The sequence below is a fragment of the uncultured Odoribacter sp. genome (assembly GCF_937966165.1).
Lineage (GTDB): Bacteria > Bacteroidota > Bacteroidia > Bacteroidales > Marinifilaceae > Culturomica.
Genome location: NZ_CALCLB010000005.1, coordinates 115,344 through 172,057, shown reverse-complemented (window position 1 = coordinate 172,057; position 56,714 = coordinate 115,344). Strand labels below are relative to the sequence as shown.

Below are 56,714 nucleotides of genomic sequence, written 5' to 3'. Positions count from 1 at the left end.
ATTCAATGCCCGCACAGACAGATCCATGTCGACGAGTTTTGTCTTCAGCAGTTGACGCATATGCAGCACTTCTTCGTCAAACTCTTCATTTCCGTATTTATCTTCCGATTCCAAGGTGATTTTTTCATCGGAAAACAACATAAAATGATGGATCAGAATTTTAGCAGCTTCTTTTAAAGCATCGGTCGGATTAATAGAACCATCGGTTTCTATTTCAAGTAAAAGCCGTTCATAGTCCGTTTTACCTTCCACACGATAGTTCTCTATCTCATATTTTACATTTCTGATAGGGGTGTAAATTGCATCGATCGGAATAAATCCCATATCGGCATCTATCGGCATATTTTCAGTGCTGGGTACATATCCGCGTCCTTTCTGTATAGTGATTTCCATCTGAAAGTTAACGCTAGGCTCCATATTACAGATCACCAAGTCGTTATTCAACACTTCGAAACCTGTCAGGAACCGGTTGATATCCCCTGCAGTAAAAGTTTCCTGCCCAGAAACAAGAACAGTCAGCCTTTCATCCTCCACATCCTCTACTTTTCTCTTAAACCGAACTTGCTTCAAATTCAGGATAATCTCGGTTACATCCTCGATTACTCCCGGAATGGTAGCAAACTCATGTTCTACGCCATGAATTTTTATACCGGTAATCGCAAACCCTTCCAAAGAAGAGAGCAAAATCCTGCGCAGCGGATTACCAATGGTGATTCCGTAACCCGGCTCCAGCGGACGAAATTCGAATTTTCCGAATTTGTCTGTCGACTCGAGCATGATTACTTTGTCCGGTTTCTGGAAAGCTAATATTGCCATAAATATTTTATTTATTACTTAGAATACAATTCTACGATTAACTGTTCTTTGATGTTTTCCGGGATATCGCTTCTCTCCGGAACATTCAGCAGTTTACCACTCATGGAAGCGGCATCCCATTCCAGCCAGGAATATTTGATTACCCGGTTGCTTCTCAAGGCGTCTGCAATAACTTCCAATGCTTTTGATTTTTCGCGGACAGCTACAATATCTCCCGGCTTCACAGCTGCTGAAGGGATATTACACACTGTACCATTAACGGTGATGTGACGATGAGACACCAATTGACGTGCTGCTGCACGGGTCGGAGCAATCCCCAAACGATAAACGGTATTGTCCAGACGGCATTCCAGCATCTGTAACAACACTTCACCCGTAATACCTCCGCTACGTTCTGCTTTTTCAAATAAATTACGGAATTGTTTTTCAAGCAAACCGTAAGTGTATTTTGCTTTTTGTTTTTCTTTCAACTGAACTCCGTATTCCGAAATTTTCTTCCGGCGACGGGCCAAACCGTGTTGTCCGGACGGATAATTTCTCCGTTCCAGCGCTTTATCCGGGCCATAAATCGGTTCCCCGAATTTTCTTGCTATTTTAGACTTAGGTCCTGTATATCTAGCCATTTTATTTCAAATTAGATTTACACGTTACAATAAATTGAAAATAAAAATTCCTGAAGCTTTTCAGTTTTTATTTTCTTACACTCTTCTGCGTTTCGGGGGACGGCAACCGTTATGCGGCAGCGGAGTTACGTCGACAATTTCCGACACCTCGATTCCGCTGGCATGAATAGCCCGGATAGCGGATTCTCTGCCGTTGCCCGGCCCTTTAACATATACCTTGGCTTTTCTCATTCCGAGATCAAATGCCACTTTTGCACAATCACTGGCTGCCATCTGTGCAGCATAAGGAGTGTTTTTCTTCGATCCTTTAAATCCCATTTTACCAGCTGACGACCAGGAAATCACTTGACCGGTCTGGTTCGTCAACGAAATAATAATGTTATTGAAAGAGGAATGAACGTGTGCTTGTCCAACGGCTTCTACTTTAACTAACCGTTTCCTGTTTGATGTAGACTTCTTTGCCATAATTCAATTCAATTATTTAGTTGCTTTTTTCTTGTTAGCAACAGTTTTCTTCTTGCCCTTTCTTGTACGGGCATTGTTCTTTGTACTTTGTCCTCTTACGGGCAATCCTAAACGATGACGAATACCACGGTAACAACCGATATCCATCAAACGTTTGATGTTCATCTGAACAGATGATCTCAGCTCTCCTTCAACTTTGTACTCTGCATTTATCACTTTTCGTACAGCTGCGAGCTGGTCGTCGTTCCAGTCTTTTACCTTAGTGTCAAAATCGATGCCGGCCTTACTCAGAATGGTCCGGGCACTACTTCTACCTATACCAAAGATATAGGTCAAGGCTATTTCTCCTCTTTTGTTTGAGGGTAAATCTACACCTACGATTCTTGCCATAAATCTCTTTTAATTTTACAGATTAATGAATCAACCCTGACGTTGTTTAAACTTCGGGTTCTTTTTGTTAATGACGTACAAAACGCCTTTCCTTCTTACAATTTTGCAATCGTCATTCCGTTTTTTAATGGACGCTCTTACCTTCATGGTTTTTAAATTTGAATATTCACAAATAATGCACCGACAGCTTATTCTTCTGAAATCTCCGAAAAAATTCCAGCTTTTGAAAACTACCGATGAATTTAATTTTTATATCTGAACGTAATTCTGCCTTTCGTCAGATCATAAGGTGACATATCTACCCGAACCCGGTCACCAGGAAGAATCTTAATATAATGCATCCGCATTTTCCCGGATATATGGGCAGTGATAATATGTCCGTTCTCCAACTCTACCCGAAACATTGCGTTCGACAAAGCCTCGGTTATCACTCCATCTTGCTCTATTGACGGCTGTTTTGCCATACTTTAATTAAAATTGATTATCAAATTTGTTCAGAGTCATTTTCTCCCAAACGGGATTTTTTCTCTAAATTTTTTTCTACAAACTCAAACGAAGACAGAATATCTGCTCCATGTTTCCCTACAGCTACAGTGTGTTCAAAATGGGCTGAAGGCAGCCTGTCGCGTGTCCGTATCGTCCATCCGTCAATATCCTGGTATACATGCCGTTTGCCCAGATTAATCATAGGCTCAATCGCAATTACCATTCCTTCCACTAATTTAGCTCCCTGTCCCCTTCTTCCGTAATTGGGCACCTGCGGTTCTTCGTGCATATCCCGTCCGACCCCGTGTCCTACCAACTCCCGGACTACTGAATAACCGTTTGCTTCACAATAGCTCTGCACAGCATAACCGATATCCCCTATTCTCAGTCCGGCAATCGCCTTTTCGATACCTTTGTATAAAGCCTCTTTTGTCGTACGTAACAATTTCCGCACTTCCTCCCGCACTTCCCCTACTTCAAAAGTATAGGCACTATCTCCATAGAATCCATTTTTTAAAGTTCCGCAATCTATGGAAACGACATCTCCTTCTTTTAAAATACGATCGGCGGCAGGAATCCCGTGTACCACTTCCTCGTTAATGGAGATACACAACGTATTCGGAAATCCTCCGTATCCCAAAAACCCAGGCTGGGCTCCATGGTCCCGGATAAACTCTTCTGCAATACGATCCAATTCTAAAGTCGAAATCCCCGGACGAACATGTTTTGCCATTTCACCCAGAGTTTTTCCAACCAAAAGATTACTCTCCCTCAGTAATTCAATCTCCTCTGCTGTCTTTAAAAAAATCATGCCGCAAAAGTAATACTTTTTTTAAAAGTCTCAAAGCTCCAACCGTTTAAAAGTTGAAGATGAGCGTAAAAAAGCCGCAAAGCCCCGGATATACTCCTACGGCTTTACGACTCTCTATTTCTTAATAAGCAGCAGGTCCACCCGGAGTCTTTCCTTTAATTCTTCCGGTTTTCATCAATCCGTCGTAATGACGCATCAACAAATGAGACTCGATCTGTTGCAGTGTATCCAATACAACCCCCACCAGAATCAACAAAGAAGTACCTCCGTAGAAATGTGCGAATTGATTATTTACTCCCGCAATCACTGCAAAAGCAGGTAATATAGCTACAATTCCCAGGAAAATAGATCCGGGTAAAGTAATACGTGACATAATCGTATCCAGGAACTCCATTGTCTTCTTTCCTGGTTTCACTCCCGGTATAAATCCGCCGTTCTTTTTCATATCCTCAGCCATTTGTTGGGGATTAATGGTAATTGCAGTATAAAAATAAGTGAATAATACAATTAAAATAAAGAAGGTAAAATTATACCAGAAACCGGTGAAGTTAGAAAAGGCAGCAGCAAATCCGGAGAGGGATTCAGAGGCGGCGTAATTTACGAATGAAATCGGCAGCAACATCAATGCCTGGGCAAAGATAATCGGCATAACACCGGCTGCATTGATTTTCAAAGGTATATACTGACGGACTCCGCCATATTGTTTGTTACCTACAATCCGTTTCGCATACTGTACGGGTACTTTGCGTGTACCTTGCACCAACATGATTGTTCCGCAGAATACCAGGAACAATACAATCAATTCCACCAATAAAGCAACCATACCGCCGCCTTGCTGAGACAAGCGGGAAGCTCCTTCTGCAAAGAAAGCAAAGGGCAAACGGGCAATAATTCCGATCATAATGATGATAGAAACTCCGTTTCCAATACCTTTATCCGTAATTTTTTCTCCCAGCCAGAGTACAAACATGGAACCGGCAGCCAGAATTACGACAGAAGAAATAGTAAAGAAAGCTCCTTTGATGACAAAGGCCCATTCCGGGATTTGTGCATGTAAATTGGTCAGATACGCTGCTCCCTGTAATACGAGAATAATCAAAGTCAGATAACGGGTAATTTGATTGATTTTACGTCTACCGCTCTCCCCTTCGCGTTGCATGCGCTGGAAATAAGGAACGGCTATTCCCAGCAACTGAACTACAATGGATGCTGAGATATAAGGCATAATACCCAATGCAAATACCGAAGCATTCGAAAATGCTCCTCCGGAAAACATGTCCAACAAACCCATCACTCCTGTTGAAGTTTGTTCCTTCAAAGCAGCAAGTCCGGCCGGATCAATACCCGGCAGTACAATTTCTGTACCCAGGCGGTATACGGCTATCAAGCCTACCGTCATGAGAATCCGGGTCCGGAGTTCTTCAATTTTCCAAATGTTCTTTAATGTATCAAATAACTTCATAAGTTCTTTCTTATTAATAGTTCATAAAGTCAATAAAGCCGGAAGTCAAAAAGTCGAAAGTCTGCGACCTTAGCACTTTACAGACCTTACGGACTTTATGGACCCGTTTTGTTTTACAAAACGATTGCTGCGCCTCCGGCAGCTTCGATAGCTTCTACAGCTTTTTTAGAGAAAGCATTGGCTTTTACTTCCAGCTTCGCTTTCAGTACCCCATCCCCTAATATCTTCACAAGATCATTTTTAGAAAGCAGGCCGGCTTTAATCAGTATATCTTTATCAATAGCTGTCAGATTATCTCTTTCAGCCAATTCCTGAAGCATACTGACATTTATAGCCTTGAATTCAATCCGGTTGATATTTTTAAAGCCGAATTTAGGTACTCTTCTCTGAAGCGGCATCTGACCTCCTTCAAAACCGATCTTATGTTTAAAGCCGGATCTTGATTTGGCACCTTTGTGTCCTCTTGTAGAAGTACCTCCTTTTCCCGAACCCTGTCCGCGGCCAATTCTCTTTTCGTGGTGAGTGGAACCGCAAGCCGGTTTTAAGCTACTTAAATCCATTCTATATGTATTAAAATCGTTTGACAATTACTTTACTTCTTCCACTTTTACCAGGTGTTTTACTTTAGCAATCATTCCCAGTATCTGCGGAGTAACTTCATGTTCAGCACTACTGCTGATTTTATTTAAACCCAGAGCTGTTAAAGTGCCTACCTGACGTTTATCGCTACCGATCTTACTTTTTACCAATGTAACTTTAATCTTTGCCATAACTCATCTCATTAACCGTTAAACACTTTATCCACGCTCACATTTCTTTGCTGTGCCACCATACGGGCATCTCTCATCTGTTTCAAAGCAGCAATAGTTGCTTTTACCAGATTGTGAGGATTGGAAGAACCTTTACTCTTTGCCAACACATCACGGATACCTGCACTTTCCAATACAGCACGCATAGCACCTCCGGCTACGAGTCCGGTACCGGAAGAAGCGGGTTTCATAAACACTTCTGCACCTCCAAAGCGGGCCACCTGTTCGTGAGGAATTGTCCCTTTGAATACCGGTATTTTCACTAAATTCTTTTTAGCTGCTTCTATACCCTTGGCAATAGCCGTAGTTACTTCATTTGCTTTCCCCAGTCCCCAGCCGACAATGCCGTTCTCGTCACCGACTACGACAATTGCAGCAAAACTGAAAGTTCTACCTCCTTTAGTAACTTTGGTCACCCGATTGATAGCCACCAATCTGTCTTTTAATTCCAAGTCAGTATTATTAATTTTTTGTTCCATTCCTGCTAACTTTTAAAAATTAAGACCTCCGTTACGGGCAGCGTCAGCTAATGCTTTCACCCTTCCGTGATACAAATAACCATTCCGGTCAAAGACAACCGACTGAATACCGGCTGCTTTTGCTTTTTCAGCGACAGCAGCACCTACCAATGCAGCCTGCTCTGTCTTCGTGCCTTTCTTTTCAGCAATTTCCTTGCTCAATGAAGATACAGATAAAAGCGTTTTACCTGCTTCATCATCTATCAGCTGTACGGAAATCTGCGCATTTGAACGGAATACGCTCAAACGGGGTCTCTCAGCTGTTCCGGAGATAATCTTCCGAATTCTCCTCTTTATTCTTAATCTTCTTTCTTCCTTAGTTAAAGCCATAACTTTTACTTACTTTAGGTGATTAAACTTTAGCTGACTTACCTGCTTTACGGCGTACCTGTTCACCTACGAAGCGGATACCCTTACCTTTATAAGGTTCCGGACGACGGAATGAACGGATCTTGGCAGCTACCTGACCGATCAGTTGCTTATCACAACTTTCCAGTGTAATAATCGGATTAGCCCGTTTTTCTGTAACAGCAGAAACTTTCACTTCATCCGGTAATTGCATGAAGATAGAGTGAGAATACCCTAATCCCAATTCCAGAATTTGTCCTTCTGCATTTGCCCTGTAACCTACTCCGACTAATTCCTGTTTAATCGTATAACCTTCAGAAACACCTACTACCATATTATGGATCAAAGCACGATACAAACCATGCATTGACTTATGTTCCTTATCTTCTGTATGACGTGCTACGTGCACATTGTGTTCATCTACTGTGACAGTAAGGTCTTTACTTACTTTCTGGGAAAGTTGTCCTTTCGGCCCTTTTACTGTGACGGTGTTATCCGGACTTACGGCTACCGTAACCCCTTGTGGTATATGAATGGGTAATTTTCCTATTCGTGACATCTCTTCTTCACTTTTAAATTAATACACATAACACAATACTTCACCGCCTACATTTTTCTGGCGAGCTTCTTTGTCTGTCATCAATCCCATAGAAGTAGACAAGATGGCAATTCCCAAGCCGTTCAATACACGCGGCATTTCTTCGACATTGGTGTAGCGTCTTAAACCCGGCTTAGATACCCGTACCAGCGACTGGATAGCAGATAATTTGGTTTCCGGATTATATTTGAGAGCAATCTTAATATTGCTTTTTACTCCGTCTTGTTCAAACTTATAATTTAAAATATATCCCTTTTCTTTCAGGATTTTCGTGATTTCCCTCTTCATATTCGAACCGGGGATATCCACCACTTTATGACCGGCTCTTATCGCATTTCTCAAACGCGTAAGATAATCTGCTATTGGATCTGTCATTTCTTTTTTACATTTAAATATTACCAACTAGCTTTCTTCACTCCCGGTATCAATCCTGCAGATGCCATTTCACGGAACTGGATCCTGCTGATACCAAATTGTCTCATGTAACCTCTCGGTCTACCGGTCAGTTTACACCTGTTGTGCAAACGGATAGGATTGGAATTCTTCGGAAGAAGACTCAATCCTGCATAGTCGCCTTCAGCTTTTAATTTTGCCCGTTTTGCTGCGTACTTTTCTACCAATTTTGCACGCTTCATTTCACGGGCCTTCATTGATTCTTTTGCCATTTTCTCTGGTTTTAATTCTTTTTAAATGGTAATCCAAATTCTCTCAGAAGAGCAAAACCTTCTTCGTCGGTATTAGCCGAAGTCACAAATGTTATATTCATACCCATAATCTTATGCACATTATCGAGCACAATTTCCGGAAATATGATCTGCTCTTCGAGTCCTAATGTATAGTTGCCCCTGCCGTCCAGCTTACTGTTAATTCCTTTAAAGTCGCGGATACGTGGTAAAGCTGAAGTAATCAGCCTCTCCAGGAATTCGTACATACGTTCTTTACGCAATGTAACCCGTACGCCGATCGGCATGCCTTTACGCAATTTAAAGTTAGATACGTCTTTTACGGATTTTGTTGTAACAGGCTTCTGACCTGTAATGGCCGCAATTTCGTTCACTGAAAATTCAAGAATTTTTTTATCCTGAATAGAGGAACCTACTCCCTGATTGATTACTATCTTCTCCAACCGGGGTGCCTGCATAACTGACTTGTATCCGAACTCTTTCATTAAGGTCGGTACAATTTCTTCGTTATACTTTGTTTTTAAATTTGGTACGTATTTCATCGTTATTTTATTAATTGGCTGTATCACACAGCATAAATATTTGCGGCGGCAAAGCTACAAATTTAATTCAAAAGTTGCAAACCGTACATAAACAAGTTACAAGTTCTCCAGTAACTTGCAACTCGTTATTTCCGGTTATGATACAACTGTAACGTTTTTTTTACTTCAAGATTTCCCCTGATTTCTTTGCATATCTGACTAACTGCCCTTTGTCGTTCAGCTTACGGCCGATACGGGTAGGCTTACTGGTAGACGGATCTACCACATTCAGATTAGAAATATGAATCGGAGCTTCTTTTTTAATAATTCCTCCCTGCGGATTTTTCGCATTGGGTTTGGTATGTTTGCTTACCATGTTAATGCCTTCCACGATAGCTCTTTCCTGTTCGGGAAACATTTCCAGGACCTTGCCCTGTTTGCCCTTATCGACTCCGGCATTCACGTAAACTAAATCACCTTTCTTTATATGAAACTTTCTGTTCATCGCATTTTTTTATTTACGGTTTAGCTTCGAACCGGTTGTTCTATAAAACATTCTTCCGGGTACCGAATCCTAAATCTAAAATTATTAAAGTACTTCGGGAGCCAACGAAACAATTTTCGTGTAACCTTCACGAACTTCACGGGCAACCGGTCCGAAAATACGGGTTCCTCTCATTTCACCCGCATTATTCAACAACACACAAGCGTTGTCGTCAAACCGGATATAAGAACCATCGGGACGCCGATATTCTTTAGAGGTGCGAACAACTACAGCCTTACTAACCGTTCCTTTTTTCAATTCACCGCCAGGTAAGGCGCTTTTTACAGATACAACGATCTTGTCGCCCACACGTGCATATCTTTTCCGGGTTCCTCCCAGAACGCGGATACACAGTACTTCTTTGGCACCGCTGTTATCTGCTACTGTTAATCTGGTTTCCTGTTGTATCATGATTACTTCGCTCTTTCAATGATTTCCACTAATCTCCATCTCTTCATTTTACTCAAGGGACGGGTTTCCATAATTCTCACTTTATCTCCGACGTTACATTCATTTTTCTCGTCGTGAGCGGTGAACTTCTTGGTCTTATTCACAAATTTTCCGTAAATCGGATGTTTTTCTTTAAAATGAACGGCAACTGTGATGGACTTTTCCATCTTATTGCTTACGACAAGACCGATACGTTCTTTTCTAAGATTTCTTTCTTCCATTACTTTACTTCTTTACCGTTAATTCTCTCTTACGCAACTCTGTCAACATACGAGCGATATCTTTTCTCTTGGCACGGATTTGCATCGTATTCTCCAGAGGAGTGATCGTATGGTTCATCTTCATCTTATTCAGAGCAGCTTTTTCTGCCATTACTCTTTCTTTAAGATCGTCTGTGGTCATTTCTATTATTTCTGAATTCTTCATCTTGCTGTCAAATTAATTTAGTTCTACAATTAACAGTCTGACGACTATTCTGAATAGTCACGTCTAACCACAAACTTTGTCGTAATAGGTAATTTCTGGGCTGCAAGACGTAAAGCTTCTTTTGCCACTGCATACGGAACACCGTCTGCTTCGAAAAGGATACGGCCCGGAGTTACTGGAGCCACGAATCCTTCCGGATTACCTTTACCTTTACCCATACGTACTTCTGCAGGCTTTTTGGTAATGGGTTTATCCGGGAATATCCGGATCCATATTTGTCCCTGACGTTGCATATAACGGGTAACAGCTACACGGGCTGCTTCAATCTGGCGTCCTTCGATCCACATGGACTCTAACGCCTTTATTCCGAAAGATCCGAATGCCAGTTCATGTCCCCTCTGGGCATTCCCTTTCATTCTTCCCTTTTGACTTCTTCTGTATTTAGTCCTTTTTGGCTGTAACATAACTCACTACTTTTTTCTTTTTTTGAAATTCTTCTTACCAGCGGTATTTGTATTAGCAGCATTACGGGTTTCCCGGGAAGCCAGCACGGAATTCGGCACTAATTCCCGTTTACCGTATACCTCACCTTTACAAATCCATACTTTTATACCCAGCAAACCGTAAGTCGTCAATGCTTCTGCCTGTGCGTAATCAATGTCTGCACGGAAAGTGTGCAGCGGAATTCTTCCTTCCTTGAAGATTTCGGCACGCGCCATTTCAGCTCCGTTCAAACGACCGGATATCAAAACTTTGATTCCTTCAGCTCCCATTCGCATAGTCGACTGAATAGCCATTTTGATAGCTCTACGGTATGCAACACGTCCTTCCAGCTGGCGAGCGATGTTATTTCCTACGATAACGGCATCCAATTCAGGACGTTTAATTTCGAAGATATTAATTTGTACTTCCTTATCGGTAATTTTCTTAAGCTCTTCTTTCAACTTATCCACTTCCTGTCCGCCTTTACCGATGATAATTCCCGGACGGGCGGTGTTGATAGTGATGGTAATCAGCTTAAGGGTCCTTTCGATAACAATCTTTGCGATTCCGGCTTTAGCCAAACGGGCGTTCAGGTATTTTCTGATTTTAAAATCTTCTACCAGTTTATCGCCATATTTTTTGCCGCCGAACCAGTTAGAATCCCATCCACGGATGATTCCTAATCTATTGCTTATTGGATTAACTTTTTGTCCCATGCGATTATTCTTTTACAACATTTTCAACTGCTGTCTTGCTACCCAAGACGATAGTCACGTGATTTGATCTCTTGCGGATCCGGTGAGCTCTTCCCTGGGGGGCTGGTCTCAGCCTTTTCAGAATGCCGGCACCGTCAACGAAAATTTCCTTGACAAACAAAGAAGCATCTTCGATCCGTTTACCTTCATTCTTAGCACTCCAGTTGGCAATAGCCGAAAGCAAGAGTTTTTCCACTTTACGGGCAGCTTCACGAGGACAAAATTTCAGTATATCCAAAGCTCTCTGTACGTCTTTTCCACGTACCAAGTCTGCCACCAATCTCATTTTCTGAGGTGACGAAGGACAACCACGCAGGACAGCAAAAGCCTTCTCCTTCTTGGCCTCCTTTATCTGATTTGCTCTTAATCTTTTTCTTGCACCCATTTTAATACATCTTCATTGGTTCAACTTAATCACGCTTATTTCTTATTGGCGTGACCTCTAAAGGTACGTGTCGGTGCAAATTCTCCCAGTTTATGTCCCACCATATTTTCGGTGATATATACCGGAATAAATTTATTACCGTTATGTACAGCTACTGTATGGCCTACAAAATCCGGAGAAATCATAGAGTAGCGAGCCCAGGTTTTAACAACCGATTTTTTATTGGACTCATTCATTGCCAACACTCTCTTCTCCAGCTTCACATCTATAAAAGGGCCTTTTTTTAACGAACGACTCATAACATTACTATTTATCGGTTATTATTTCCTTCTTTCTATTATATACTTACTTGAAGCTTTCTTCGGTGCTCTGGTCTTATAACCCTTAGCCAACAAACCTTTACGTGATCTCGGATGTCCTCCTGAAGCACGGCCTTCACCACCACCCATCGGGTGATCAACCGGGTTCATTACGACACCTCTCACTCTCGGACGACGGCCCAGCCAACGGCTACGACCGGCTTTACCGGAACGTTCCAAAGCATGATCGGTATTGGACACTGTACCTACGGTAGCTTTACAGGTTACAAGCACCATACGGATTTCTCCGGAAGGTAACTTGATGGAAGCATATTTCCCTTCTCTGGCAACCAATTGTGCATAAGATCCAGCACTACGAGCCATCACAGCTCCCTGTCCCGGTCTTAATTCAATGTTATGAATAATTGTACCTAATGGGATTTCAGACAAGAAAAGAGCATTTCCTACTTCAGGAACAATTCCTTTTCCGCTCACCACGGTCTGACCAGCCGTCAATCCGATCGGAGCTATAATATAACGCTTTTCTCCATCTGCATATACTAACAAAGCGATGCGGGCAGTTCTGTTCGGGTCATATTCAATAGTCGCTACTTTTGCAGGAATATTGTCTTTGTCCCGTTTGAAATCCACAACTCTGTATCTTCGTTTATGACCTCCACCTATATATCTCATTGTCATTTTTCCGGCATTATTACGGCCACCGGATTTTTTTACAGGTCTTAACAATGATTTCTCAGGTCTATCTGTAGTCACCTGTTCAAAGGTATTTACTACCTTATGTCTTTGACCAGGAGTTACAGGATTTAATTTTCTTACAGCCATGTTCTTTAAATATTGCTAAAAAAATCAATACTATCACCTTCTGCTAAAGTCACAATTGCCTTTTTAAATGAAGCGGTTCTTCCGGTAATTACACCGGCCTTGGTGTATCTGGATTTCACCGTGCCTTGATAGCGCTGGGTGTTCACAGCCTTTACCGTTACTCCGTACATTTCTTCAACTGCTTTCTTTATCTCTATCTTATTCGCATCTTTTGCTACGACAAAAGCCACCTTGTGTTCTTTGTCGGTCAGCGCTGACATTTTCTCTGTCAGAATGGGCTTCATTATGATTTCCATCTCTTCTTCGATTAGTTAAGATTGAACATTTCATTCAGGCCCTTCACAGAACTTTCAACAAGTACAAGGTTTTTAGCCTTCATGATGTTGTAAGTTGCCAAGTCGTTGACTCTCTTAATTTCAACATTCTGTAAGTTGCGAGCCGATAACAATATATTCTCATTTACATCACTCAAAACCAATAACAGATTTCCTTGGTTCACTTTCAGATTGTTAACCAATTCAACAAACTGTTTTGTTTTCGGTGTTTCAAAGCTGAAATCTTCAACTACCGTCACGGCATTTGCACTTGCTTTCACAGCCAAAGCTGATTTACGAGCCAATCTTTTCAGTTTCTTATTTAATTTGAAACGATAATCTCTGGGTACAGGACCGAATACACGACCACCTCCCCTGAACTGAGGATTTTTAATGCTACCAGCACGTGCACCTCCGGTACCTTTTTGCTTTTTCAGCTTTACAGTACTTCCTGACACTTCATTTCTCTGCTTTGACTTATGAGTACCCTGCCGTTGGTTGGCGAGATACTGTTTTACGTCAAGGTAGATAGCGTGTTCATTAGGCTCTATTCCGAAGATAGCGTCATTTAACTCTATCTTCCTGCCTGTTTCTTTTCCGGCAATGTTTAATACACTTAACTCCATTACTTCTCAATAATTACGTATGAACCTTTAGTTCCGGGAACAGATCCCTTCACCAACAACAAATTATTTTCAGGAATTACTTTCAAGACCTCTAAGTTTGCTACAGTAACCCTATCGCCACCTGTTCTACCGGCCATTCTCATACCTTTGAAAACACGTGAAGGGGTGGAGCAAGCTCCAATTGAACCCGGTGCTCTCTGACGGTCGTCCTGACCATGGGTAGCTTCGCCGACACCGGCAAAACCATGACGTTTCACAACGCCCTGAAATCCTTTACCTTTAGATGTTCCTACAACATCAACAAAAGGAGTGTCTTCGAACAATGTAACATCGATCACATCACCTAACTTGTGTTCGGTCTCAAATCCTGAAAACTCTACGAGCTTCCTTTTCGGAGTTGTGCCTGCCTTTTTAAAGTGTCCACTTAGCGGCTTCGTTGTGTGTTTTTCTTTTTTGTCTTCAAAACCCAACTGAAGTGCTTCATAACCATCGGTCTCTTTTGTCTTGACCTGGGTTACGATACATGGACCGCACTCAATCACAGTGCATGGGATACTTTTCCCCTCAACACTGAATACGGAAGTCATTCCGACTTTTTTTCCAATTAAACCTGGCATTTTTTCTTTTACTTTTTAATAGGTTTTTCTTTCTCTTAATAACGACATAAGGTATTCGCCGTTATCACACCTTAATCTCTACTTCAACACCACTTGGCAATTCAAGTTTCATCAGCGCATCAATTGTACCTGCAGTCGAACTGTAGATATCAATGAGTCTTTTGAATGTGCATACTAAAAATTGTTCCCGGCTCTTTTTATTCACGAATGTAGAGCGGTTCACTGTAAAAATCCCTTTGTGTGTCGGAAGCGGAATAGGACCACTTACTACAGCTCCGGTAGCTTTTACCGTTTTAACAATCTTTTCTGCCGATTTGTCCACCAAGTTGTGATCGTAAGATTTCAACTTAATTCTGATTTTTTGGCTCATGTTTTTAGTTATGATTATGATTTCAAATTTGCGGCAGAAAATTCCCACCGCAAATTAACAATCGAAAATTCTTATACTAGTTCTGTTCTCCCGTTATTTTTCTCGACCACTTCTTTAGCAATGTTCTTCGGAACTTCGGCATAATGATCGAATTCCATAGAAGAACTGGCGCGCCCAGAAGACAAAGTTCTCAAAACAGTTACATAACCGAATTGTTCTGACAACGGTACTTTAGCTTCAATTACACGGGCTCCCGTACGGGATTCCATACCTTCTACCTGCCCACGGCGACGGTTGAGGTCAGCAATAATATCTCCCATATAATCTTCCGGAGTAACAACTTCCAGTTTCATAATCGGCTCCAACAATACCGGTCTGGCTTTCTGAGCAGCTTCTTTATAACCGATTTTGGCAGCCATTTCAAATGAAAGGGCATCGGAGTCTACCGGATGGAAAGAACCATCTAATAAGGTAATCTTCAGACTTTCCAGCGGATAACCAGCTAACACACCGTTATTCATCGCTTCCTTGAAACCTTTCTCTACAGAAGGAATAAATTCTTTCGGAATATTACCTCCTTTTACCTCATTTACAAAAGTCAAGCCTTCTTTACCTTGTTCTGCAGGCTCCATACGGAAAATAATATCGGCAAATTTACCACGGCCTCCCGTTTGTTTCTTGAACACATGACGATGTTCTACCGGCTGAGTAATAGCTTCTTTATAAGCTACCTGAGGAGCTCCCTGATTACATTCTACCTTAAACTCGCGTCTCAGACGGTCTAAGATAATATCCAGGTGAAGTTCTCCCATACCGCTGATCACTGTCTGACCAGAATCTTCGTCAGTTTTAACCCGGAAAGTAGGATCCTCTTCCGCTAACTTAGACAAAGCCATTCCCAGTTTATCCGTATCTTTCTGTGTCAAAGGTTCCACTGCAATACCAATCACCGGATCCGGGAAGGTCATGCTTTCCAATACGATGGGCTTTTCTTCTGAACAAAGCGTATCACCGGTACGGATATCTTTAAATCCGACACAAGCACAAATATCTCCGGCTTCCAGCACCTCCTTCGGCATCTGCTTATTGGAATGCATCTGGAACAAACGGGAAATACGTTCTTTCTTGTCGGTACGCGGGTTGTATACATAAGAGCCGGCTTCAATCTTACCGGAATAAATCCGGGTATAACACAAACGGCCTACGAAAGGATCGGTTGCGATTTTAAATGCCAAAGCTGAAAGCGGAGCTTCGGGATCTACCGGGAAATAAGCCTCTTCTCCATTCCGGGGATCTGTTCCCTTGCTGTTCGGGATATCCAGCGGATTCGGCAAATAAGCAATAACTGCATCCAATAAATTCTGAACGCCTTTATTCTTAAAAGAAGAACCACACATTACCGGACAAAAATCCATAGCAATAACAGCCTTACGGATGACAGCCTTCAATTCTTCTACAGTTATGGCATCCGGATCTTCAAAGAAACGTTCCATCAAAGCTTCATCCTGAACAGCTGCTGCTTCAACCAGTTTTTCCCTCCATTCTTGTGCTTCAGCCATTAATTCTTCCGGAATATCCTGTATCGTTGCTTCCATTGAACCGTTCTCCCATACATAAGCCTTCATTTCCACCAGATCGATTACTCCTTTAAAGTTCTCTTCTGCTCCGATCGGAAGTTCCAGCGGAATGGGATTAGCACTTAGTTTTTCTTTGATTTCACGGACAGCTTTGAAAAAGTCAGCACCGGAACGGTCCATCTTATTTACAAAAGCAAGCCGGGGAACCCCATATTTATTAGCCTGACGCCATACAGTTTCAGACTGGGCTTCAACGCCTCCTACAGCACAGAACAATGCTACAGCACCGTCCAATACCCGCAAAGAACGCTCTACCTCTACGGTAAAGTCAACGTGTCCCGGGGTATCAATAATATTGATCTTATAATCGTGATCCTGGTAATTCCAAAAACAGGTCGTAGCAGCCGATGTAATGGTAATACCCCTCTCCTGCTCCTGTACCATCCAGTCCATAGTAGCGGTACCATCATGGGTCTCGCCTATTTTATGGTTAACACCGGTAAAATACAGGATACGCTCAGTTGTTGTTGTCTTACCGGCATCAATATGAGCCATGATACCGATATTTCTTGTATAATGTAAATCTCTCTTTGCCATTTATCTGTCTCTCCTCATTAAAATCTGAAATGTGCAAAAGCACGGTTAGCTTCTGCCATACGGTGGGTATCTTCTTTCTTCTTGAAAGCTGCACCTTCTTCTTTATAAGCTGCCATAATTTCAGCAGCCAATTTTTCTGCCATATTTTTACCGCTTCTCTTTCGAGAGAAGAAAATCATATTCTTCACAGAAATTGCTCTCTTTCTGTTGGGATTGATTTCCATCGGCACCTGGAAAGTAGCACCACCTACACGGCGACTCTTTACTTCCACTTGGGGAGTAATGTTCTCCAATGCTTGCTTCCAAACCTCCAAAGCGGTTTTTTCTTCTTTCTTAGCCATTTTTTCTTCAACGATGTCTAAAGCATCATAGAAGATCTTAAAAGCGATAGTCTTTTTACCATCTATCATCAGGTCATTTACAAACCGGGTTACCAGTACATCGTTGAATTTAGGGTCCGGTAACAGAATTCTTTTCTTTGGTTTAGTTTTTCTCATTTCTTTTAGTTTACGAACTGGTTCGATCAGCTGTCCGTTTGGCCTTCAACAGTTTCACAACTATTTACTCAACTTTCCGGGAACGCTTCATAAACAAATTCCTGTTAATCACTTTTTACTTTTTGCCTTTTGCTGCAGCCTGGCCCGGCTTCGGTCTCTTCGTACCGTACTTAGAACGTCCTTGTTTTCTTTCAGCAACACCGGCAGCATCCAATGTACCACGAACCAAATGATAACGTACACCCGGCAGATCCTTTACACGTCCTCCACGGATCATCACGATGGAATGTTCCTGCAAATTGTGACCTTCTCCCGGAATATAAGCATTCACTTCTTTTCCGTTGGTTAATCTAACACGAGCCACCTTTCTCATTGCTGAATTCGGCTTTTTCGGAGTCGTTGTGTAAACACGTACACAAACCCCACGTCTCTGCGGACATGCATCCAAAGCAGGAGCCTTGCTCTTGTCCACAATTTTCGTTCTTCCTTTTCTTACTAACTGTTGAATAGTAGGCATTACAATAGTTTTAATTAGTATACTTTTATTCAAAATGGAGTGCAAATGTACTGACCTTTTTCCTAACTACCAAACAATTATGATATTTTTTTGGAAAAAAGTAAAGAGAGTCAACAGATTACCCCGGGGAAAGCAGTTCCTCACAAAAAAATTATTTTTCTATTTTTGAGCCGGAAACCGTTATAAAAAAACTTCGGAATCAGTATAAAAATACAAGGAACAAATGTAATTTTGTCAGCAGAACTGCTATTTTTGCAGTATCTCGTGTCTATCTTTAATTATTTATCCTGACTATGGAAGATTTACAAGCCATAAAACAACGTTTTGAAATTATCGGAAATAATGAAGGTTTAAACCGGGCAATCGACATCGCCCGTCAAGTTGCTCCTACTGATTTATCCGTACTGATTACAGGTGAAAGCGGGGTTGGAAAAGAAATTTTCCCCCGTATTATCCATTTTTTCAGCAGCCGGAAACATTCCCCGTACATTGCTGTCAATTGCGGCGCCATTCCGGAAGGTACAATCGATTCGGAATTATTCGGGCACGAAAAAGGAGCTTTTACAGGAGCTTTATCCGACCGGAAAGGATATTTTGAAGTCACTGACGGAGGTACGATTTTTCTGGACGAAGTAGGGGAACTTCCGCTTTCCACTCAAGCCCGTTTGTTGCGGGTACTCGAATCCGGTGAATTTATCCGGGTAGGATCCTCGAAAGTTCAGAAAACCAATGTAAGGGTTATTGCAGCTACCAATCTGGATATCCCTCAGGCAGTAAAAAACGGAAAATTCCGGGAAGATCTTTACTATCGTTTAAATACGATACCTATATATATACCTCCTCTGCGCGAAAGAAAAGAAGATATCCCTCTCCTGTTCCGTAAATTCGCCTCGGATTTCGCAGAAAAATACCGTATGCCTGCTATCCGGCTCTCTGAAGAAGCCGTACAATTACTTGAAAATTACCGATGGCCCGGAAATATCAGGCAATTGAAAAACATTACCGAACAAATTTCTATTATCGAACAGGAAAGGACAGTAGATGCCTCTACTTTAAAAAAATATTTACCGGCAGAACATCCCGTATTACCTGTGCTTACCGGAAATCATGACACTTCTGAAAGTAGTTTTGCTTCCGAAAGGGAAATCCTTTACAAAATTCTTTTCGATATGAAAAAAGATATGAACGATCTGAAACAACTCGTCTACGGAATGATCGAAAAGGAAGATCTTGCTGCACCTTCTACCCCCCCTCCGACCTCACTGGTCATCCGGCACCAGTACGAACAGCCGAAAACCGAACTCACCAGTAAACCGGTAATCAACCATCCGGCTGTACATCCGGAAGAACAAATTCAGGACACAGAAGCGCTCGTAGAGGAATCTTTTTCGATCGAAGAAAAAGAAAAAGAACTCATCATAAAAGCCCTCGAAAAGAATCACGGTAAGCGTAAAATGGCAGCAAATGATTTAGGTATTTCCGAAAGGACACTTTACCGGAAATTAAAAGAATACAATATTGAAATTTAAATCTTCAGGAACCACATTTAACTTTCAGTTTTACATTAATTACTATCTTTGCAAATTATATATCTATCTCTATGAAAACACTGAAAATTCTGGTTTGTACCCTCCTTATCCTCCTTTGTTGCGATTCATGTAAACTCGCCAGCATCAAATATTCCATGACAGGCGCTTCTATTTCGCCGGATGTAAAAACGTATTCTGTCGATTATTTTCCCAACCGGGCTCTGTTGGTCGTTCCTTACCTGAGCACTCTTTTCCGTGAAAAATTAACGGAATATTTGCGGACAAAAACAAGCCTGAAAGAAATGACAGACAATAACGGAGATATCCGTTTTGAAGGAGAAATCGTAGGATATTATCAAAAACCCATCGATATCCAAAGGGACGAGATCGCTTCCTCTAACCGTCTTACGATAGAAATACGGGTTAAGTATACCAATACCAAAGACGATAAATACGACTTCGACTCCCGTTTTTCCAATTATACGGATTACAGTATAGACATCGATTTCGATTCTGCAGAAGAAGGCTTAATCACCACCATACTGGACAAAATTATCGAAGATATTTATAATAAAGCCCTAGTGAACTGGTAAAAGATTTACTGAACCAGAAGAATATGAACTGATGAAAATAGATAAATGGATAGTATTCTTTTCTCATCCCGAAAAAATAAAAGGTGAGGAGCTGACAGAGCTGGAAGCTCTGCTCAACCGCTATCCTTATTTTCAGGCTGCTCAGATTCTTTTTCTTAAAGTGCTTTATCTCTCCCAAAATAACCGCTTCTCCCAGGAATTAAAACACAGAAGTATTTATATTCCTAACTACAAACAATTCTACAAATATTTGAACAACTGGGCTGAATTCAGAAAAGACCTTCTTCCCAGAGAAGCGGAACCGGGTAGCGCAGCAGACACCTCCGTGACAAGATCCTGTCCGGAAGTCTCTCTCTCTGAAAATGTCACGGGAATTTTTTCCCAACCGATTGAATTATTTGAAGAAGAACAGGAAAGTCAGCATACGTCCTCTCCTTTAACGGCCAAAAAGGCGGTTAGCAGCCTGCAAACGGAATTACAAGATGCATTCAATACTTACCGGCTGGAGGATATTTTTCCCGAGGAAGAAACTCTTTCTTTAGGAGAAATTGCCGGAGAACTCAAAAAAAAGAAAAAAACGGAAGCATCTTCTGCTTCCCCCGCTGAGAACGCAGCGTCGAAGAGTGCATTAATCGACAAATTCATCTTAGAGCAGCCGTCTCTTCCCAAAGGACAACTGGAAGAGGTCGACGACCGGGATTTATCGGCAGAGAGTTATCAGGAAAAAGACGATCTTTTTTCAGAAACACTGGCTAAAATCTACATCAAACAGAAGTTATACGAAAAAGCAATTACAACTTATATAAAATTAAGTTTGAAATATCCGGAAAAAAGTGTTTACTTTGCAAACCGAATTGAAAAAATTAAAGATCAAATCAATAATAACGAGTAACTATGTATACTGCAATCTCAGTTTTAATTGTAATTATCTGTATCCTACTGATATTAATTGTGCTGGTGCAAAATTCCAAAGGCGGCGGACTAGCTTCATCATTTGCAGCTTCTAACCAGATTATGGGTGTAAGAAAAACAACGGATTTTTTGGAAAAAGCCACCTGGACATTGGCAGGTGCAATGCTGTTATTATGCGTTATCGCTGCTTTAGCTATCCCCAGAGGAGAAATTGGCGGGAAATCAGCCATACAGGAACAGGTACAAAAGGCTCCGGGCAATCAGGTAATCCCTCCTTTTACCACTCAACCACAGGGAGACCAGACGCCGACAGCTAATGAAAATACGCCGGCTGAAAATACACAAAACTAAATTTCAGCCGTATCCTTATCAGAATGTCAGTATGTCAGTCATACTGACATTTTTTATACCCTCCTGTCATTTGAAAAATTTTCCATAAAAAAGTATTATTCCGTTTCTTTTTTATTTCATTTTCAACCATTTATACATAAAAACAGACCTTTTCCTAAAAACTCATCGTTTTTTGGCACAAAAAATGATAAAGGAGAAAGTTGAAACATTACAACAGGTATTCCCGTTGTAACATTGCAGGAAAAATGAAATGAATATATTATAAACTTTAAAAATTTTAAGATTATGGCACTAAAAACCGTTCTTAACAAAGTAATTGTTGAACCTGTAGAAGCAGAAACAAAAACGGCAAGTGGAATTATCATTCCGGATTCTGCTAAAGAAAAACCCCAGAAAGGAATTGTAGTTGCAACCGGTAAAGGCAAAAACGATGAACCGATGGAAATAAAGGCCGGTGATACCGTTTTATTCGGAAAGTACTCCGGAACGGAAATCCATATTGATGACAAGAAATATTTAGTAATGAATCAATCTGACATTTTAGTTGTCCTTTAATCCAATAGTCTTTATCTAAAGAGACTTCTTAAAATCAAAAAACGTTAAAACTAAAACATTATGGCAAAAGAAATAAAATTCAATATTGAAGCCCGCGATCTGTTAAAAAAAGGTGTAGATGAACTGGCTAATGCAGTAAAAGTAACGCTTGGTCCGAAAGGCCGGAATGTAGTGGTTGAGAAGAAATTTGGCGCCCCTCAAATCACCAAAGACGGGGTAACCGTAGCTAAAGAAATTGAATTATCTGATCCGTATGCAAACATCGGGGCTCAGATGGTAAAAGAAGTAGCTTCAAAAACAGGGGATGATGCCGGAGACGGTACGACAACCGCAACTGTTTTGGCACAATCCATCATTAACGTAGGCTTGAAAAACGTAACTGCCGGAGCCAATCCTATGGAATTGAAAAGGGGTATTGACAAGGCGGTGGCTGCAGTCGTAAAGAGCCTGGAAGAACAAAAAGAAGAAGTAGGGGATAATTATGACAAAATACGCCAGGTAGGCCGGATTTCTGCCAATGGAGACGACACGATCGGGAACCTGATCGCAGAAGCCATGGAAAAAGTAAAGAAAGAAGGCGTGATCACGGTTGAAGAAGCCAAAGGCATGGAAACTGAAGTGAAAGTGGTAGAAGGTATGCAATTCGACCGGGGGTATATCTCTCCGTATTTTGTTACCGACAGCGACAAAATGGTTGCTGAATTCGAAAATCCCTACATTTTACTTTACGATAAGAAAGTAAGTACTATGAAAGAATTACTGCCGATTCTGGAGCCGGTGGCCCAAGCCGGACGTGCTTTAGTAATCGTGGCAGAAGACGTAGAAAACGAAGCTTTAGCTACCCTGGTAGTAAACCGCCTGAGAGGGTCTTTGAAGATCGCAGCTGTAAAAGCTCCGGGATTTGGTGACCGCCGTAAAGATATGCTGGAAGATATTGCAATTCTGACAGGTGGCGTTGTAATCTCTGAAGAGAAAGGTTTAAAACTGGAAACCGCTACAATAGACATGTTAGGTAGAGCTGAAAAAGTGTCAATCGACAAAGAAAATACGACTATTGTACACGGACTAGGAGAAAAACAGGCCATTGCTGACCGGATTTCCCAAATCAAAAAATTGATTGAAAAGTCAACTTCCGATTACGATAAGGAAAAACTGCAGGAAAGACTTGCTAAATTGGCAGGCGGAGTAGCTGTATTGTATGTAGGAGCTGCTTCTGAAGTGGAAATGAAAGAAAAGAAAGACCGCGTAGACGATGCTTTAAGTGCAACAAGAGCAGCTATTGAAGAAGGTATTGTAGCAGGAGGCGGTGTTGCTTATATACGGGCTCAGGCTGCATTGGAAAACCTGAAGGGAGAAACGGAAGACGAAACCACAGGTATTGAAATTATTAAACGGGCTATTGAAGAACCTTTACGCCAGATTGCTTTCAATGCAGGTGTAGAAGGAGCAGTAGTAGTTAATAAAGTACGGGAAGGAAAAGGTGATTTCGGTTACAATGCCCGGACAGATGTATACGAAGATCTGAAAAAAGCCGGAGTAATCGATCCGAAAAAGGTAACCCGTGTTGCTCTGGAGAATGCAGCGTCAATTGCAGGTATGTTCCTGACAACCGAATGCGTATTAGTAGAAGAGAAAAAAGAAGAACCTGCAGCACCTGCTATGGGCGGTGGCATGCCAGGGATGATGTAATCTCTTTCTTTATCCTTTATAAAAGCCCCCTAAAGGGGCTTTTTATTTTATAAACATTTCCCTTCTTTCCCCTCTTCCGCTTTTTTACATTTTTTTTAAAGTATTTTAGTTTCAGGTCCCATTTAGACAGCGTAATATTTTCGTTTTTAAGGGGAGTTTTTTACTTTTACACTCGCAAATTTTAATTCGTTAACAAATATAACATGGATTACGGAATTTTTGATTTCCTGAAATTAATCGGTTCTTTGGGAGTTTTCCTGTACGGCATGAAATTAATGAGCGAAGCCTTACAGAAAGTTGCGGGTGATAAAATGCGTCATATTTTAGCAGCCATGACTTCCAACCGGGTAAAAGGAGTAATCACCGGTCTTCTCATTACCACTATTATTCAGAGTTCCTCTGCCACCACCGTAATGGTCGTCAGTTTCGTAAATGCCGGTTTATTAAACCTGGTAGAATCCATTGGTGTAATTATGGGATCCAATGTAGGTACGACAGTTACTGCCTGGCTGATTTCCATCCTCGGTTTTAAAATAAGTATGGCGGAAGTATCATTGCCTTTGATCGGTCTTTGTCTGCCGCTTTTATTTTCCAATAAACGTTCCCGTAAAAGCTGGGGGGAACTGATCATCGGATTTGGTCTATTGTTTATCGGTTTGGAATTTTTAAAAAATTCCATGCCCAATCTGAATGAAAATCCCGAAATTTTTACTTTCCTGCAAAACTATACTGATATGGGCTATGGGTCGTATATCCTGTTCATGCTCATCGGAACAGCCCTGACGATCCTGATACAGTCTTCATCCGCTACTATGGCTCTGACGCTGGTAATGTGCGCAAACGGCTGGATCAATTACGATATTGCAGCTTCCATGGTATTGGGGGAAAATATAGGAACGACCATTACTGCCAATCTGGCTGCCATGGTAGCAAACACCACAGCTAAAAGAGCTGCCTTCGCCCATTTTCTTTTCAATGTATTCGGTGTGACCTGGGTATTGGCTATTTTTCCGGTATTTTTAAAATGGATAGAAGAACTGAGTGTTTTTGTGGGCATCGGAAATCCAAGCACAAGTATAGAAGCAGTGCCTATGGCTCTTTCTTTGTTTCACACGGTATTCAATGTTACCAATGTTCTGCTACTCATCTGGTTTACAAAACTGATCGCCCGTTTGGTTACCAAAATTATTCCTACCCGGGAAAGCAATGAAGATGTATTCAAATTAAAACACATAAAAATCGGATTACTTTCCACTCCGGACGCTTCTCTGTTCCAGGCCAAACAGGAAATTGCCCTATACGGTAAAAATACCCGGGATATGTTCCAGAAAGTTGCAGCTTCCCTGGATATGACGCCCAAAGATTTCGAAAAACAATTTGACAAACTTGTAAAGCTGGAAGATGAAAGTGATAAAATTGAAGTGGAAATTGCCGATTATCTGACAAAAGTATCCGAATCCAAGTTATCAACAGAAAACTCTCAGCGCATCCGGGCCATGTTTAAAATTGTCTCGGAAATCGAAAGCATCGCCGACTCTTCCCTTAATGTGGCAAAGGCAATGCTTCGTAAGAATGAACAAAATGAGGTATTCCCGGAAGAATTGAACCATAAATTAAAAAGCATGTTTGCTTTGATAGACGAAACCTTAGGCGTGATGTGTAACAACCTGTCAATGGAATATAAAGAAGTGAATGCGAAAAAGGCTTACGAGTTGGAACATGCCATTAACGATTACCGTACCATTCTGAAACAAGAACACCTCATCGCTATCGAAGGAAAAAGGTACAATTATCCTACCGGAATTTTATATACGGATATGTTTTCTGAATGCGAAAAGATAGGAGATTATGCCATTAATGTAACCCAAGCCATTAAGGAAATCGGAACGGATAATTAATGGGAATTTATCTTTTATACCGAATATAATTCAGAGAAAAGAACAGAATAGTTTCTAAATATTAACAAAACGAATAAGATTGTTTCTCCTCAACCGGGTGACGAAATCATTAAAATACAGATAATATGGCACAGGAAGATGTTTTCAAAAAATTAGTAGGACACTGCAAGGAATACGGTTACGTTTTTCCTTCCTCTGATATATACGATGGGCTGGGAGCCGTATATGACTACGGGCAGAATGGAGTAGAACTCAAAAATAATATAAAAAAATACTGGTGGGAATCCATGGTGCGCTTGCACGAAAATATCATAGGTATTGATTCTGCTATTTTTATGCATCCCACTATATGGAAAGCTTCCGGCCATATAGATGCTTTTAACGATCCATTGATCGATAATAAAGATTCTAAAAAAAGATACAGAGCTGATGTGCTCATAGAAGATCACATAGCAAAATATGATGAAAAAATTGAGAAAGATGTGGAAAAAGCCCGGAAACGCTTTGGAGAAAAATTCGATGAAGCTCTGTTCCGGCAAACCAATCCTCAGATACTGTCCCACATTGAAAAACGCGAAGCCCTTCGGGAAAGAATGGCCAAAGCTCTAAATGCAAACGACCTGACAGAATTACGGCAAATCATTGTCGACAATAACATTGTATGTCCGATCTCCGGTACAGCTAATTGGACAGAAGTCCGTCAGTTTAATCTGATGTTTTCCACAGAAATGGGCTCTACGGCAGAAGGAACGAATAAAATTTATTTACGCCCGGAAACAGCTCAGGGGATTTTTGTGAATTTCTTAAATGTGCAAAAAACAGGACGGATGAAAATCCCTTTTGGAATTGCACAAATCGGGAAAGCTTTCCGGAACGAGATTGTAGCCCGTCAGTTTATCTTCCGGATGCGAGAATTCGAGCAAATGGAAATGCAATTTTTCGTTCGCCCCGGAACAGAACTCGACTGGTTTAAAAAATGGAAAGAAACCCGTATGAAGTGGCATCAGCTATTGGGATTCGGGTCACAAAATTATCGTTTTCATGATCATGAAAAACTGGCCCATTATGCCAATGCCGCTACTGATATCGAATATAAATTCCCCTTCGGATTTAAGGAAGTAGAAGGAATTCATTCCCGCACTGATTTCGATTTGTCCCAGCATCAGAAGTATTCGGGCAAAAAAATACAATATTTTGATACAGAGCTGAATGAATCTTATATTCCTTATGTAATCGAAACTTCTATCGGAGTAGACCGCATGTTCCTGCAAATTATTTCAGCAGCCTATTGTGAAGAGGATCTGAGTAAAGACGGGAAACAGGATTCCCGCGTTGTTCTGAAATTACCAGCAGCTTTGGCTCCTGTAAAAATGGCAGTAATGCCCCTGGTAAAAAAAGACGGACTCCCTGAAAAAGCCCAGGAGATCATGAATTTACTCAAATATGACTTCAATTGCCAATACGATGAAAAAGATTCCATCGGGAAGCGTTATCGCCGCCAAGATGCGATCGGCACGCCCTTTTGTATTACTGTAGACCATCAGACATTACAAGACAATGCCGTTACAATTCGTTACCGCGATACGATGGAACAGGAACGTATCCCGATAAGCCAGTTATTCAATATTTTAAAAGAAAAAACAGATTTAGGAAATCTACTCCGGCAAATCGGATAGTCCAAAGAGGAAACCCTAAAAAGGCCTTTTTTGAGAAATAATATTTTACATCTGTTTTCTGCTGAAAACAAATTCGCTGATAAGTGAAACTTTCTGACAAAGGATCCTCCCCAAAAACAACAGTCTCATTTATCAGCGAAATATTTATTCATGCCGGTAAGTGACAGTATCTGCCGGTTTAAAAAAGAAATCTCCGTCTCCTCCTGTTTTTCTCTTTATACCTGTCTTTTACTTCTTTTCAACTTTTATTACTTTTATCCGTATATAGCTTGTAACGAAAATAAAAACAACTAATTGTACAAGCTATGAAAAAAATTTCCGCACTTGTTGTGCTTACCTGTTTTCTTTCTACGCTTAGCATCGGGCTGAAAGCACAGAAAGTACATGTAGCATCAATATCTGAAAAAAAGGATCTGCACAATTTCTACACCATTATGAAAGAAGCTTTTCCTTTAGCTTACAACGACCCGACCGCTCCCCGTTTCATCTTTTTTGATAACGACCGACGTTTCGTATTCGGAGTAGGAGGTTATGTTCAGGCAACCGGAGTTTACGACTTCAATGGGGTAGAAAGTTACGACTTTTTTACCACTTCTACTATTGCACCCAAAGGCCATCAACCCGGCGGTAGCTATGGAATTACAGTAAATCAATCCCGTCTGTTTTTCAAACTAGTGGGAGACACGGATGTGGGACGTTTAGTTTCCTATATCGAAATGGAATTCCAGGGTCCTTCCAATACTCCCAGATTAAACCAAGCCTTTGTACAATTTAAAGGTTTCCTGGTCGGAAAAGCCTGGAGTACATTTTGCGATATGCCGGCTATCCCGACCACGATTGACGAAGAAGGTCCCAGCAGCGGTATTGAAATCAGACAACCCCAGGTCAGATATACTTATAAATTCAATAGAAACTGGCAGGCTTCTCTGGCTTTGGAATACGCTATTCCGGATTATACCAACCAGGCCGATAATTATACAGCAAAAATAAGGCAACGAATTCCCGATATTCCTCTGGTGGCCAAATACACCTTTAACAATGGAGGACATTTACAAGCCGGTGCAATTCTTCGGAACATTTATTATAAAGACAATATTACAGATAAAGACAAAATCGTCACCGGCTGGGGAACAACTTTAAGCGGTAACATCCACCTTGCTGAAACCACTAGCTTTATGTTCCAGGGCGTTTACGGAAAAGCTATTGCTAACTACATTCAGGATATCAGTGCACTGGGATATGACCTCGTTCCGAACCCAGACAAAAGCGGACGTTTAAAAGCTTCTGCTATGTGGGGATTTTTCGGAGCTATACAACAAAATTGGCGTCCCAACCTGTATTCCACTATCACTTATAGTTACGCCCGTATGGAAAACATCGGGAGTATGGCCAGCACAAATTACAAATACGCCCAGTATGCTGCTGCCAACTTGCTATGGAATTTCACAGAATACGGTACCACAGGTATAGAATATGTATTCGGAAGACGGAATAACTTCGACAAAAATTATGGAAATGCAAACCGGATTAATATGATGGTACAATACCGATTCTAAAGTCTATGACGGAATCGTTAAATAAACATTTCTAAAAACTCCGGTTTAAAATGATTTCAATCCAGTATTGATATTTCGGACCGGAGTTTTTTTCAAAACAACAATAAACAGATAGGAAAAGGCAAAATACGCTTGAGACGGAACGGTAACACTATTTTACTTCCCTCAAAAATTACCTCTAAGTAATACCGATTCAAACCTGTATTTCCTCCTTATTCTTTATCAGTTATATGATTTTTGAGGAATTGCTGAGCCTTTATTTTATCATTTTGCAATTGTAAGCGTAATTCTTCAACCGTATCGAATTTATGTTCCCCCCTGATGCGGTAAAGTAACTGCACTTTGATTTTCTCCCCGTATATATCTCCATCAAAGTCAAAAATATGAACTTCCAGACGAATAATACCGGACTGACTGACGGTAGGACGAACACCTATATTCAACATTCCATAATACATTTTTTCTTTCCCTATTACGCTCACGACATAAGCTCCGGCAGCCGGTAATAATTTCCGTTCATCGTCCATCTTCATATTAGCAGTAGGAAATCCGAGCATTTTTTTCCCGATCTTATCTCCGTGTACCACAGTTCCGGAAATAGCATAATCATAACCTAAAAACGCTTTTACCTTACCGATATCTCCCAATTCCAAAGCCGTCCGTATCTTAGTAGAACTGATATTTACCTGTCCGCTGGCATACACCTCTTCCTGTTCGATATAAAAATGGTATTTTTCGGCCAGTTCCTGTAAGGCATCAAAATTCCCCTTCCGGTCTTTTCCGAAGCGATGGTCATATCCGACAACCAATCCTTTTATCCCGATTTTATCGACCAAAATATGTTTGACAAAATCAGTATAAGTGTGTCCGGCTAATTCTTCTGTGAACTTTAATACCACCAAATGCCTGATCCCATAGGCAGAAAGGATTTGAATTTTTTCTTCCAGAGTTGTCAGGATTCCCGGTCTTTTTTCCAAAGGATACAATACTTCCCGCGGATGAGGATCAAAAGTAATAATGACAGTTTCCCCGCTCAATCTTTCTGCACATTGCTTTAATCCTTCTATTACCTGCCGGTGCCCCTTATGGACTCCGTCAAAACTTCCCATTGTAACAACAGGGTTCACGATATGTATACGCTCCAAGCCGTAATGAACTTCCATTTATCAATATTTTTTACAAAAATATAAAAATAGTCAGCAGTTCGCAAGTCAACGTTTTTTCTATTGCAAGGATTCCGATAGAAAAAGGACTATCCGAAAAATCCGGATAGTCCTATTCTCCCTTCATTATACAAAAGACTCAATTCATACTATCATTATCCACATTTGGAAGTACCGCAAGTTTTACAGATCAGGCATCCTTCCTGGTAAACGACAGGAGAACCACAGTTTTCACATACTTCTCCGGCAGCTTCCGTACCGTCCGGAACATATTTCTTCAATGCCCGTTCCACACCATTTTTCCAGGTATTAATATTTTCATTATCGAATTCCATCGTCCCAATCAAGCCAATGATCTGATGAATGGGCATCCCGTAACGCAATACTCCGGAAATCAGCTTGGCATAGTTCCAATACTCTTTATTGAATTTATAGGAAAGTCCTTCTACAGTTGTCTTAAAACCTCTTTTATTGGAAAATTGGAAATCATAACGGGAGTTTCCTTCTTCATCATAATGCTTGACAATTTTTCCGTAAACTACCGACTTGGGGAGCATAATTCCTTCCTCATCGTCTGCAATACCAGTAAAAATTTCATACGGCCGGCCTTGATACAAACCGACAAAAGCAATCCATTTTTCTTTATTATTCTGGAATCGTACAACTTCTGCATCCAATTCCATCGGACGTTTGGAAGGCATAGCAAATTGTTCCGGTCCTTTCTTTTCTTTGGCAGAAACCAATACTCCGGCACGGGAGCCATCCCGATATACCGTACAACCTTTACATCCACTTTTCCAAGCCTCAATATACAATTGTCCCACCAGTTCTTCGGTTACATCCGAAGGCAAATTAACTGTTACACTAATAGAATGATCTACCCATTTCTGAATCATCCCCTGCATTCTCACCTTAGCCACCCAATCGATATCATTTGAAGTAGCTTTATAATAAGGAGATTCCGCCACCAGTTTATCTATCTCTTCATCTGAATAATGTTTTGTAACATCATATCCCTTCACCTTCATCCATTCGGCAAATTTATGATGGAAAACGATAAATTCCTCATAACTATCCCCGGACTCATCTACAAAATCCACCCGTACATTCTGATCTCCCGGATTTACTTTTCTTCTTCGTTTATAAACCGGCATGAAAACCGGTTCGATACCGGAAGTTGTCTGCGTCATCAAACTGGTAGTGCCGGTAGGGGCAATGGTCAAACAAGCAATATTCCGGCGTCCGTAGCGTATCATTTCAGCATACATTTCCGGATCTGCCTCTTTCAATCGCAAAATAAAAGGATTATTCTCTTCCCGCCGGGCATCAAAAATTTTAAAACTACCTCTGTCTTTAGCCAGTTGCACAGAAGAACGGTAAGCTTCTACAGCCAATATTTTCTGGATTTTTACAGCAAAATCAGTGGCTTCGTCGCTACCATAACGAAATCCCAGCGCAGCCAACATATCTCCTTCTGCAGTAATCCCCACTCCTGTACGACGGCCTTCCTTGGCTTTCCTACGGATTTTTTGCCACAAACGAATTTCTACCCCCTTAATTTCCTCATCTTCCGGATCTGCGTCAATCTTATCCAGAATAGTATCAATCTTTTCCAACTCCAGATCGATAATATCATCCATAATACGCTGGGCTACAGCAACATGATTTTGAAATAATTCAAAATCAAACCGGGCATTATCCGTAAAAGGATCCAACACATAAGAATATAAATTAATCGCTAATAAACGGCAGGAATCATAAGGACATAAGGGTATTTCTCCGCAAGGATTGGTTGAAACAGTACGATATCCTAAATCGGCATAACAATCAGGCACACTTTCACGGATAATCGTATCCCAGAAAAGAATTCCCGGTTCAGCAGACTTCCAGGCATTGTGTACAATTTTATTCCACAATTGACGGGCATTAATTTCTTTTACATTTTTAGGTTTCTCTGCATAAACAGGATATTTTTGAACATACGATTTATCATCTATAACGGCCTGCATAAACTCATCGTCAATTTTTACAGATACATTTGCTCCGGTCACTTTTCCTTCCGTCATCTTTGCGTCAATAAAGCTCTCGGAATCGGGATGGTTGATTGACACACTCAGCATCAAAGCCCCCCGGCGTCCGTCCTGAGCTACTTCCCGGGTAGAATTAGAATAACGTTCCATAAAAGGTACAATACCTGTAGAAGTCAGAGCTGAATTCTTTACCGGCGATCCTTTGGGACGAATATGAGAAAGATCATGTCCTACCCCTCCCCGGCGTTTCATCAACTGTACCTGCTCCTGATCGATCTTCATCACTCCCCCGTAAGAATCAGAAGGTCCATCATGGCCAATCACAAAACAATTGGATAAGGAAGCAATCTGAAAATCATTTCCAATACCGGTCATCGGCCCTCCCTGAGGAACAATATATTTGAAATCCCTTAAAACCTCAAATATCTCATCCTCAGACAGAGGATTTGCATACGTTTTTTCTATGCGTGCAATTTCTTTTGCTAGACGTCTGTGCATATCGTTGGGATTTTTTTCAAAAATATTTCCGAAAGAATCCTTCAACGCATATTTATTTACCCATACACGTGCTGCAAGTTCATCCCCTTTGAAATAATCCAGAGAACTCTGAAATGCTTCCTCCTGAGTATAAGTCTTTTCCTTAGTTGACATTTGTTTGTTCATGGCCGTATATTTAATAATATTTTCAATTGTAGCGAATGGAACAAAGGTATAAAAAGTTCTATTTCGTGTAATAAAATAATGAAACTTTTTTTGAAAGTTTTCTATTAAATTTTGTAACTATTTAATAATTATATATATAACATTTTTTAACTACAAAAAAGTTTTCCAAAAAAATATTTTAAACAAAAACCAAAATACAAAAGTATCTATTTTTATTTACAGCAAGAACCCTCCTATACATTACAGATCAGGCCACTCGGAATCCTTTTCTGAAACTTTGGTTAAACAAAAAATAAAAAAAGAGTTTTTAATAAAGATCTATAATATCCTGGGGAATAAAAACAGTCAGTTTTTTCTCTTCAAAACTTACTTGTTTTATATAATTTTCGGAAAGAGGTAAAAGAATTTCTTTACCCAAAATATCAATTGTCAAAACAATATTGCCGGAATAATCAGCTATATCTATAAGTCGCCCTTTCTCTCCGCTCACCTCATCCTCCACTTCAAATTCTTTCATTGTCCACAGGTCCGCCGTATTCTCTGTATCCCCATACGCTTCACTTTCCCGGAGCAATTCTTTCGGAAGTAATACTTCCTGTCCGATAAGGCGTTCTGCCTGCTCCAATGTATCGACATAATCGAATTTAACGATATAAGTATTGCGATTTCTTACTGATATTCCTTCATCAGCTATAAAAAAAGGAACCGGTGCCCCTTCCAATAGGATAAACACCGGTTCCTCAGCATATTCTTCCAAAAGATCGTTCTCAGCCAAAATTACAACTTCTCCTTGTAAATTATGGGATTTTATAATTTTTCCCACCGGAATACAATCTTCTGTTCTAATCATAAGGCACTTATTCTGCAGCCGGAGCCTCAGGAGCAGCCGTTTCAGCAGCTTCTTCTGCCGTAGCAGCAGTTTCTGCAGCAGCAGCCTCTGCCTTTTTAGCAGCTTCTGCAGCTTCTGCTTCTGCCCGTTTTTTAGCTACAATTTCTTCTTTTGCAGCCCGGACTTTAGCCTCTGCTTCCAGTTTCACCTTATTAGCAGTAGCTCCTTCCTGTGTCAATTTAGTGATCTTTTCCTGAATTTTAGCTTCTTTTGCTTTCATCCAGGTTTCAAATTTTGTCTGAGCAGCAGCCTCATCAAAAGCCCCTTTCTTTACTCCTTCCAGCAGGTGCTTTTTCATCAAAACTCCTTTATAGGACAAAATTCTCTTTGCCGTGTCTGTAGGTTGAGCCCCTACCATCAGCCAATACAAAGCTCTGTCAAAATTGAGATTGATAGTAGCCGGATTTGTATTCGGATCATAAGTTCCTACTTTTTCAATATACCTGCCATCCCGTGGCGCTCTACTATCAGCTATCACTACATGATAAAATGGACGTCCTTTCCGTCCGTGTCTCGCTAATCTGATTTTAGTTGACATTTTTTTAATTTTTAAATTAATACCTTCCTATACCCGATAGGAGCGGCAAAGATAAGGAAAAAAAGAGAAAAGCAAAAAGAGAAGTACAAAAGAATACTGAAAAATAAAATTTATCTTATTCTTTCCGTAGCATAACAGGAAATGTCTGTAAAACCAAAATATCAGACGGGATATAAACTTTCAAAACAAACTAATCAATAGCATAAGATTTAATATGGTTACAATCCCCCCTAAAAAATACAAAATCCATTTTGTAGAAGCACGATTTTTATATTTACCCATCACTTTTTCCGACGAAGTAAGGTACACTTGTAAAAAAATGGTAACCGGCAATTGAATACTCAGTAACATTTGAGAATAAATCAATCCCATAAAAGGATTGGAAATGATCATGATGATGAGCAAGGCCACGACCAAAGATATCAATACTCCCCAACGGGAATGGGTATCCTGAATGTCATAAGATTCACGGTACATGCCAGCAAAGATGGAACCGGCAGCCATGCCCGAAGTGATAGTAGAAGCAACCCCGGCAAATAATAAAGCTACGGCAAAAATCACTGCGGCATTATTGCCGAGCAAAGGCTGCAAAAGTTTATTTGCCTGTTCCAATTCTGTCACGGAAGTACCACTTTTAAAAAAACTGGCAGCAGCCAATAAAATCATAGCACTATTAATTGCCCAACCGATCATCATTGATAAAAAGGTATCCCAAAATTCATAACGCATTTGTTTACGGATAATTTTATCGTCTTCCAGATTCCATTGCCGGCTCTGGATCACTTCGGAGTGTAAAAATAAATTATGCGGCATCACAACAGCCCCCAGTACACTCATAATTACCACCATAGAGCCATCAGGGAAGGAAGGAGTAACCCAAGCCCGGACCGCCTCTCCCCATTCAATATGAACCAAAGAAAGTTCGTAAATAAATGACAGGCCTATAATAGAAACAAAAGCAATAATCCATCTTTCAATAACCCGGTAAGAATTAGTAAATAACATAATAACCACAAATACAGAAACCAGAACGGCTCCTATCCGGACCGGAACATTAAATAACATTTCCAGAGCGATAGCACCTCCCAATATCTCTGCCAGAGAAGTCGAAACAGAAGCCCCCATCGCCGAAATTAAAGTCAAACGAGCGTAACGGGGCTTTAAATAAGTCATCGTAGCTTCCGACAGGCAGAGCCCGGTAGCAATACCCAGATGAGCTACATTATGCTGCAAAATAATCAGCATAACTGTAGACAAAGAAACCATCCATAAAAGAGCATAACCGTAATCCGCACCTGCTGCCAGATTCGATGCCCAATTGCCGGGATCAATAAAACCTACCGTTACCAGTAAGCCCGGACCAATATATTTCAATATTTCCAAACCTCCCAAACGAGGGCGGTGTCTAGCCGTTTCCAAGGTTTTCCGAATGTATTTAAACATAAAATACGACTATTTTTTATAAAGGTTTTGTCTCTTTACCCACACTTCTCCAGCAATTCTTTATCTTACAAAAGGATGACCCATTTTAAAACCCATCCCCCATTTCTCACTTCATCCTGCGGAAATCTAAAAATAAATAAAATAATAACACAACACGATAAGGCATACAGCTAAAAAAGCAACTCCTTCATTTACACGGACAGCACGCATAAAATCCCTCCGGCAAAGATTCCGGTTGTTTTCTCCTATATAAGGTTTTTTCACCAGTATGCCGTGATAGATATGAGACCCCCCGAAGCGGCAATTGAGAATACCAGCCATTGCCGCTTCCGGATAACCGGCATTGGGACTGGCATGTTTGTTCCCGTTTCGGATGACAAAACGCAATAATCCCCGGCGATGACTGATAAGGATCATTAAAAAGGCTGTCAGCCGGGCAGGAATATAATTCGCAATATCGTCCAGACGGGCCGCCCAACAGCCAAAATCCCGATAACGATCATCCCGGTAACCGATCATAGAATCCAAAGTATTTACCATTTTATAAGTCATCATAACCGGCACACCTCCCAAAGCATAATAAAATAAAGGGGCGACGACTCCGTCACTCAGGTTTTCTGACATCGTTTCCAAAACTGCAGTATAAATTTGTTTAGAAGACAAAGCAGAAGTATCCCGTCCTACAATCCACGACAGCCGGCGGCGTCCGGCTTCCAATCCCTGTTTTTCCAGCACATTGATTACTTCCCATCCCTCCTGTATCAAACTCCGGTTTGCTAAACCGTAAAAAACAAAAACGGTTGCAGCAATACAATATCCGCTCATTCCCCAAATGCTCATTCCCCACAACATCCCTCCAAAGATGACGGCCGTAAGGAAAGGTAATCCTAATGCCACAATAGCTCCTTTCAACTTCCGTCTTTTCCCTTTATTAAAGGACTTTTCAGCAAAAGCTATCGTATGCCCGAAAAGTACGACCGGATGTGGTAGTTTACGCGGGTCCCCCAATAACCAATCCAGCAAATACCCTGCGACCAGTGGGACAACCACTTCATAAAAGCTATTCTGCATACATTTTCAATGCATTGATTAACAAATGATTTTTATCTTCTGATAAAGTATTTATCCGGAAAAAATGATGATCTAATCCCCTGAAATTAGAAGCATCCCGTATTAAAAGTCCTTCTTTTAGCAGTGTCTCTTTCAATTTCCTTGAATCATAATCTGTCCGGACTAAAAAGAAAGAAGTATCCGAATGCAAAGGATAAAACCCTGGAATTTCAGCTACTTCTGCAGCAAAAACCAATTGACGCTCTTTCAGTTTTCCGGCATCCGGTAAAAAACAAGCAGCCTGTTCCAACAAATACTTTCCTATTTCAATAGCCAAAGCATTGACGGACCAGGGTTGTTTATAACAAGCAATAAACTCAATCAGGCGGGGTTCTCCCAGCAAATATCCTAATCTCAGTCCCGGTATAGCAAAACTCTTGGTCATGGATCTCACGACTAACAGATTGGGATATTTTTCAATAAGGGAGCAAACCGACCGGGCCCGCGGTGCAAAATGGATAAAAGACTCGTCCACGACCACAGTCATATCCGGATAATTTTCTAATAAAAACCGTATTTTTTCTTCCTCCCACACCCGTCCGTCCGGATTATTGGGATTACAGATAAACATAAGTCCGGTACACTCCGGTATGTTTTTTATTTCTCCTTTAGGGAGGAAATGGATAGAATGATCGTATAAAGAAGAAGCATCTTCGTATTCAGCAAAGGAGGGTACAGGAATCACAGTATTGACACCTGCAAAAGCATGGGCTATCAAGTAAAATAATTCAGTAGCTCCGTTCCCGGCCAGAACCGTTTCCGGCGGTAAACGATGATAAAGCCCCACAGCCTGCCGGAAAGACAAGGCATCCGGTTCCGGGTAATGCAAAATAGTGTCTGCCTTTTCATTCAGTAATTTACGCAAAGGTTCCAATGCTGCCCCATACCAAACGTTTGTTGAAAAATTCGCCCGAATTTCTCCCTCAAAACGATAAAAATCATCCCCGTGTCCGTGTATCATAACCGACTTATAAATTCAACCTTATAAACGACGTATTCTGCATTATTGGCATTCGGGCCATTTCTGCAACCGTTTTTCCTTCCCGGAAAACGAGAATTGCCCGGTTAATGGCACCATGTCCCACCGCTAACACTTGTTTTCCCGGAAATTCACCACAGACCCAATCGATAAATTTCTCCGCCCTTTGCATCAGGCTTTCCAAAGTTTCGCACCCTTCCGGTAAATGGGCCCAATCGATAGCCGCTAATTTACCTCCTGCATATATTCCCCAATCAATCTCCCGTAACAGAGGAGTAGACAAGGGTAATAATCCCCGGCTTTTGCCTATTATCCGGGCTGTATCGTAGCTTCTGGCCAAATCACTGCAAACAATCGCGTCTATTTCTTCCCCTCTCAATTTTTCGGCCAGGTCCTCCGCCTGTTGAATGCCTAAAGGGGATAATGTACCAGGCATATGCCCCTGCATAACCCCTTTTTTATTCTCAAGGGTCTCCCCATGACGGGTAAGAATTAACCGAGTTCTGTGCACCATAATTCCGGATTTATCAGGCACAAAGTTAACAAACATTTTTATTCAAATTTTAGAATTTTTCTTTGAAATGCGAAATTGTTTAAATATGAAAATATTCAAATATTTAACCTTTTGAACATTTGAACATTTCTAAACAAGATTCAATTACTTCAGACAGGTAAAGGTTCAAATTCGTAAATGATTTTATATCTTTACTCCCTGAAAATTCATTAAAAATGGGTAAAAAAATTATTCTCGTCACAGGCGGGCAACGCTCCGGGAAGAGTAGCTATGCCCAAAAGTTAGCTTTAGAATGGTCCGCAAACCCGGTATATATGGCCACTTCACGGGTATGGGATGAAGAGTACCGCGAAAGGATCCGCAGGCATCAATCAGAACGGGGACCGCAATGGACCAATATAGAAGAAGAAAAGTACCTGAGCCGGCATTCGCTCCCGGAACGGGTAATCGTAATCGACTGCCTTACTTTATGGTGTACTAATTTTTTCTTTGATCTGAATTCAGATACGGATTTATCCCTGTCAGCCTTAAAAGCAGAATTTGATAAATTTACAGCCCAGGAAGCAACTTTTATTTTTGTGACCAATGAACTGGGTATGGGAGGGGTTTCCGATAACCTGCTTCAAAGGCGTTTTACTGATTTACAAGGCTGGATGAATCAATATGTAGCTCAGCAAGCAAATGAAGTAGTATGGATGGTAGCCGGCATTCCTGTAAAAATAAAAAACGAGTAAAAAAGCCAGAACGAAAGATAGAGTATAAAACTTAAAAATAAAAATAATGCAAAAATTCAATATTCAGTCTCCGGACAAGAACATTATACCTCTTTTAACCGATAAAATCAATAATCTGACAAAGCCCAAAGGTTCATTAGGACGTTTGGAAGAACTCGCCGTTCAGATAGGTACTATCCAACAGACACTTTCGCCTTCCCTGCACAAACCCCAGAATATTATTTTTGCGGCAGATCATGGTATTGTCAAAGAAGGCGTAAGTTTTTCCGCTCCGGAAGTTACAGCACAGGCTATTCCTAATTTTCTAAAAGGGGGAGCCGGCATAAATATGTTTTGCAGACAGCACGGTTTTATGCTAAAAATTGTGGATTGTGGTGTAAATTACGATTACGAAGATCTGCCCGGCCTGATCGACCGGAAGATCCGCAAAGGGACGCGTAACTATCTTTATGAAGCCGCCATGACAACGGAAGAGTTTGACCGGGCCATCGCCATCGGGGCAGAAATCACAGAGCAAGTGTACCGGGAAGGTACAAATATCCTTAGTTTCGGAGAAATGGGAATCGCCAATACTTCTACTTCCTCCATCTGGATGCACTATTTTACAGGCATCCCTTTAGCAGAATGTGTAGGTGCCGGGAGCGGACTTGACAATACAGGGATACAACACAAATACAGAATTCTAAAACAGTCAGTAGATAATTACAAGGGCTCCGGAGAAGCCATCGATATTTTACGTTATTTTGGAGGATATGAAATGGTCGCCGCCATAGGAGGCATGCTGAAAGCTGCCGAACTAAAGATGATCATTATTATAGATGGTTTTATTATGACCAACTGTATTTTAGCAGCCCGGCAATTTTACCCGGAAGTCTTAGATTATTGTATATTCGGCCATTGCGGGGATGAAAGCGGTCATAAAACAGTACTCGACTACCTGAATGCCCGTCCCTTGCTTTCTTTGGGACTGCGTTTGGGAGAAGGTACAGGTGCTATTTGCGCTTATCCAATCATAGACTCGGCCGTACGGATGATTAACGAAATGAACGATTTTAAAAAAGCAGCCGTTACCAAATATTTTGACTGAATCATGAAAGGATTTCTGGCTTCCCTTATGATGCTTACCCGTCTGCCTTTATGGAGAATCATAAAAGTAGACCCCCGTTATTACTCGGATACTCTTAAATATTGGCCGCTGGTTGGATTTATTACAGGTTCAACGACATTAGGGGTTTATTGGTTAGCTTCTTTGTATATGCCCCTTTTACCTGCTTCCGTCCTTGCCATCCTCTCCCGTTTATTACTCACGGGAGCTTTGCATGAAGACGGACTGGCGGATTTTTTAGATGGCTTCGGCGGAGGAAACAATAGGGAGCAAATTTTAACCATTATGAAAGATTCTCATATCGGAAGTTATGGAACGATCGGACTGATTCTCTATTTCTTACTTTATGTATCTTTTCTTGCTTCTTTTGATCCTTATCTTATTTTACCCCTCATTCTGGCCGCAGATGTTTTGTCTAAACTATGCGCTTCTATAATGATCAGCACCTTAGGCTATGTCCGAAAAGCAGAAGAAAGCAAAGCAAAATTAATTTACCGGAAAGTCCGCTGGGGAGAATCTATTTTTATAGCTGTATTATGCCTGATTCCTTTTTTATTTTTAAAGGATATTTTATTTCTATTCGCCATATTTCCTGCCCTTCTGGCTACAGTGGTGATGCGGATCTATCTGAAAAAAAGAATCGGAGGATATACAGGAGACTGTTGCGGAGCCAGTGTACTGATTATAGAACAATTTTTTTATTTGGGCTGTATTATTATTTATTATTGGTAAAATCATGCAAATTACACTTATCCGGCATACTTCAGTGGCAGTTGAACCGGGAACGATTTACGGTTTTACAGACGTAGATGTAGCCGGTACTTTTCACGAAGAAGCCCGGCAAGTTGCACAAAACCTCTCTCAGGAACAGTTTGATATCGTTTATAGCAGCCCCCTATCCCGTTGTATGAAATTATCTGCCTATTGCGGTTACCCGCACCCCCTTCTAGACGAACGGTTAAAAGAACTGAACTTTGGGAAGTGGGAAATGGAAAACTGGGAAACGTTGCAAGATCCTCTACTGCAGGAATGGTATTCCAACTGGCTTCAGCTTCCTGCAGGAGGAGGGGAAAGTTTTATGGATCAATATCAACGGGTAAGTGATTTTTTGGACGAACTGAGGGGGAAAAAAGTTCGCCGGGCCTGTCTTTTCGTCCATAGCGGAACAATTCGCTGTACACATATTTATGCAGGAATTGCCTCTTTTAAAAATGCCTTTACAAAAGATATTCCTTATGGAGGCAGAAGTGATGTATGGATATGAAAAAACGTATTTTACACCTTACTTTTATTTTATTAATTCGGGTAAAACTTGTTCCAGCCATTTATCAAGTCTCTCATCTGTTTTTTCCGGTTCATTATCCTCATCTAAAGGCAAACCGACGAATTGATTTTCTTCAACAGCCCGGGACATATTAAAACTATAGGAATCCGTCGGAGTTTTTCCCACCAATACAGCTCCATCTTTTCTCATCAAGTCGGCTAAATCCTGCATTCCATCGACAAAATTATTCGGATATTTGATATGATCTCCTAAACCGACTAAAGCTACCCGCCGTTCATCCAGTTTTATTTTTTGCAAACCCGGTAAAAAAACAGCCCATTCATCCGTTTCATTATTATTCCAGGCATCTTTTCCCAGAGTAGAAGAAACCAGAATCAGACTTTGATAATCCAGAAATTTTTCGGGACGAACCTCTTCAATATAAAACATATCTACCGTCAGATCTTTTATTTTTTGCTTTATCCGTTTGGCCACTTTATGGACATTTCCACCTGAAGGAGCATAAAATAATCCGATACTCTTCAAATTCCGGCTTTTTTTATCCAACAAATAATTTCCTTCCAGATCTGCAGTTAACTGGGGTGTTTCTTCTTTTTGTTTGTCTTGCATGGTTCTGTATATTAAAGTTATATAGTCAAAATCAACTGTTTTTGTATTTTGTTCAAAGGTTTAAAAGGTTAATTATTTGAATATTTATATGTTTCCACATTTTTACATTTAAACTTTGGAACGTTTTCACATTTTCACATCCAAATTTACTTTTCATACGACAATCAGACAGAAACTGTTGCAAATTCCGCCCGAACAAAAAACCGGGAATGCCAAAAGAATTCTATTCTTACAGATAGTTCTTCCAGCATTCCCGGTTTAAAAAACTTAAATTTATTATTTTACCTGTACAGTATCAGCGGGATTGGAAAAAAAGCGGCCCATTCCTTTTTGTACGCCCTGATTTACTCTTCCCAAAGTAAGAAGAATCAAAACGAGTAATATTCCTATCACAATCAGCATCCTCTTTTCCGAAGCACTATACTCACTCCACTTTTTCATATTAATTTTCTTTTTCTATTCTGATCCTTGCATCTACTGCTACTACCCCGGCTTTATTCCCCAACAAGGGGTTTAAATCCATCTCAAATATTTCCGGAGCAATCTTTACCAACACCGAAATTCTGGCCACAGCCTCTGCAAATTTAATCTCGTTTACACCTTCCTGTCCCCTCACCCCCTGTATTATTTTATAAGATTTTAATTGTCGGATCATACCTCGTGCTTCTTCACAGGAAAGAGGAGCTAAACCGGCCTTTACATCTTTCAGTACTTCAATGAAAATTCCTCCCAAACCGCATAAGACCATATGCCCGAATTTTTTCTCCCGTTTAGCACCGATAAAGACTTCAGTACCACTTAGCTGCTGTGCCAGCATCACCGCATATGTATCTTTAATTTGCATCATACGCCGGAATTCTTTTCTGACAGTCTCTTCATTTTTTACATTCAAAACGACCCCATTCACTTCCGACTTATGGACAGGACCCACTACTTTCATAACCAGAGGATAACCGATTTCTCCGGCCAGTTTCACACATTCTTCTTCCCCGGAAGTCACCCCTTCTTTTGCCCGTTCTATTCCTGCCGCATCCAGTAGTCCATGAATTTGTTCAGGAGCCAGATAGCCATTTTCTGCCTGTTCTACAATCTCCCGTATCCTTTGAACGTTTACCTCCGGCAATACCGGGTGCTCTGGTTGAGGAGCCGCCGTATGCCACACCTTTGACAGGGCATTCCCAAAAAGTACCTCATCCGGGAAATAAACCCGCCCTTTGTCTGCAAAAGTTTTAATTTCCTCTTTGACAATTGTATAAGAAGGGAAAATCGGGAAAACCGGTTTGTGAGCCGTCTTCATTTTCTGATCCAGCATATCGTATACATCAAAAACCGGAAATAAGCCAGGACTACCGAAAATTACCGCAATCCCGTCTACCGAATCAAAATCCCGATCACATGCATCCAAAATGATCCCCAATTGTTCCGCCGTTCCGGTCGCCAGAAAATCAATCGGATTCCCGACAGAAGAACCGTTATACAACTTCTCCAATAATTGACGGGCTTTTTCGCCTTCCAAATGAGGAATCTCCATACCTCCGTTGGACAAAGCATCCGTCAGCATAACAGCAGGCCCCCCGGCATGTGTCACAATGGCCATATTTTTCCCCTGTAAAGGAGGATACATAAAAATTCCAGCCACCGTTGCTAACTCATCCCGTCCATTGCAACGGACGATACCGGCTTTCCGGAATAAAGCTTCTACAGCCACATCCGAACTGGCTAAAGCACCCGTATGAGAAGAAGCTGCACGGCTGCCTGCCGCTGAGCCACCCGATTTTATAGCTGCGATACGACAACCTTTCCGAATCAAAGAAGAAGCATGCTTTAACAATTTTTCCGGCTTGGCAATACTTTCCACATACAATAATTTCACCCGGGAACTCTTCTCCGGATCAAAGGATTTATCCAAATACTCCAATACTTCTTCTACTCCTAACTGAGCAGAATTTCCCACCGAAAATACACTGGAAAATTTCACCCCTTTCTGCATCCCCGCATCCATAATAAATAAGGCAGTTGCACCGGAACCAGAAATCAAATCTACTCCCTGAGGATCCAATGCCGGTATAGGAGTTGTAAAAACACCATTATAATGAGTCGTCAAAACCCCGATACAATTCGGACCGATTAAAGCGCCCCCAACCGAATTCACAGTCTCTACAATTCTGCTTTCCAAGGCTGCCCCTTCTGCATTCTCTTCACTAAAACCGGCCGACAAAATAATAAATGCTTTTGTCCCTTTTTGTTTCGCCAATACTTCTACAGCTTCCGGACAATATTTGGCCGCAATTGCCAATATAGCACAATCTACTTGCGGCAAGTCGTTTACACGGCGATAAGAAACTACCCCTTGTACTTCATCCGCTTTGGGATTCACGACATACAATTTACCTTTAAAATCTCCATCCAATAAATTTCTCAACACTTTTCCTCCTGGTTTCTGGATATCGTCTGACCCGCCGACGACCACTATGCCGGAAGGATTTAATAACTGTTCGTTGATCATATATATTCTGTATTTTTAAATAAAGCAAACAAAGATATAATTACCTGCCTTAAAGTGCAAACGTTTGTTCACAAAGAATTTCAGATTTATTTTGCTTTTTTATAAAGACCGGATATAAAACAAAGCAAGGGCAACGATTTTAAAGATCCGGATTTTCATATTCCAAAACAATCCTTACTTTTGTCGTCAAATATTATCTTATGAACGTTTTTAAATTTGGAGGTGCTTCTGTAAAGGATGCAGAAAGCGTAAAAAATCTCCTGCAAATTCTGAACACCCAAAAAACGAATCTGATTATCGTCGTATCGGCTATGGGAAAAATGACCGATGCCCTGGAAAAAGTATGTAATCATTATTTCCATAAATCAGGAGATACTTTCACTGCTTTTGAGGAAGTTAAAAACTTTCATCTGACCATCCTATCCCAATTATTCGGGGAGCAGGACAAAGAAATCAGTACCCGCATGTATACCCTCTTCCAGGAATTGGAAGAAATTCTCAACAGTGAACCGTCTCTGAGCTATGACTACGAATACGACCGTATCGTTTCCTTCGGAGAACTTTTTTCATCTGCCATCGTAACCGCATACCTGAACAGACAAGGACGTAAAATTAAACTCATTGATATCCGGAAATGCCTGAAAACCGATGAAACCTACCGGAATGCAAACGTAAATATCGAACTTTCCAGTCTTTTGTGCCATAAGACTTTTACATTCCAGGATACTTTTATGTATCTCACACAAGGATTTATTGCAGGTACTCCCACGAATCAAACCACAACACTGGGACGGGAAGGTTCCGATTATACGGCAGCTATATTGGCCAATCTACTGGATGCAGAAAGCGTAACCATCTGGAAAGACGTACCAGGCATTATGAGTGCCGACCCCAAATTATATTCAGATACGGAGATTTTACCGAAATTATCCTATCGCGAAGCCATAGAACTGTCCAATTTCGGCGCAAAAGTTATCCATCCTAAAACGATTAAACCGTTACAAAACAAAAAAATACCCCTTTTTGTAAAATCTTTTTTACATGCGGAAGAGCACGGTTCGGTAATCCGGGAATTGGAAGAGAAATTAAAACTGCCTCCGATTTATATCAATAAAGATAATCAATTACTTCTGACCCTTACTCCCCGTGATTTCTCGTTTATTGCAGAAGAAAAATTAAGCCGGATTTTCGGAGCTTTGGCAAAATACCGCTTAAAGCTAAACCTGATGCAAAACTCAGCCATCAGCTTTTCTTTTTGTATCGACAATAACGAAGCAATCTTTCACCATTTCATTAACGAATTGAAAGATGATTATGAAGTGTTATATAATAAAAATGTACGTTTAATCACGATTCGCCACTATACGGAAGAAATTATTCACAAACTAATAGGAGATACGCCCACTTTAGTAGAACAGCGCAGCAGACTTACAGCACGTTTTGTCGTAAGAAAAGAAAAATAAAAACGGAATCCGGTATCAGGAATTCCTCCATCCGGAATTGAATGTTCCGAAAAACGGAAAAAAGAGAAGATTCATAGGCAACCAGAATCGTATATATTTGGGATTATAAAAGCCCTTAATATAGAAGAGACTGCGAAAATATGAAATAGTCGGTGGACTTATTATATAATCTTCAATTAAAAATCATATATTTGCAACCTATTTGCAAAAATCATTTTTAAAACAATAGAAACCGGTCATACAAATAAAATGACCTGTTAAGGAATATATTAAGGATTTCAACATTATAAAAATAGATACACATGGAGAAAAAATTCCCTGAATATAAAAGTCTGGATCTTTCACAGGTGAACAAAGACATTTTAAAAACCTGGGAAGAAAACAAGGCATTCGAAATGAGTTTAAAAACCCGGGAAGGCCATCCTTCTTTCGTGTTTTATGAAGGTCCTCCTTCTGCTAACGGAATGCCGGGAATTCACCATGTCATGGCCCGCACAATCAAGGACGTTATTTGTCGTTATAAAACTCTTCAGGGATTTTATGTAGAACGGAAAGCAGGCTGGGATACCCATGGCTTACCCGTAGAATTAGGGGTAGAAAAGAAATTAGGGATCACCAAGGAAGCAATTGGAAAAAGCATCAGCGTAGAAGAATATAACCGGGAATGCCGGGAAGAGGTAATGAAATATACCCGGGAATGGGAAGAATTGACCCAGAAAATGGGCTATTGGGTGGATATGCACCATCCCTATATCACTTATGATAACCGTTATATCGAAACGCTCTGGTTTTTGCTTCAGAAGTTGTATCAGAAAGGATTCCTCTATAAAGGGTATACCATTCAGCCTTATTCTCCTGCTGCCGGTACGGGTTTAAGTACTCATGAATTAAACCAGCCGGGATGCTACCGGGATGTTAAGGATACCACCTGTGTTGCCCAATTTAAAATAGTACGCGACGAATTATCGGAAAAATTGTTCAAAGATTCCGATACAGTCTATTTTACTGCGTGGACAACAACTCCCTGGACTTTACCCTCCAATACGGCTTTGGCCGTTGGGTCGGATATCACTTATCTGGTTGTTAAAACTTATAATCCCTATACGTATAATCCGGTTACGGTAGTATTGGCAAAGGACCGTTTCAATGCCTTTTTCAACCCGAAAGCAGCAGAAATTCCCCTGGAAGAATATCAACCCGGAGAAAAACTGATACCTTATAAAGTAACCGGAGAATTCAACGGAAGTGAACTGGAGGGAATCCGTTACGAGCAACTTTTACCCTGGATGCGTCCCGAAGGAGATGCTTTCCGTGTAATTACAGGAGATTATGTCTCAACAGAAGACGGTACGGGTATTGTACACATTGCCCCCACTTTTGGTGCAGATGACGACCGGGTAGCCAAAATCGCCGGAATTGCCCCGATGTTGCTGACAGACAAAGAAGGAAACAAGCAACCTATGGTGGATAAGCAGGGACGCTTTTTTACCTTGGAAGATATAGATCCCGGTTTTTTGAAGACAAACGTCGATCTTGCATTATATTCAGAATATGCCGGTCGTTTTGTAAAAAATGCATACGATCCGAACTTAACAGAAGAAGATACCACTTTGGATGTTGATATCGCTGTTATGCTGAAGAAAGAGGACAAAGCTTTTAAAGTAGAAAAGCATATACACAGTTATCCTCACTGCTGGCGTACAGATAAACCCGTATTGTATTATCCACTGGATTCCTGGTTCATTCGCACGACGGCCGTTAAAGACCGGATGCAGGAACTGAACCGGACAATTAACTGGAAGCCTGCCAGCACCGGCGAAGGACGTTTTGGGAAATGGCTGGAAAACCTGGTCGATTGGAACCTTTCCCGTTCCCGTTATTGGGGAACTCCTCTTCCTATCTGGATCAGCGAAGATGGGAGTGAACAAAAATGTATTGGTTCCGTCAAAGAACTTAAAGAAGAGATAGATAAATCGGTAAAAGCCGGGTTTATGCAGGAAAATCCATATCAGGATTTTACTATCGGAGATCATTCCAAGGAGAATTACGATAAAATTGATCTTCACCGGCCCTATGTCGACAATATTATTTTGGTTTCTTCCAAAGGAGAAAAAATGGTGCGGGAAAAAGACCTGATTGATGTATGGTTTGACTCCGGAGCCATGCCCTATGCTCAATTGCATTACCCTTTCGAACATCAGGCAGATATAGACGAACGTCGCCGTTTCCCGGCAGATTTCATCGCCGAAGGAGTGGATCAGACCAGAGGCTGGTTTTTTACTTTACATGCCATTGCCACAATGGCCTTTGATTCTGTAGCATTCAAAAATATTATTTCCAACGGATTAGTACTGGATGCTAAAGGGAATAAAATGTCCAAACGTTTGGGAAATGCCGTCGATCCCTTTACGATAATCGAGCAATTCGGTTCTGACCCGCTCAGGTGGTACATGATTACCAACTCACAGCCTTGGGATAATTTGAAATTCGATATTGCCGGAATAGACGAAGTAAAACGTAAATTTTTCGGTACCTTATATAACACCTATGGATTTTTCGCCCTTTATGCCAACGTCGATCGTTTTCATTATACAGAAAACGAAGTAGCAATCAGCGAACGTCCTGAAATAGACCGATGGATCCTTTCGTTACTCAACTCTTTAATCAAAGAAGTAACGGAAGCCTATGAAAAATACGAACCGACGCGGGCAGGCAGGGCTATACAGGATTTTGTCATCGAAAATCTTTCTAACTGGTATGTACGTTTATCCCGGAAAAGATACTGGGGAGGAGAGTATTCTACCGACAAAATTTCAGCTTATCAAACCCTTTATACCTGCTTGGAAACTGTGGCTATACTGGCGGCGCCTATTGCTCCGTTTTATATGGAACAGCTCTTTACAGACCTGAATAAAGTCAGTGAACATTTTAAAGAGAGTGTCCACCTGACACAATTCCCGAAAGCGAACGAAAGTTTAATCAATACGCAGCTGGAAGAACGGATGCAGTTAGCCCAACAAATTTCTTCCATGGTATTAAGCCTGCGCCGGAAAGTGCAAATCCGCGTCAGACAACCGCTGAGCAAATTGATGATTCCAATTTTGAACGAGGAAATGCAGCAACAACTGGATGCGGTAAAACACATTATACTTTCAGAAGTAAATGTAAAAACAATTGAATACATTACAGACACTACCGGCGTCCTGATTAAAAAGATCAAACCCAACTTCAAAACCTTAGGGCCGAAATACGGTAAATATATGAAACAGATTTCGGCTGCTATTGCAGGGATGAACCAAAATGATATTTTCCAGTTTGAGAAAAAAGGGGAATTTCAATTGCAATTCGGGAACGAAACATTAACTTTGGGATTGGAAGATGTTGAAATTCTCTCGGAAGATATCCCGGGCTGGCTTGTTGCCAATGAAGGGAAAGTGACAGTAGCCCTAGATATTAATATCACAAAAGAATTAAAAGAAGAAGGTATCGCGCGGGAATTTATTAATAGAATTCAAAATTTGAGGAAAGAAAGTAATTTCGATGTTACGGACAAAATCCGTTTACATATCGGAAAACAGGCTCACATTAATGAAGCGGTAAAAAATTTTTCAACATACATTGCCAGTCAGGTACTGGCTGAAAGCATAAATTTGACAGACACCATAGAAGCTGAGGCTAAGGAAGTCGAAATTGACGATATTACGACTTATATTAAAATTGAAAAAGTGTAACCTCCGGATAAGAAGAAAAGTATAAGAATGACATTTTAGTAATTCATTTACTTCTTATTTTGGATAAAAATTCAAAAGCTATGGCAGAGAAAACCAGATATTCAGATGAGGAGTTGCAGGAATTTAAAGAGATAATTCTTGAAAAACTCAGTAAGGCCAAAAAAGATTATGAAATATTGAAGGCTGTTATTTCAGGCAGTGATGGAAATGACATAGCGGATACCTCTCCTACATTTAAAGTCCTGGAAGAAGGAGCGTCCGTTTTGTCGAAGGAAGAAGCAGGCCGCTTAGCCCAGAGACAAGCAAAATTCATTTCCCATCTGGAAGCTGCGCTGGTAAGAATTGAAAACAAAACTTACGGCATTTGCCGGGTCACCGGAAAGCTGATTTCCAAAGAAAGATTGCGTGCAGTGCCGCATGCCACTTTGAGCATGGAAGCCAAAGAAGGACAGGAATCTTAATCGTTAACGATTAAGATTCTAAATTTTCAATCGTCAGGAATGAGTGTGCAAAAAAAACTGATTATTTTTATCATTGCTTTATTAGCAATTGACCAGGTCGTGAAAATCTGGATTAAAACTCATATGATGATCGGAGACGAATACAATGTCTTCGGCGAGTGGTTTAAAATTCATTTTATCGAAAATAACGGAATGGCTTTCGGGATGGCATCGGAAAGCGGAAAAACGGGAAAAATGCTTTTAAGTATATTCCGTATTTTTGCCGTTGCAGGGATAGGCTGGTACATTGTGAAATTGTTAAAAGAAAAAGCTCCTGTAGGTGTAATTTTTTCTTTTGCCCTTATTTTTTGCGGAGCTATCGGTAACATCATCGATAGTATGTTCTACGGTCTTTTATTCAACGACAGCAACGGCCAGGTTGCGACTTTTTTACCTGCAGGAGGAGGATACGCATCTTTCCTGCACGGAAGAGTTGTAGATATGCTCTATTTTCCATTATACGAAGGTTATTTACCCGACTGGGTTCCTGTATGGGGAGGAGATTACATTGTATTTTTCCGGCCGATTTTCAACATTGCCGATTCTTATATTACCATAGGCGTTCTCCTTTTAATCCTTTTTTACCGTAAATTTTTTTCCAGTAAAAAATAATCGCCATTCTCTATTTTATTGTACTAAGATTGGTGCATTACAGCAGCTTATCCGAAATCATGGATTTTTATATAATAATCGTTTCGTATAATTCAGATCGTTTTTCTATTGTTAAAAGACCATGAAAATGATCCTCTTTATATAGGTTAGCGAATCTTTCTTTCTTCACCGGCTTGGCATAAAAAACAATCCGGCAAGACTATTCCGGATTTTTTCCGTTTCTATTCCCCTGATTATCTCCTGATCCAGTACAAAAAAAATAAAAAAATAGTTGTACAGATAAAAGAGGTTTCCTTTTTCAGTTAATTCGCTTGCATTCAAGTTTTAGCTTATTGTTTTTAGTTTTTAGTTTTTTTTCCGTAGGTTTGCAGCCGAAAATTTAAATATAAATTTGGCGTCGATAAAGCGCTGAACAATAAAGCTGATTTAATACACAGGCATGATTGAGAATCTGGTAATAGTGGAGTCCCCGGCAAAAGCCAAAACAATTGAACGCTTTCTAGGCAATAATTATACCGTCAAATCCAGTTTTGGACATATCCGGGACCTGGAAAAAAAAGATCTCGGCATTGATATCGAAAATAATTTTCAACCCAAATACGAAATATCTGCCGATAAAAAAGCGATCGTAAAAGAATTGAAAGCTTTAGCAAAAGAGGCAAAAACAGTATGGCTGGCGTCCGATGAGGACCGCGAAGGAGAGGCTATTGCCTGGCATCTTTTCGAAGCCCTGAATTTAAAACCGGAAAATACAAAGCGGATTGTGTTTCATGAAATTACAAAAGACGCCATTTTACACGCCATTCAGAATCCCCGTAATATCGACCAGAATTTGGTAAATGCCCAGCAAGCCAGAAGGGTATTGGATCGTTTAGTGGGATTTGAAGTATCTCCGGTACTCTGGAAAAAAGTAAAACCTTCTCTTTCGGCTGGCCGGGTACAATCTGTTGCTGTAAAATTAATTGTAGAACGGGAAAGAGAAATCAATGCATTTCAGGAACAGCAATACTATAGGGTAAACGGAATTTTTGAAACAAACAGAGAACGGGCAGAAGTAAAAGCAGAGGTAGATGAACGTTTTGTTGATCAAGAAGATACCTTGAAATTTCTGCAAGTATGTAAAAAAGCTCAATTTACAGTGAATCAGGTTGAGACGAAACCTTCTATCCGGAAACCGTCCCCTCCTTTTACAACATCTACCTTGCAACAGGAAGCCTCCCGCAAGCTGGGATTTTCTGTCTCCCAGACAATGGCTGTGGCCCAGAAATTATATGAGAGGGGATATATCACTTATATGAGGACAGACTCTGTAAACCTATCCGCTTTGGCAATAAAAAGTGCAAAAGCCGTTATATGCCAGACATTAGGTGAAAAGTATTCTAAATCACGTCAGTTTACGACGCAGAGCAAAGGGGCACAGGAAGCACACGAGGCCATTCGTCCTACTTATATGGATAAAACCGCCATTGAAGGAGACAGAAACGAACAAGTCCTCTATGAATTAATCTATAAACGGATGCTTGCGTCTCAAATGGCGGATGCCGAATTGGAGAAGACCAGTATCACAATTGGTGTTTCCGGAAGTGAAATTCCTTTTATTGCCAGTGGAGAAGTTGTCATTTTTGACGGATTTCTCCGGATGTACAGAGAATCTCATGACGACGAACACGATGATGAGAAAAGTACATTGCTTCCACCCATTAACAAAGGGGACTTACTGAACCGTAAACTGATCATCGCAACAGAACAATACACCCAACATCCTCCCCGCTACACGGAAGCCAGCTTGGTAAAGAAAATGGAGACTCTGGGTATCGGACGTCCTTCTACTTATGCTCCGACCATTACCACCATTCAAAACAGGGGTTATATCACGAAGGAATCGAGAGAAGGGGCAGAGAGGACAATCCGGCAAATGGAGCTGAAAGAAGATGATATTCAAGTGTCCGCACTGAAAAAAACATTCGGGGCAGAAAAGAAGAAACTTTTCCCTTCAGATATGGGTATGGTAGTAACCGATTTTCTAGACAGCCATTTCCCCAATATTATGAACTATAACTTTACGGCACAGGCAGAAGAAGCGCTGGATGACATTGCAGAAGGAGACATCAAATGGCAGAATATGATCGGACAGTTTTACAGTCCCTTTCACGAAAATGTAGAAAAAACACTTAAAAATTCAGAACGCAATACAGGGGCAAGAATATTGGGCACAGACCCTGGGAGCGGGGAAACGGTATCCGTCCGGATCGGCCGGTTCGGTCCCATGGCCCAGATAGGAGAAGGAGAAAACGTACGGTATGCCGGCTTACGTAAAGGTCAACTCATGGAGACTATCAGCCTGGAAGAAGCCTTGGAATTGTTCAAATTTCCCAGAAAACTAGGTATGTTTGAAAACAAAGAAATCAGTGTGGGTATCGGTCGGTTCGGACCCTATATCAAACACAACAATTCCTTTGTTTCTCTAAAAAAGGGAGAAGACAATCCATCAACCATTACACTGGAAACGGCTATTCAACGAATCGAAGAAAAACGGGAAAGCGATAAAAACAAACAAATAAAAGTATTCGATAACGGAATCACTGTCCTGAACGGCAGATTCGGGCCTTATATCAAATACGACAAAAAAAACTTTAAAATACCCAAGACCCTGAAAGCAGAAGAACTGACACAGGAAGAATGTCTGGCCATTATTGAAAAAGAAAATTCCAAGAAAACCACTTCTTCCAGAACATCAGCCCGAACGGCTAAAGCGTCCCCGAAAAGCAAAAAAACAAATACGAAAACAACAGTTGCTAAAGCAACAAAAAAGAAAAAAGAAGATACTGCTGAACGTTGATTTTTTATTTTTTCATAAAAAAGACAACACAGCAATTCAACCCATTCGGAGAAGAGGACAATTTAAAAGTTCATTCCGAGAATTTAAGGTAAATATTTGCACAACATAAGGGTTTTGCCTATATTCGTACCCTCAAAAAATAGCGTAAAAATTAAAAAATCCAAATAAATGGCAACATTACAAAACATCAGAAACCGTGGTGGATTACTTGTAAGTATTGTAATCGGTTTGGCACTAGTAGCTTTTATTGTCGGCGATGCATTGAGCTCAGGTGCAAGTATTTTTAACCGTTCCCGGAATCAAGTCGGAGAAATTGCAGGTGAAGCCATATCAATCACTGATTTCCAGAACAAAGTAGACAAAAACGAAGAAATCGTCAAAATGATGAATGGGGTTTCAGCCCTGAACGATGAGCAACAATCCATGCTGAGAGAAAACACCTGGCAGCAGATGGTGATGGAACAAATCATGAACCAGGAATACGAAGAGCTGGGTATAGACGTCAGTAGTGAAGAATTATATGACATGTTGCTGGGAAGTAATATGAGTCCGACAATTCGTCAAATGTTTGCCGATCCGAACACAGGAATGGTAGATGTAAACCGTGCTCATGAAATTATCCGTCAACTTATCGCAGCTCCGGCCAACACCCCTCAGAAAAAATATTGGTTGAACATGGAGGAACAGATTGCTACCTCCCGGAAACAAGAAAAATACAATGAGTTGATGTCAAAAGCATTATATATTACGGATGAGCAAGCTCAGGAAACCGCTCAGAACAATGCCGTAAAATCAGACATCAGTTATATTGTAAAGAATTACAATAGTATTGACGATTCTACAGTCAGCGTAAGTGAAAATGAAATTAAGGAATATTATAACTCTCATTCTAAACTTTTTGAACAACCGGAATCCCGGAAAATTGTATACGTAAACTTCGACATCGAAGCTTCCCCGGAAGACTATCAGGAAACAGAAAAATGGGTGGCTGATATGATGGATGAATTTGCAGAAACTAAAAATCCGGGAGAATTTATTGAACTTTCTTCTTCTGATAAAAAATTTGATGCTTCTTATTTGAAAAAAGAAGAAATTTCCAATGATAGCCTGGCTGACTTTCTGTTCAGTGGTAATAAGGGGGTATTTGGTCCGTATCTGGAAAAAAATTCTTACCGGATCAGCCGTACTTCAGATTTGAGAATGTTACCGGATTCTGTAAGGGCCCGTCACATTTTAATCGTTCCGAAAAATAACGATCTCCAGCAGGCAGAAACTCTTGCAGACAGCCTGGTGAATTTATTGAAGAAAGGGGCAGATTTTGAAGTTTTAGCCAGACAATATTCCGCAGACCAAAATTCAGCTGTCAATGGAGGAGATTTGGGTTGGTTCGGTCAACGTATGATGGTGCAGCCTTTCAGTGATACTGTATTCTTTGCTAAACCCAAAACGACAAAAGTAGTCAAAACACAATATGGAATCCACATTGTGCAGGTAACAGGACAATCAAAACCGGTCCAGAAAGTACAAATTGCAACCATAGAAAAGGAAGTAATTCCTTCTCAGAAAACGACAAACAAAATATACAACGAAGCCCGTACTTTTTCTCACCATATCAAGACTTCAGCCGATTTTGACAAAAAAGTCAGCGAAACAGGATTGACAAAACGCATAGCTACTGTCAATAAAAACGACAAAACGATTGCGGGTATGGACAATGCAAGAGAATTGATCCGCAGGACATACCTGACAGATAAAACGGGAGAAGTGATTGTTTCCAATGAAGAGCTGAACATTTTCGAAACAGGAAATAAATATACCATTGCTGTTTTAACTGAAATCAATGAAGAAGGGATCGCTCCTCTGACAAGCGTAAAATCTCAAATTAAGAGTATTCTGACTCAAAAAAAGAAAGGAGAACGCTTAAAACAGGAATTGGAAAAATCCATCAGCGGGAGCGGGAGCTTGCTTTCTGTAGCACAAAAAGCAGGACTGGACGTAAAAGAAGCTACGGAAATTACTTTTAACTCTTTCCAATTGCCGGGTGCAGGAATTGAACCCAAAGTAATTGCAACAGCAACTCAATTAGAGGAAGGAAAACTTTCAGCTCCTATTGCCGGTAATCAGGGTGTATATGTAATTATGGTAAACAGCCGTACACAGGACGAAGTGACTCCCGAACAAATAGCTCAAATGAAAAATGCTTTATTACAATCTAATTTATATAGAGCCAATTACGGGGCGATCGAAGCATTGATCAAAAATGCCGCAATAAAAGATACCCGGTATAAATTCTACTAATCACTAATCATACAAATTTATGTTGGCAGCAGGCGAGACTTTGATATCTCGCCTGTTTTTCTTTCTTTAAATTTGTATGTTTCGCAATTTTATAATAGGTTTGTGCAAATTTTACACAATTATACAATTCTGCATTAATAAAGAATTTCATGAAAAAAAGAATTCTGGTTACCGGTGGGGCTGGTTTTATTGGGTCACATCTTTGTAAAAGGCTATTGGAAGAGGGGAATGAGGTTTTATGTCTGGATAATTATTTCACCGGGAAAAAAACAAACGTCCTGCCACTTTTAAAGAATCCTTTTTTTGAACTTGTCCGGCACGACATCATGAATCCCTATTATGCAGAAGTGGATGAGATATACAACTTAGCCTGTCCGGCTTCACCGATTCATTATCAGTATGACCCGATACGTACCATAAATACGTCCATATTAGGTGCCATAAATGTATCCGGTTTGGCTCACCGGGTAAAAGCAAAAGTGTTGCAAGCCTCCACCAGTGAAGTATACGGAGATCCTAAAATTCATCCTCAGCCTGAATCATACTGGGGGAATGTAAATCCAATAGGCCTTCGTTCCTGTTACGACGAAGGGAAAAGATGTGCAGAGACAATCTTTATGGACTATAACAGGCAAAACGGCATAAAATGTAAAATCATCCGGATTTTCAATACTTACGGCCCGAACATGCATCCCAAAGACGGAAGGGTTATCTCCAATTACATCGTACAGGCCCTTCGGGGAGAAGACATTACTGTGTACGGTAACGGACAGCAAACCCGGAGTTTTCAATATGTTGACGATCTCCTGGAAGGGATGATTAAAATGATGGCTACGGAAGATTCTTTCACGGGTCCTGTCAATATTGGCAATCCTGGCGAATATACGATGCTGGAGTTGGCAGAAATTGTCTTAAAACTTACGGGATCAAGTTCCAGAATCGTATTTCTGCCGCTTCCTGCTGACGATCCCGTTCAACGTAAACCAGATATCCGCCTGGCAAAAGATAAATTAAACTGGGAGCCCCGTATCACTTTGGAAGACGGTTTAAAAGAAACCATTTCCTATTTCAAAAGGATCTTATGAACAATCGCTGACGATAAAAAAACAAGAGG

At 40.8% G+C, this 56,714-nt stretch carries 64 protein-coding genes (2 of these 64 cut by a window edge); 20 read left to right on the top strand and 44 right to left on the bottom strand.

Going from position 1 to position 56,714, the window contains the following annotated elements:
• The 32 genes from Q0465_RS01835 to rpsL form a co-directional block, all read right to left on the bottom strand.
• Positions 1-816, bottom strand: the 5' portion of a protein-coding gene (locus Q0465_RS01835; RefSeq protein WP_298611997.1) for a DNA-directed RNA polymerase subunit alpha. Its footprint begins 177 nt before the window's first position; the window shows 816 of its 993 coding nt (coding positions 1-816); its start codon is at positions 814-816; its stop codon lies off the left edge, out of view.
• Between the two features lie 14 nt (positions 817-830).
• Entirely contained in the window at positions 831-1,439 is a 609-nt protein-coding gene (gene rpsD / locus Q0465_RS01830) for a 30S ribosomal protein S4 (RefSeq protein WP_298611994.1), read from the bottom strand.
• Between the two features lie 75 nt (positions 1,440-1,514).
• Entirely contained in the window at positions 1,515-1,904 is a 390-nt protein-coding gene (rpsK, locus tag Q0465_RS01825; protein ID WP_298611992.1) for a 30S ribosomal protein S11, read from the bottom strand.
• Positions 1,905-1,916: 12 nt separating this feature from the next.
• Positions 1,917-2,294, bottom strand: a complete 378-nt coding sequence (rpsM, locus tag Q0465_RS01820; protein WP_298611990.1) for a 30S ribosomal protein S13 — start codon at positions 2,292-2,294, stop codon at positions 1,917-1,919.
• Between the two features lie 30 nt (positions 2,295-2,324).
• Complete coding sequence (ykgO, locus tag Q0465_RS01815; RefSeq protein ID WP_071987208.1) at positions 2,325-2,441, bottom strand: type B 50S ribosomal protein L36; 117 nt, start codon at positions 2,439-2,441, stop codon at positions 2,325-2,327.
• A 95-nt stretch (positions 2,442-2,536) separates the two neighbouring features.
• Positions 2,537-2,758, bottom strand: coding sequence for a translation initiation factor IF-1 (gene infA / locus Q0465_RS01810; protein WP_009137817.1), 222 nt, complete (start codon positions 2,756-2,758; stop codon positions 2,537-2,539).
• A gap of 20 nt (positions 2,759-2,778) precedes the next feature.
• Positions 2,779-3,591, bottom strand: coding sequence for a type I methionyl aminopeptidase (map, locus tag Q0465_RS01805; protein WP_298611982.1), 813 nt, complete (start codon positions 3,589-3,591; stop codon positions 2,779-2,781).
• 121 nt (positions 3,592-3,712) lie between these two features.
• Positions 3,713-5,053: a preprotein translocase subunit SecY gene (gene secY, locus Q0465_RS01800; protein ID WP_298611979.1), complete on the bottom strand. Its 1,341-nt coding sequence runs from the start codon at positions 5,051-5,053 to the stop codon at positions 3,713-3,715.
• Between the two features lie 113 nt (positions 5,054-5,166).
• Positions 5,167-5,613, bottom strand: a complete 447-nt coding sequence (gene rplO / locus Q0465_RS01795; RefSeq protein WP_298611977.1) for a 50S ribosomal protein L15 — start codon at positions 5,611-5,613, stop codon at positions 5,167-5,169.
• Positions 5,614-5,640: 27 nt separating this feature from the next.
• On the bottom strand, positions 5,641-5,823 hold the full coding sequence (gene rpmD, locus Q0465_RS01790; RefSeq protein ID WP_298611974.1) for a 50S ribosomal protein L30: 183 nt from the start codon (positions 5,821-5,823) through the stop codon (positions 5,641-5,643).
• Between the two features lie 11 nt (positions 5,824-5,834).
• On the bottom strand, positions 5,835-6,341 hold the full coding sequence (rpsE, locus tag Q0465_RS01785) for a 30S ribosomal protein S5 (protein ID WP_298611972.1): 507 nt from the start codon (positions 6,339-6,341) through the stop codon (positions 5,835-5,837).
• Positions 6,342-6,353: 12 nt separating this feature from the next.
• Entirely contained in the window at positions 6,354-6,710 is a 357-nt protein-coding gene (gene rplR / locus Q0465_RS01780; RefSeq protein ID WP_298611970.1) for a 50S ribosomal protein L18, read from the bottom strand.
• Between the two features lie 22 nt (positions 6,711-6,732).
• Positions 6,733-7,287: a 50S ribosomal protein L6 gene (rplF, locus tag Q0465_RS01775; RefSeq protein ID WP_298611967.1), complete on the bottom strand. Its 555-nt coding sequence runs from the start codon at positions 7,285-7,287 to the stop codon at positions 6,733-6,735.
• Positions 7,288-7,305: 18 nt separating this feature from the next.
• Positions 7,306-7,701 (bottom strand): 30S ribosomal protein S8, encoded by a 396-nt coding sequence (gene rpsH, locus Q0465_RS01770; RefSeq protein WP_298611964.1) that lies wholly within the window; start codon positions 7,699-7,701, stop codon positions 7,306-7,308.
• Between the two features lie 20 nt (positions 7,702-7,721).
• Entirely contained in the window at positions 7,722-7,991 is a 270-nt protein-coding gene (gene rpsN, locus Q0465_RS01765) for a 30S ribosomal protein S14 (RefSeq protein WP_009137826.1), read from the bottom strand.
• Between the two features lie 11 nt (positions 7,992-8,002).
• A complete protein-coding gene (gene rplE / locus Q0465_RS01760) occupies positions 8,003-8,551 on the bottom strand; it encodes a 50S ribosomal protein L5 (RefSeq protein WP_298611960.1) in 549 nt (182 codons plus the stop codon).
• A gap of 160 nt (positions 8,552-8,711) precedes the next feature.
• Entirely contained in the window at positions 8,712-9,035 is a 324-nt protein-coding gene (gene rplX, locus Q0465_RS01755) for a 50S ribosomal protein L24 (RefSeq protein ID WP_298611957.1), read from the bottom strand.
• 84 nt (positions 9,036-9,119) lie between these two features.
• Positions 9,120-9,485, bottom strand: a complete 366-nt coding sequence (gene rplN / locus Q0465_RS01750) for a 50S ribosomal protein L14 (protein WP_298611954.1) — start codon at positions 9,483-9,485, stop codon at positions 9,120-9,122.
• A gap of 2 nt (positions 9,486-9,487) precedes the next feature.
• A complete protein-coding gene (gene rpsQ, locus Q0465_RS01745) occupies positions 9,488-9,745 on the bottom strand; it encodes a 30S ribosomal protein S17 (protein ID WP_009137830.1) in 258 nt (85 codons plus the stop codon).
• 4 nt (positions 9,746-9,749) lie between these two features.
• Positions 9,750-9,950: a 50S ribosomal protein L29 gene (gene rpmC / locus Q0465_RS01740; protein ID WP_298611950.1), complete on the bottom strand. Its 201-nt coding sequence runs from the start codon at positions 9,948-9,950 to the stop codon at positions 9,750-9,752.
• 44 nt (positions 9,951-9,994) lie between these two features.
• On the bottom strand, positions 9,995-10,414 hold the full coding sequence (rplP, locus tag Q0465_RS01735) for a 50S ribosomal protein L16 (RefSeq protein ID WP_009137832.1): 420 nt from the start codon (positions 10,412-10,414) through the stop codon (positions 9,995-9,997).
• Positions 10,415-10,420: 6 nt separating this feature from the next.
• Positions 10,421-11,149 (bottom strand): 30S ribosomal protein S3, encoded by a 729-nt coding sequence (gene rpsC / locus Q0465_RS01730; protein ID WP_298611947.1) that lies wholly within the window; start codon positions 11,147-11,149, stop codon positions 10,421-10,423.
• Positions 11,150-11,153: 4 nt separating this feature from the next.
• Positions 11,154-11,573: a 50S ribosomal protein L22 gene (rplV, locus tag Q0465_RS01725; protein WP_298611943.1), complete on the bottom strand. Its 420-nt coding sequence runs from the start codon at positions 11,571-11,573 to the stop codon at positions 11,154-11,156.
• A 35-nt stretch (positions 11,574-11,608) separates the two neighbouring features.
• Positions 11,609-11,872, bottom strand: a complete 264-nt coding sequence (rpsS, locus tag Q0465_RS01720) for a 30S ribosomal protein S19 (protein WP_009137835.1) — start codon at positions 11,870-11,872, stop codon at positions 11,609-11,611.
• 21 nt (positions 11,873-11,893) lie between these two features.
• Positions 11,894-12,715, bottom strand: a complete 822-nt coding sequence (gene rplB / locus Q0465_RS01715; protein WP_298611940.1) for a 50S ribosomal protein L2 — start codon at positions 12,713-12,715, stop codon at positions 11,894-11,896.
• Between the two features lie 5 nt (positions 12,716-12,720).
• Entirely contained in the window at positions 12,721-13,011 is a 291-nt protein-coding gene (gene rplW / locus Q0465_RS01710) for a 50S ribosomal protein L23 (RefSeq protein WP_298611937.1), read from the bottom strand.
• Positions 13,012-13,022: 11 nt separating this feature from the next.
• Entirely contained in the window at positions 13,023-13,655 is a 633-nt protein-coding gene (gene rplD / locus Q0465_RS01705) for a 50S ribosomal protein L4 (protein ID WP_298611934.1), read from the bottom strand.
• Positions 13,655-14,272, bottom strand: coding sequence for a 50S ribosomal protein L3 (gene rplC / locus Q0465_RS01700; protein ID WP_298611931.1), 618 nt, complete (start codon positions 14,270-14,272; stop codon positions 13,655-13,657). Before rplC ends, rplD begins: the two co-directional genes overlap by 1 nt.
• A gap of 64 nt (positions 14,273-14,336) precedes the next feature.
• The gene (gene rpsJ / locus Q0465_RS01695) at positions 14,337-14,642 is read right to left on the bottom strand and encodes a 30S ribosomal protein S10 (protein WP_009137840.1); all 306 of its coding nucleotides are present in this window, start codon (positions 14,640-14,642) and stop codon (positions 14,337-14,339) included.
• A 71-nt stretch (positions 14,643-14,713) separates the two neighbouring features.
• Positions 14,714-16,816, bottom strand: coding sequence for an elongation factor G (gene fusA, locus Q0465_RS01690; protein ID WP_298611927.1), 2,103 nt, complete (start codon positions 16,814-16,816; stop codon positions 14,714-14,716).
• 17 nt (positions 16,817-16,833) lie between these two features.
• The gene (gene rpsG, locus Q0465_RS01685) at positions 16,834-17,313 is read right to left on the bottom strand and encodes a 30S ribosomal protein S7 (RefSeq protein ID WP_298611924.1); all 480 of its coding nucleotides are present in this window, start codon (positions 17,311-17,313) and stop codon (positions 16,834-16,836) included.
• Positions 17,314-17,428: 115 nt separating this feature from the next.
• Complete coding sequence (rpsL, locus tag Q0465_RS01680; RefSeq protein ID WP_009137843.1) at positions 17,429-17,830, bottom strand: 30S ribosomal protein S12; 402 nt, start codon at positions 17,828-17,830, stop codon at positions 17,429-17,431.
• 293 nt (positions 17,831-18,123) lie between these two features.
• Here rpsL and Q0465_RS01675 point away from each other — a divergent pair, with 293 nt between their 5' ends.
• The 9 genes from Q0465_RS01675 to Q0465_RS01635 all read left to right on the top strand — a co-directional run bounded on the left by Q0465_RS01675 (position 18,124) and on the right by Q0465_RS01635 (position 28,589).
• Positions 18,124-19,359 (top strand): sigma-54-dependent Fis family transcriptional regulator, encoded by a 1,236-nt coding sequence (locus tag Q0465_RS01675; protein WP_298611921.1) that lies wholly within the window; start codon positions 18,124-18,126, stop codon positions 19,357-19,359.
• Between the two features lie 71 nt (positions 19,360-19,430).
• Positions 19,431-19,952 (top strand): LptE family protein, encoded by a 522-nt coding sequence (locus tag Q0465_RS01670; protein WP_298611918.1) that lies wholly within the window; start codon positions 19,431-19,433, stop codon positions 19,950-19,952.
• A 31-nt stretch (positions 19,953-19,983) separates the two neighbouring features.
• A complete protein-coding gene (locus tag Q0465_RS01665; RefSeq protein ID WP_298611915.1) occupies positions 19,984-20,844 on the top strand; it encodes a hypothetical protein in 861 nt (286 codons plus the stop codon).
• A 2-nt stretch (positions 20,845-20,846) separates the two neighbouring features.
• Positions 20,847-21,215 carry a preprotein translocase subunit SecG gene (gene secG / locus Q0465_RS01660; protein WP_298611912.1) on the top strand — a complete coding sequence of 123 codons (369 nt, stop codon included), beginning with the start codon at positions 20,847-20,849 and terminating at the stop codon, positions 21,213-21,215.
• Between the two features lie 285 nt (positions 21,216-21,500).
• Positions 21,501-21,770 (top strand): co-chaperone GroES, encoded by a 270-nt coding sequence (gene groES, locus Q0465_RS01655; protein WP_298611909.1) that lies wholly within the window; start codon positions 21,501-21,503, stop codon positions 21,768-21,770.
• Between the two features lie 60 nt (positions 21,771-21,830).
• On the top strand, positions 21,831-23,459 hold the full coding sequence (gene groL / locus Q0465_RS01650) for a chaperonin GroEL (RefSeq protein ID WP_298611906.1): 1,629 nt from the start codon (positions 21,831-21,833) through the stop codon (positions 23,457-23,459).
• A 203-nt stretch (positions 23,460-23,662) separates the two neighbouring features.
• Entirely contained in the window at positions 23,663-25,357 is a 1,695-nt protein-coding gene (locus Q0465_RS01645) for a Na/Pi cotransporter family protein (RefSeq protein WP_298611903.1), read from the top strand.
• Between the two features lie 125 nt (positions 25,358-25,482).
• Positions 25,483-27,033, top strand: a complete 1,551-nt coding sequence (locus Q0465_RS01640) for a glycine--tRNA ligase (RefSeq protein ID WP_298611900.1) — start codon at positions 25,483-25,485, stop codon at positions 27,031-27,033.
• 305 nt (positions 27,034-27,338) lie between these two features.
• Positions 27,339-28,589: a DcaP family trimeric outer membrane transporter gene (locus Q0465_RS01635; RefSeq protein ID WP_298611898.1), complete on the top strand. Its 1,251-nt coding sequence runs from the start codon at positions 27,339-27,341 to the stop codon at positions 28,587-28,589.
• 212 nt (positions 28,590-28,801) lie between these two features.
• Here the strand turns inward: Q0465_RS01635 and Q0465_RS01630 are convergent, their stop codons facing one another.
• The 8 genes from Q0465_RS01630 to Q0465_RS01595 form a co-directional block, all read right to left on the bottom strand.
• The gene (locus Q0465_RS01630) at positions 28,802-29,752 is read right to left on the bottom strand and encodes a bifunctional riboflavin kinase/FAD synthetase (protein WP_298611896.1); all 951 of its coding nucleotides are present in this window, start codon (positions 29,750-29,752) and stop codon (positions 28,802-28,804) included.
• Positions 29,753-29,907: 155 nt separating this feature from the next.
• Positions 29,908-32,445 carry an adenosylcobalamin-dependent ribonucleoside-diphosphate reductase gene (locus Q0465_RS01625; protein WP_298611894.1) on the bottom strand — a complete coding sequence of 846 codons (2,538 nt, stop codon included), beginning with the start codon at positions 32,443-32,445 and terminating at the stop codon, positions 29,908-29,910.
• 307 nt (positions 32,446-32,752) lie between these two features.
• Positions 32,753-33,295 (bottom strand): ribosome maturation factor RimM, encoded by a 543-nt coding sequence (gene rimM, locus Q0465_RS01620; protein ID WP_298611891.1) that lies wholly within the window; start codon positions 33,293-33,295, stop codon positions 32,753-32,755.
• Between the two features lie 7 nt (positions 33,296-33,302).
• Positions 33,303-33,872 carry a 30S ribosomal protein S16 gene (locus tag Q0465_RS01615; protein WP_298611889.1) on the bottom strand — a complete coding sequence of 190 codons (570 nt, stop codon included), beginning with the start codon at positions 33,870-33,872 and terminating at the stop codon, positions 33,303-33,305.
• Positions 33,873-34,052: 180 nt separating this feature from the next.
• The gene (locus Q0465_RS01610) at positions 34,053-35,315 is read right to left on the bottom strand and encodes an Nramp family divalent metal transporter (protein ID WP_298611886.1); all 1,263 of its coding nucleotides are present in this window, start codon (positions 35,313-35,315) and stop codon (positions 34,053-34,055) included.
• A 126-nt stretch (positions 35,316-35,441) separates the two neighbouring features.
• A complete protein-coding gene (gene cbiB / locus Q0465_RS01605) occupies positions 35,442-36,386 on the bottom strand; it encodes an adenosylcobinamide-phosphate synthase CbiB (protein WP_298611883.1) in 945 nt (314 codons plus the stop codon).
• Positions 36,376-37,386, bottom strand: coding sequence for a histidinol-phosphate transaminase (locus Q0465_RS01600; protein ID WP_298611880.1), 1,011 nt, complete (start codon positions 37,384-37,386; stop codon positions 36,376-36,378). The genes cbiB and Q0465_RS01600 overlap by 11 nt, the downstream gene beginning before the upstream one ends.
• A 7-nt stretch (positions 37,387-37,393) precedes the next feature.
• Positions 37,394-37,918, bottom strand: a complete 525-nt coding sequence (locus Q0465_RS01595; protein ID WP_298611877.1) for a histidine phosphatase family protein — start codon at positions 37,916-37,918, stop codon at positions 37,394-37,396.
• A gap of 215 nt (positions 37,919-38,133) precedes the next feature.
• On the opposite strand from Q0465_RS01595, the gene cobU reads away from it, so the two are divergent.
• From cobU to cobC, 4 genes are read left to right on the top strand one after another with little or no spacing between them, the layout of a single operon-like run.
• A complete protein-coding gene (cobU, locus tag Q0465_RS01590; protein ID WP_298611874.1) occupies positions 38,134-38,652 on the top strand; it encodes a bifunctional adenosylcobinamide kinase/adenosylcobinamide-phosphate guanylyltransferase in 519 nt (172 codons plus the stop codon).
• A gap of 46 nt (positions 38,653-38,698) precedes the next feature.
• Positions 38,699-39,739, top strand: a complete 1,041-nt coding sequence (gene cobT, locus Q0465_RS01585) for a nicotinate-nucleotide--dimethylbenzimidazole phosphoribosyltransferase (protein WP_298611871.1) — start codon at positions 38,699-38,701, stop codon at positions 39,737-39,739.
• Positions 39,740-39,742: 3 nt separating this feature from the next.
• The gene (gene cobS / locus Q0465_RS01580; RefSeq protein ID WP_298611868.1) at positions 39,743-40,489 is read left to right on the top strand and encodes an adenosylcobinamide-GDP ribazoletransferase; all 747 of its coding nucleotides are present in this window, start codon (positions 39,743-39,745) and stop codon (positions 40,487-40,489) included.
• Positions 40,490-40,493: 4 nt separating this feature from the next.
• Positions 40,494-41,021: an alpha-ribazole phosphatase family protein gene (cobC, locus tag Q0465_RS01575; RefSeq protein WP_298611865.1), complete on the top strand. Its 528-nt coding sequence runs from the start codon at positions 40,494-40,496 to the stop codon at positions 41,019-41,021.
• A 24-nt stretch (positions 41,022-41,045) separates the two neighbouring features.
• Here the strand turns inward: cobC and Q0465_RS01570 are convergent, their stop codons facing one another.
• From Q0465_RS01570 to Q0465_RS01560, 3 genes are all read right to left on the bottom strand, one after another.
• A complete protein-coding gene (locus tag Q0465_RS01570) occupies positions 41,046-41,651 on the bottom strand; it encodes a flavodoxin (protein WP_298611862.1) in 606 nt (201 codons plus the stop codon).
• A gap of 276 nt (positions 41,652-41,927) precedes the next feature.
• On the bottom strand, positions 41,928-42,092 hold the full coding sequence (locus Q0465_RS01565; protein WP_298611859.1) for a hypothetical protein: 165 nt from the start codon (positions 42,090-42,092) through the stop codon (positions 41,928-41,930).
• A 1-nt stretch (position 42,093) separates the two neighbouring features.
• A complete protein-coding gene (locus tag Q0465_RS01560; protein WP_298611856.1) occupies positions 42,094-44,157 on the bottom strand; it encodes an acetate--CoA ligase family protein in 2,064 nt (687 codons plus the stop codon).
• 200 nt (positions 44,158-44,357) lie between these two features.
• Between Q0465_RS01560 and Q0465_RS01555 the strand changes: the two genes are divergently transcribed.
• From Q0465_RS01555 to Q0465_RS01525, 7 genes are all read left to right on the top strand, one after another.
• Positions 44,358-45,620, top strand: a complete 1,263-nt coding sequence (locus tag Q0465_RS01555) for an aspartate kinase (protein ID WP_298611853.1) — start codon at positions 44,358-44,360, stop codon at positions 45,618-45,620.
• 302 nt (positions 45,621-45,922) lie between these two features.
• On the top strand, positions 45,923-49,351 hold the full coding sequence (gene ileS, locus Q0465_RS01550) for an isoleucine--tRNA ligase (protein ID WP_298611850.1): 3,429 nt from the start codon (positions 45,923-45,925) through the stop codon (positions 49,349-49,351).
• Between the two features lie 80 nt (positions 49,352-49,431).
• The gene (locus Q0465_RS01545; RefSeq protein ID WP_298611847.1) at positions 49,432-49,812 is read left to right on the top strand and encodes a TraR/DksA C4-type zinc finger protein; all 381 of its coding nucleotides are present in this window, start codon (positions 49,432-49,434) and stop codon (positions 49,810-49,812) included.
• 39 nt (positions 49,813-49,851) lie between these two features.
• Complete coding sequence (locus Q0465_RS01540; RefSeq protein WP_298611844.1) at positions 49,852-50,463, top strand: lipoprotein signal peptidase; 612 nt, start codon at positions 49,852-49,854, stop codon at positions 50,461-50,463.
• Between the two features lie 439 nt (positions 50,464-50,902).
• Entirely contained in the window at positions 50,903-53,302 is a 2,400-nt protein-coding gene (gene topA / locus Q0465_RS01535) for a type I DNA topoisomerase (protein ID WP_298611841.1), read from the top strand.
• 168 nt (positions 53,303-53,470) lie between these two features.
• A complete protein-coding gene (locus Q0465_RS01530; RefSeq protein ID WP_298611838.1) occupies positions 53,471-55,600 on the top strand; it encodes a peptidylprolyl isomerase in 2,130 nt (709 codons plus the stop codon).
• 149 nt (positions 55,601-55,749) lie between these two features.
• Positions 55,750-56,685 carry a UDP-glucuronic acid decarboxylase family protein gene (locus tag Q0465_RS01525; protein WP_298611835.1) on the top strand — a complete coding sequence of 312 codons (936 nt, stop codon included), beginning with the start codon at positions 55,750-55,752 and terminating at the stop codon, positions 56,683-56,685.
• Here Q0465_RS01525 and Q0465_RS01520 read toward each other — a convergent pair.
• Positions 56,680-56,714 carry the final stretch of a bifunctional 2-polyprenyl-6-hydroxyphenol methylase/3-demethylubiquinol 3-O-methyltransferase UbiG gene (locus tag Q0465_RS01520; RefSeq protein WP_298611832.1) on the bottom strand. The gene runs 751 nt beyond the window's last position, so 35 of the gene's 786 nt are visible here — the last part of the coding sequence; the start codon falls outside the window, past its right edge; the stop codon is at positions 56,680-56,682. The genes Q0465_RS01525 and Q0465_RS01520 overlap by 6 nt on opposite strands.

Bases quoted from the DNA above. Each gene is read 5' to 3' on its own strand.
- rpsD (WP_298611994.1), bottom strand. From the start codon at position 1,439: ATGGCTAGATATACAGGACCTAAGTCTAAAATAGCAAGAAAATTCGGG.
- rpsK (WP_298611992.1), bottom strand. From the start codon at position 1,904: ATGGCAAAGAAGTCTACATCAAACAGGAAACGGTTAGTTAAAGTAGAA.
- rpsM (WP_298611990.1), bottom strand. From the start codon at position 2,294: ATGGCAAGAATCGTAGGTGTAGATTTACCCTCAAACAAAAGAGGAGAA.
- ykgO (WP_071987208.1), bottom strand. From the start codon at position 2,441: ATGAAGGTAAGAGCGTCCATTAAAAAACGGAATGACGATTGCAAAATT.
- infA (WP_009137817.1), bottom strand. From the start codon at position 2,758: ATGGCAAAACAGCCGTCAATAGAGCAAGATGGAGTGATAACCGAGGCT.
- map (WP_298611982.1), bottom strand. From the start codon at position 3,591: ATGATTTTTTTAAAGACAGCAGAGGAGATTGAATTACTGAGGGAGAGT.
- secY (WP_298611979.1), bottom strand. From the start codon at position 5,053: ATGAAGTTATTTGATACATTAAAGAACATTTGGAAAATTGAAGAACTC.
- rplO (WP_298611977.1), bottom strand. From the start codon at position 5,613: ATGGATTTAAGTAGCTTAAAACCGGCTTGCGGTTCCACTCACCACGAA.
- rpmD (WP_298611974.1), bottom strand. From the start codon at position 5,823: ATGGCAAAGATTAAAGTTACATTGGTAAAAAGTAAGATCGGTAGCGAT.
- rpsE (WP_298611972.1), bottom strand. From the start codon at position 6,341: ATGGAACAAAAAATTAATAATACTGACTTGGAATTAAAAGACAGATTG.
- rplR (WP_298611970.1), bottom strand. From the start codon at position 6,710: ATGGCTTTAACTAAGGAAGAAAGAAGATTAAGAATAAAGAGGAGAATT.
- rplF (WP_298611967.1), bottom strand. From the start codon at position 7,287: ATGTCACGAATAGGAAAATTACCCATTCATATACCACAAGGGGTTACG.
- rpsH (WP_298611964.1), bottom strand. From the start codon at position 7,701: ATGACAGATCCAATAGCAGATTATCTTACGCGTTTGAGAAATGCGATA.
- rpsN (WP_009137826.1), bottom strand. From the start codon at position 7,991: ATGGCAAAAGAATCAATGAAGGCCCGTGAAATGAAGCGTGCAAAATTG.
- rplE (WP_298611960.1), bottom strand. From the start codon at position 8,551: ATGAAATACGTACCAAATTTAAAAACAAAGTATAACGAAGAAATTGTA.
- rplX (WP_298611957.1), bottom strand. From the start codon at position 9,035: ATGAACAGAAAGTTTCATATAAAGAAAGGTGATTTAGTTTACGTGAAT.
- rplN (WP_298611954.1), bottom strand. From the start codon at position 9,485: ATGATACAACAGGAAACCAGATTAACAGTAGCAGATAACAGCGGTGCC.
- rpsQ (WP_009137830.1), bottom strand. From the start codon at position 9,745: ATGGAAGAAAGAAATCTTAGAAAAGAACGTATCGGTCTTGTCGTAAGC.
- rpmC (WP_298611950.1), bottom strand. From the start codon at position 9,950: ATGAAGAATTCAGAAATAATAGAAATGACCACAGACGATCTTAAAGAA.
- rplP (WP_009137832.1), bottom strand. From the start codon at position 10,414: ATGTTACAGCCAAAAAGGACTAAATACAGAAGAAGTCAAAAGGGAAGA.
- rpsC (WP_298611947.1), bottom strand. From the start codon at position 11,149: ATGGGACAAAAAGTTAATCCAATAAGCAATAGATTAGGAATCATCCGT.
- rplV (WP_298611943.1), bottom strand. From the start codon at position 11,573: ATGGGTGCAAGAAAAAGATTAAGAGCAAATCAGATAAAGGAGGCCAAG.
- rpsS (WP_009137835.1), bottom strand. From the start codon at position 11,872: ATGAGTCGTTCGTTAAAAAAAGGCCCTTTTATAGATGTGAAGCTGGAG.
- rplB (WP_298611940.1), bottom strand. From the start codon at position 12,715: ATGGCTGTAAGAAAATTAAATCCTGTAACTCCTGGTCAAAGACATAAG.
- rplW (WP_298611937.1), bottom strand. From the start codon at position 13,011: ATGGAAATCATAATGAAGCCCATTCTGACAGAGAAAATGTCAGCGCTG.
- rplD (WP_298611934.1), bottom strand. From the start codon at position 13,655: ATGGAGTTAAGTGTATTAAACATTGCCGGAAAAGAAACAGGCAGGAAG.
- rplC (WP_298611931.1), bottom strand. From the start codon at position 14,272: ATGCCAGGTTTAATTGGAAAAAAAGTCGGAATGACTTCCGTATTCAGT.
- rpsJ (WP_009137840.1), bottom strand. From the start codon at position 14,642: ATGAGCCAAAAAATCAGAATTAAGTTGAAATCTTACGATCACAACTTG.
- fusA (WP_298611927.1), bottom strand. From the start codon at position 16,816: ATGGCAAAGAGAGATTTACATTATACAAGAAATATCGGTATCATGGCT.
- rpsG (WP_298611924.1), bottom strand. From the start codon at position 17,313: ATGAGAAAAACTAAACCAAAGAAAAGAATTCTGTTACCGGACCCTAAA.
- rpsL (WP_009137843.1), bottom strand. From the start codon at position 17,830: ATGCCTACTATTCAACAGTTAGTAAGAAAAGGAAGAACGAAAATTGTG.
- Q0465_RS01675 (WP_298611921.1), top strand. From the start codon at position 18,124: ATGGAAGATTTACAAGCCATAAAACAACGTTTTGAAATTATCGGAAAT.
- Q0465_RS01670 (WP_298611918.1), top strand. From the start codon at position 19,431: ATGAAAACACTGAAAATTCTGGTTTGTACCCTCCTTATCCTCCTTTGT.
- Q0465_RS01665 (WP_298611915.1), top strand. From the start codon at position 19,984: ATGAAAATAGATAAATGGATAGTATTCTTTTCTCATCCCGAAAAAATA.
- secG (WP_298611912.1), top strand. From the start codon at position 20,847: ATGTATACTGCAATCTCAGTTTTAATTGTAATTATCTGTATCCTACTG.
- groES (WP_298611909.1), top strand. From the start codon at position 21,501: ATGGCACTAAAAACCGTTCTTAACAAAGTAATTGTTGAACCTGTAGAA.
- groL (WP_298611906.1), top strand. From the start codon at position 21,831: ATGGCAAAAGAAATAAAATTCAATATTGAAGCCCGCGATCTGTTAAAA.
- Q0465_RS01645 (WP_298611903.1), top strand. From the start codon at position 23,663: ATGGATTACGGAATTTTTGATTTCCTGAAATTAATCGGTTCTTTGGGA.
- Q0465_RS01640 (WP_298611900.1), top strand. From the start codon at position 25,483: ATGGCACAGGAAGATGTTTTCAAAAAATTAGTAGGACACTGCAAGGAA.
- Q0465_RS01635 (WP_298611898.1), top strand. From the start codon at position 27,339: ATGAAAAAAATTTCCGCACTTGTTGTGCTTACCTGTTTTCTTTCTACG.
- Q0465_RS01630 (WP_298611896.1), bottom strand. From the start codon at position 29,752: ATGGAAGTTCATTACGGCTTGGAGCGTATACATATCGTGAACCCTGTT.
- Q0465_RS01625 (WP_298611894.1), bottom strand. From the start codon at position 32,445: ATGAACAAACAAATGTCAACTAAGGAAAAGACTTATACTCAGGAGGAA.
- rimM (WP_298611891.1), bottom strand. From the start codon at position 33,295: ATGATTAGAACAGAAGATTGTATTCCGGTGGGAAAAATTATAAAATCC.
- Q0465_RS01615 (WP_298611889.1), bottom strand. From the start codon at position 33,872: ATGTCAACTAAAATCAGATTAGCGAGACACGGACGGAAAGGACGTCCA.
- Q0465_RS01610 (WP_298611886.1), bottom strand. From the start codon at position 35,315: ATGTTTAAATACATTCGGAAAACCTTGGAAACGGCTAGACACCGCCCT.
- cbiB (WP_298611883.1), bottom strand. From the start codon at position 36,386: ATGCAGAATAGCTTTTATGAAGTGGTTGTCCCACTGGTCGCAGGGTAT.
- Q0465_RS01600 (WP_298611880.1), bottom strand. From the start codon at position 37,386: ATGATACACGGACACGGGGATGATTTTTATCGTTTTGAGGGAGAAATT.
- Q0465_RS01595 (WP_298611877.1), bottom strand. From the start codon at position 37,918: ATGGTGCACAGAACTCGGTTAATTCTTACCCGTCATGGGGAGACCCTT.
- cobU (WP_298611874.1), top strand. From the start codon at position 38,134: ATGGGTAAAAAAATTATTCTCGTCACAGGCGGGCAACGCTCCGGGAAG.
- cobT (WP_298611871.1), top strand. From the start codon at position 38,699: ATGCAAAAATTCAATATTCAGTCTCCGGACAAGAACATTATACCTCTT.
- cobS (WP_298611868.1), top strand. From the start codon at position 39,743: ATGAAAGGATTTCTGGCTTCCCTTATGATGCTTACCCGTCTGCCTTTA.
- cobC (WP_298611865.1), top strand. From the start codon at position 40,494: ATGCAAATTACACTTATCCGGCATACTTCAGTGGCAGTTGAACCGGGA.
- Q0465_RS01570 (WP_298611862.1), bottom strand. From the start codon at position 41,651: ATGCAAGACAAACAAAAAGAAGAAACACCCCAGTTAACTGCAGATCTG.
- Q0465_RS01565 (WP_298611859.1), bottom strand. From the start codon at position 42,092: ATGAAAAAGTGGAGTGAGTATAGTGCTTCGGAAAAGAGGATGCTGATT.
- Q0465_RS01560 (WP_298611856.1), bottom strand. From the start codon at position 44,157: ATGATCAACGAACAGTTATTAAATCCTTCCGGCATAGTGGTCGTCGGC.
- Q0465_RS01555 (WP_298611853.1), top strand. From the start codon at position 44,358: ATGAACGTTTTTAAATTTGGAGGTGCTTCTGTAAAGGATGCAGAAAGC.
- ileS (WP_298611850.1), top strand. From the start codon at position 45,923: ATGGAGAAAAAATTCCCTGAATATAAAAGTCTGGATCTTTCACAGGTG.
- Q0465_RS01545 (WP_298611847.1), top strand. From the start codon at position 49,432: ATGGCAGAGAAAACCAGATATTCAGATGAGGAGTTGCAGGAATTTAAA.
- Q0465_RS01540 (WP_298611844.1), top strand. From the start codon at position 49,852: ATGAGTGTGCAAAAAAAACTGATTATTTTTATCATTGCTTTATTAGCA.
- topA (WP_298611841.1), top strand. From the start codon at position 50,903: ATGATTGAGAATCTGGTAATAGTGGAGTCCCCGGCAAAAGCCAAAACA.
- Q0465_RS01530 (WP_298611838.1), top strand. From the start codon at position 53,471: ATGGCAACATTACAAAACATCAGAAACCGTGGTGGATTACTTGTAAGT.
- Q0465_RS01525 (WP_298611835.1), top strand. From the start codon at position 55,750: ATGAAAAAAAGAATTCTGGTTACCGGTGGGGCTGGTTTTATTGGGTCA.